Genomic DNA, 57,671 nt, shown 5'->3' with positions numbered 1-57,671 from the left:
CGAAGGACAACTCGTGCAGCACGCTGACCAGGGTCGCGCCTTGCTGCACCAGACTGCGGGCCGTCAGCATCCAGTCGGTCTGGTGCGGCGGGTCAAGATTGGCCAGTGGCTCATCCATCAGCAGAGTCCGGGCCTGCACGGCCAGGGCCCTTGCCAGCAGCACGCGCTGACGTTCACCTCCCGATAGCTGGCCTATGCTGCGCTGGCGCCAGTCCCAGGCATGGGTCTGGCGCAGCGCCTGCTCCACGGCCTGCCGGTCGGCGTTCGAGGCCGGAGCCAGCCAACCCTGGTGGGGCAAACGCCCCAGCATGACCACGTCATACACGGCCATATCAGCCGCAACAGGCTGATTCTGGCCCAGCCAGGCCAGGGCCTTGGCACGCTCGCGGCCATTCCAGTCGCCCAGCTCACGGCCCTGCAAAAGCACCGCGCCGCTTTGCCGCTGGTTGGCGGCACGCATGCCGGCCATGGCGCGCAGCAGCGTGGATTTACCCGCGCCATTGGGGCCAACGATGGCCGTCCAGCGACCCCGGGGAATGCGCAGGCTGACCTGGCGCAGCACTTCACGCTCGCCCAGCTGCACGCTCAGAGCCTCGGTCGCCAACGCGATTCCAGTCTCGATATTGCTGCTCATGCGCCCTCTCCAGACGGCATGGCGCCACGCTTGTGCATCAGCCACAGCAGATAGCTGCCTCCAAGCACCGCCGTCAGCACCCCCACGGGAAGCTCCTGCGGTGCGATCAACCATCGCGCCAGCAGGTCGGCGGCCAGCAGCAGCACCGCCCCCATCAGACTACTTAGCACCAGCAGCCAGCGGTGCAGCGCGCGCACCATGGAACGCACCAGATGGGGCGCAGCCAGGCCTACAAAAGCGATCAAACCGGTCTGCGCCACGGCGGTGCCCGTGGCCAGCGCCAGCAGCACGATCAGCAGCAGACGCAGCGGCGCCAGCGGCAGACCCAGACTATGGGCCGTGGCCTCGCCGAGTGCCAAGCCGTCGAGCACGCGGCTGAGGCTACAGGCCAGCACCAGCGCGGGCAGCAGCACCCACAGCATGAGAGCGCAGGCAGGCCAGCCCGCAAACGCCGTGCTGCCCAGCATGAAAGACTGCATGGCCTGCATGATGTCGGGGTTCATGAGCAGCACCAGCGATGCGGCGGCGCCCAGCACCACACCCACCACCACGCCGGCCAGCAGCAGGCGCATGGTGTTCTGCACGCCCTTGGCCAGCACCAGGGTCAGCACCACGGCAAGCACAGCACCCGCAAAAGCCGCACCCGTCACGCCCCAGCGCGCCAGACCGGCCAAAGCGAAAGGAGAGACACCCAGGGCGGCCATGGCCAGCGCCACCCCAAGCGATGCGCCCGAAGCACTGCCCAGCAAATAAGGATCGGCCAGGGGGTTGCGAAACACACCCTGCGCCACCGCTCCGGCCAGCCCCAGCAGGCCTCCGGCCAGCAAGGCCGCCGCCGTGCGCGGCAGGCGAATATCCATCACGATCTGCCAGGCTAGCGGGTCTTGGCGCGCATTGAGTACGCTCTCAAAACCCGTGCTGCCGATACCCGCGCCCAGCAGCGCCAGCAAAGCAGCAGCCAGCGTCAGCCACAGCAGCAGCCAGGCAGCGGCCAGCCCGCGCTGCCCCCTGCGGTGACGACTGGAGATGCAGGCGTTCATGGGCTCTTGCCCTGCCTTGCCGCCAGACGCTGCAGACATTGGGCAATGATTTGCGCCCCCTCGGCCATGCGTGGGCCTGGGCGCACCAAAATGTCGGATTCCTCGGGCGTGAAGGCGCAGATCGCGCCCTGCTTCACCGCCCGCATCTGGGCCCAGCCCGGGTATTCCGGCACGCCGGTTTTCCAGGCTCGCTCGCCGGCCATCAGAATGTCAGGATCCAGCTTGACCACATATTCGGGATTCAGGCGCGGAAACGGCCCTTGCCTGGCGTCGACCACGTTGCGCAGATGCAGCCGCGTCAGTGTCTGGCCGATAAAGGATTTTTCACCGGCGGCATACGGGCCGCGACTGGCTTCAAAGTACACGCGCTGACCGCGCATGGCTTCGGGCACGCTGGCAGCGGCCTTGTTCAGGTCGGCTTCGACCCCGGTCCAGACGCGGTCTGCGCCCTGTGTGGGCGGCAAGGCGAGCAGCTGACCTATTTTCTGCATCACGGTGTGCGCTTCCTCGTGGGTACGCGGCTCCAGCGCCACCACCTTGAGGCCCAGCGCCTCCATTCGCGCAATGGCCCGTGATGCCATGGAAACCAGCACCAGATCTGGCTTTAGCGCCACAATAGCCTCGATATTCGGATCCAGCCCGCCCCCAACCACGGGCACGGTCTTCACATGGGCGGGCCAATTGGAATAGCGATCCACCCCCACCAGACGCTCGCAACCGCCCAGCGCGCACAGGCTCTCGGTCAGCGAGGGCAGCAGGCTGACGATGCGCTGCGGCGGTTTGGCCAATTGCACCTGCGCGCCACGTGCATCGGTGATCTGCACGGACTGCGCCGCCACCGACAAAGCCCCGGCCAGGCCGCAAACAAGCAGCGCAGCAGCGGCAAACTGTTTTACGGTGGCCCTCATGCCTGCGGCCCTTTCAACGCCAGAGGCAAGCCGGCGCACATCAGCGTGACGCTTTCGCAATGCGCTGCCGCCTGCTGATTGAGCAAGCCCAGCGCATCGACAAATGCGCGCACTTCGCGCCCCATGGGAATCACGCCCAGACCGATTTCGTTGCCGACCAGAATCACGGGGCCGGCAGCTTCGTCAAGGGCTTTCAGAAAGAGAGCTAGCTGTGCTTGCCAGTCCGGAGCTGGAGATGGGCTGTCTTCAGAATTCCCGGTCTGCACCGGCATCAACCAGTTTGTCAGCCACAGGGTCAGGCAATCAATCACCAGCAGGCGCTGCGGGCTGCTGTGCTGGGCCAGCACCTGGGCCAGCTCGCGAGGCTCCTCTATGGTCAACATGCCTGGCACGCGCTCGGCGCGGTCGCGCTGGTGGCGCGCAATGCGCTCGCTCATTTCCGCATCCCAGGCCTGGCCGGTCGCCACCAGCGCAGCCTGATTCCCGGCATCCATCTGCAGCCACTGGCGCGCCAGCAGCTCTGCACGACGGGATTTACCGCTTTTTTGCCCGCCCAGAATCAGCTGAGTACGCGGCATGACGAAGGAGGAGGTGCTTGCAGGGCTCATGGTGGTGATGGACAAAAGGCTCAGTCTTCGATTGTTGCGCCAAAAAGCGACGCCACCGCTGCCGGGCAGGACGGAAACCAGGCATGAAAGTAACTGGCCCGCACACTGCCATATTGATAAAGTGCCTCGCCACGGTCTGCCTGTACGGCTGCGCCGGGACGGCTGCTGCGCGTGAGCACCGGCATGGCCGTCTCCAGCCTTGTGTAGTGAAAGGTATGGCCGCGCAGCAAGCCCATATCGAGCGCCAGCTGCTGCATGCCCAGACCGCCAAGCCGGCTCTGCATCACAACCTGACCTGGCAGCAGCCCCCACATGGGCTGGGTGCTGCCGTCCAGGGCAGCTACTCCATCACACAGGGCAAGCATGCCGCCGCACTCGGCCCAGACCGGCTTGCCCTGCGCCATATGCTCGGCAAGGCCGTCGCGCAACGGCCGGTTCTCATGCAAGGCCCGGGCATGCAGCTCCGGATAGCCGCCGGGCAGCCAGATCGCATCGCAGGGCGGCAGCGCATCGCCAGCCAGCGGCGAGAAAAAGCACAACTCGGCCCCCATGGCACGCAGACAGTCCAGATTGGCGGGATAAATAAAGGAAAACGCCGCATCGCGCGCGATGGCAATGCGACGCCCGCCCAGCCAGGACTCCAGCCGAGCTTGATCGCCGGACATGTCGGGCGCTGCAAAGTCCACGTTCCAGTCCTGCCAGCTGGGCTGACCGTCGTCCGAGCTCCAGGCCCGTTGCCCCAGGGGAGTCTGGGCCAGGGCGTCGGCCGCAGCGTCCAGGCGCTCCAAGGCATCGCCAAGCTCGTGGGCTGCAATCAGGCCCAGGTGGCGCTCGGGCAGCAGCGCTGCTGACTTGGCCTTGACCGCTGCATCGCCCAGTTGCACACCGGGCATGGCACCCAGCCACAGCGACTGGTCGCGCAGGCCTTGCCTGAGCAGATCGGCATGATGAGCCGTGGCCACGCGGTTGGCCAGCATGCCGGCCCAGCGCAGACCGCCCTGGTAATGCTGCAAGCCATAGGCCAGCGCCCCGAAAGTGCCCGCCATGGCCGAGGCATCGACCACAGCCAGCACAGGCAGACCCAGCAACTGCGCCAGATCGCCAGCGCTGAAGTTGCCGTCGAACAAGCCCATCACGCCTTCGACAAGAATCAGATCGGCCTCCTGGGCCGCCTCATTCAGACGCTGGCGCACATCCCCCTCGCCCGTCATCCACAAATCCACCGAATGCACGGGCGAACCGCTGGCCAGCTCGTGCCAATAGGGGTCCAGAAAATCCGGCCCGCACTTGAATACGCGCACCTTGCGTCCCTGGCGTGCATGCAGGCGAGCCAGGGCAGCCGTGATGGTGGTCTTGCCCTGGCCGGAGGCCGGAGCACTGATCAGCAGCGCCGGGCAGCGCGTGATCTCAGTCATTGCAAACACCTCGATTGCACTGGTCACCTCTCATCGCGGCTGCCACTGCAAGGTCAGATAACCTGCACGGCCGCGCGTGTTGTAGCCATAGGCCGTGGTGTAGTCCTTGTCCGTAAGGTTGGATACCCTGGCAGACAGCGTCCAGTCCTTGTCCAGACGGTAGCTGGCATACAAGTCCACGGTTGTGTATTGACCCAGTAGCTTTTCTGGTGTGTTTTTAACGTCGTCATAGCGCTTGCCCACAGACTGGGCGGAAGCGCCAAAGGTCCAGCCACCCCAATCCTTGTCCGCCGACAGCCGCGTCACATGGCGCGCACGACGTGGCAGCAGCGTGCCAGTCAGGCTGTTGCGCGGGTCAAGCTGATCGTAGTCAGCACGCAGGGTCCAGCCCATGAACTGGCCGCTATACCCCAAGGTCCAACCTTTGATACGACTGCGAGGAATGTTCTCTGGCTTGGTGGTGTTCGCGATGTAGCCACGAATACGATTATCAAAGCGGACCAGCTTCACAGAGTGACCGCCCTCGCTCCAAGTCACTCCTACATCAGTGTTGCGTCCCTGCTCCGGCTTAAGGTCCGGCGAGCCATAGTCAGGCCAGTACAACTGATTGAAAGTCGGCGCGACAAAGCTGGTTCCGTGGGACGCATGCATCCGCCATTGAGAGCTCAGCTGCAATCCATATCCAACACCCCAGGTATTCTTGCTGCCGAACTGGGAGTTGTCGTCTCTGCGCAGATTCGCCTGCCAGCTATGGCCTGCTTTTTCACCGGTCAGACCCACAAAACCGGAGTTCACTGTCCGCTCGGTCACCGAGTATTTGGTGCTGCTCTTGACCTCTTGCTCAAGACGCTCCAGACCCGCCACCACCAGACCCACAGGCGTAGCGATATCGTTTTGCCATTGGTACTGGCGCTGTGTCGTTGCAAACAGACCAGGCAAGTTGTACGACTGGGCCGACGCGATGGCATTGCTTTCATCGCGCGAATGACTAATGGTGAACTTGGACTTCCAATCCGGCAAGATCCTGCCTGTGACAGATGCCGTGCTGACTTGGGAGCGCAGAGCGCTGCGTGTATCCACGCCCGGGCCGTCATCGAAATGATTGACACCCTCGGAATAGAGCACGCTGCCATCTACGCGCCAATTGGGGTTGATCTCGTAGCCCAAGGAGGCATTGAGTGTGCTTTGACGAAAAGGATCACGGTCCGGATTAAAGTTGCCGTATGGCACTTTAGGGTTAGTAGAAGAGAAGCCATGCTCCGTCGTACGCTGGGCATTCAGCGAATAGTTCCAGCCTTGCTGCGAACCACTCAGACCTGCAGCAGCCTGTGCAAAGTGATCGCTTCCAAGCGTCACGCTGGCGTAGGGGTTGAAAGGCTTATCACCCACCCCCTTTTTGGTGAAAATCTGCACCACCCCGCCCACCGCATCGCTGCCGTACAAGGATGAAGCGGGGCCCTTGATCACCTCAATGCGCTCAATGGAAGCCAGCGGAATATTGCTCCAAGAAGGACCACCGCTAGTCGCAGAACCATAACGCACACCATCCACCAGCAAAATAGTGTGGCGACTCTCCGTGCCACGTGTGAAGACACTAGTCTCCTTCCCAAGGCCACCATTGCTGCTCATCTGCAGCCCGGCCTCACGCTGGAGTAGCTCTGGCAGGCTGCTGCCAACCGCACGCTCAATCTTCTTGGTGTCAATTACGGTCACATCTGCCGCCAGCTGGTCCACAGAAGCCTCAGCACGGCTGCCAGTGACGACTGTCTCAGCCAGCTGACGTCCCCCCGCAGTTTGCGCATGGGTACTCAGACTAGAGAAAGAAGCAAAAAAAAGCACAGCCGCAACTGCTACACGGGTGCGGGAAAATGGCGCCACGCTGCGCACTGGCGAGGAAACTCTAGGCATGAGAAATCTGCAAGAAAGCGCCCAACCCAGCCAACCCGCCGACATTGAGCAAACATACCTGCACAGAATGCAGGCAACCCATGTTGGCCGGTATCCGGGCTAGGCGATTCTTCCTTTTGCCAGCCTTCCCAGCACGCAAGCGCCAGTGGCCATGAATGGAAAAGGAGGAGTGCTACGCACTCCATTCGCCGACCGTTGCGGGGGCAGCGCAGGTTCGGTGTGCCAGTGTGTCTGGCCAGCACCTCCCTGCTTCCCGTTGAACTGAGCCCACAGAAAAGCGGCCTCGAGCACCAACAGACGCCCATTGTAATGAGCGCTACGCGGCGCAGATCCTTCATTCGGAGTAACCGAGCGCGGCTCAGGTGACGATTTTTTACCTTAAATATGCGTTTGAGGTACACAGAACTTGTGCAGCACGCTACGATTTTGAGAGAAATATTGCAGTTTTACGATTGCGGCAGTCAAGCAGCCTGTGCTCCTGCACAAACTGCTGAATTTGCCTGCACATTTATACTCACCCACGGACTGCAAGACCTACAATGGCAGAGTCTATGACCACCCAGCCCTCTCTTGATCTCATTGCCGAGCGCGTAGAGCGTCTGCTGGTGCGCCACGAGGAACTGCAGCGCACCAACACCCTGCTCACCGATCAGGTCATCGCTCTGACGCAAGAGCGCGATTTGCTGCGTCTGCGCCTGCAGGCCGCACGTGCGCGCGTCGATGCCTTGATCGAACGCCTGCCCGCCAACCAGGGAGAGTGACAGTCGTCACCCTCCATCACCAGACCCGCCACTGACGCCCATGAAGCAGATCGATGTGCAAATCATGCAGCAAAGCTATGTGCTGACCTGCCCCGATGGTCAAGAAGAACGTGTGCAGGAAGCCGTTCGCCGCGTGGACGAAGCCATGAACCGCATCCGCGACAGCGGCAAGGTCCGCTCGCGCGAGCGCGTGGCAGTGCTGGCAGCCCTCAACATGGCTTTCGACGTGCTTGACCGCGATGCCCAGCAAGCCCTTATGGCCAACGCCCAGGCAGAAATGCAGGCGCTTGCTCAGGAGCAGCTCGCCCCCGCCGAGGTCAATGAGGCCGCCCAGGCTGAGCTGCAGCGCCAGCAGGAGCTTGCCGAGCAACTGGTGCTCAAGCTCGATCAGGCACTGGATGCTGACGCCAGGCTGCTCTGATCGGGTAACCTCAGCAGCAAAGCAGTCATGACCTCCGCGCGACTGCCAATACCCGTTAGAATAAAACCGTCTGCAAATCTGCCGGTTTTTATATTTCCTTGAACCAATGCTCAACGAGCATGGGCTTGATAAATCACCTATTGAGCGTGATCGTCTCGCGTCAGATGAACCCAACGATAGGTTGCTCTTGCCCACCTGAACCCCCGGTTCAGGATGACGAGCCGGTGGCATTTGCAGACACCTTTACACACACAAGCTGTTGATTTGCTTGCTTTCCAGCCACGAAGATGGTCTGAAGAATCAAACAAAGCCGGGCATCGCAGGCAATTGAAATCAACAACTTGTGCATCTATCTGGATTGATGATTGGCCCGCGTTGCGGGCCTTTTTCTTGCCCAATAGACTGAAGCCATGCTTGTAGCCACCCTTCTCTGCCTCGTCATCGGCATCTCAGACGGTCGCACCCTGACCGCGCGCTGTGGTGAGCCTGGCGCTTATGAGCAGATCACGGTCAGGCTGCAGGGCATCGATGCACCCGAGCGCAAGCAACCATTCGGCGAGAGCGCCCGACAAGCATTGGCTGAACTGACATTTCTTAAGGAGGCAGAACTGCGCTGCACCAAGACAGATCGGTTCCAGCGACAGATCTGCTCTGTTTGGGTGACGCCTGCATCGGCACCCAGCGGGCCACGCACGCTCGATGCCGGCTTGGCCATGATCACCCAAGGCATGGCCCGGTGGTACCGCGCCTGTGGCCACGAACAGTCTCCCCAGGCGCGTGGACAGTATGAGTTTGCCGAGCAAGAGGCCATGGCACGCAAAGTCGGGCTGTGGCGTGATCCAGAGCCAATCGCGCCGTAGGTAGCGAGGTCCACGAACCAGTGCTACCGGCCAGGAGCAGGCGGTCAGAAGTTCATATCAATCGGCTGTCTCAGGGGCATCATGCATCACCAATGGCTGAGGCGCAGTTGAAGCAGTATTCCTGCGCTGTAGTTGATAAACGGCTAATGCAGCACCCAAGAAGACAAGACCATAGAGCGAAAAGAGCTGGTCAGGCCTCCAACTGGCGTCAATGAGCTTGCCCGCGACCAATGGCGAGACAATAGCGCCGATGCGCCCCACGCCGATTGCCCACCCCAGTCCCGTGACGCGCTGTGTCGCGGTATAGATGTTCGGTGTCAAAGCATAGAGTCCAGCAACGCATCCGTTGACAAACACACCAATAGCCAGGGCGGTCGCGAATGCCATTCCCAAGTTGCCAAGCAGGCTCACAAATGTGCACATCAATGCAGCGTTAATGATGAGATAGAGCATGAGTACCCGGGACAGTCGGTACTTTGCTGCCAGGAAACCAATTAGCGAAGTACCGACAATGCCTCCCACATTGAGCAGAACGCCACCAGTGATACCTTGCTGGTTGGACAATCCCGCCGTCACCAGCAACTTCGGGGTCCAGCTCATCACAAAGTAAAAGCCGAACATAACGATAAAAAAGGCGGCCCAAATCAGCAAGGTAGACGCGGCAAGTCCAGGTGCAAGCAAGCTGGTAACACGGTTCGCTCCTGCTGTTGCCGTCGATTGATTGAAAGCGGGCATTTGCGCCAGAGGCTCCAGTCCTACTTTCAATCGAATGATGTTCATCTTCCCAAGCGCATTGGAGGGACGCTTAGCAATCAGGAAATCCAACGATTCAGGCAACCACAAAAACATGACTGGCAAAGTCACCAATGTCGCCACCCCGCCATACAGGAATACTGATCGCCAGCCCAGGCTAGGGATCAGTTGCGTTGCAATCAGCCCCCCAATAGTGGCCCCCAAGGCATATGCCGTGGCTTGCAAACTGATGGCCAAACCGCGCCAGCGACTAGATGCATACTCGCCAGCGATCACATAACTGCTGGCTAGAATGCCTCCGATGCCCAAACCGGTGAACAGTCGCAGCGCACCCAGTTGAACGGCGGACTGTGCATATGCAGATGCCAGCATGCCGATGCCAGCAATCGCAATACACAGCATGATGAGCGGTCGTCGGCCTATCCTGTCAGCCCAAGGCGCGATAACCAGCGAACCCAGGGCCATACCCACAAGCCCTGCACTGAGTAAATAGCCCAGCTGTACGCCACTCAACGCCCATTGACTGGCGACCGACGTAGCCGTGAAAGCCATCACCAGCACATCAAACCCATCAAGCATATTGATGAGAAAGCATAGTGCGATGACAAACCATTGATATGCAGACATTGGCTCATCATCCATTTTCCCCACGACTGAAGAGTTCATGGTTGTCTCCTTTTATAAATTGCTACGTCAGGCGTAGCTTGGCCTTGGTCTGAGCCTGCTCATAGCTAAAGCAGTCCATCTGGGTTTTCTGAAGCGGATTTAGGTGGCGATCAGGCGCGAGATAGATACCCGCTGATTACCGTTGATGCAGAGGTGTACTTGAGAGGATTGAGCCCAAACAACCCATGCCTTTCGCATAGGGAGTTAAACCATTAATCTCTCAATAATCCGTCGAGCGCGATTCGCTCCCACGTCAACATGGATATCGATCATGGACTTAGGCCCGAAGCGAATCATGTTCTGATACTGCGCTTCAATCACGACCTTGTCCTCGTCAAAGGTGAGCTCGGTTTGCTCCAGAACCTTGCGTTTGACTTCCTCTATGTCCTTGATCGGATTGGTCGCCATGGTCCAGAAGTAGTGGCAAGTCGTCTCGCTCTCTGGCGTCACCCCATGAAACCCACGCATGTGAAAGCCGCCTCTTTGCGGATCGTCCATAGCGTCGGTTCCCTGATCGACAGCACCTGTCCAGATCAGCAGATGGGATACGCGAAATTCGATCTCCTGCCAACGGTCCACATTCCCCTTGAAAGGATAAGCTGCGGAGTATGTCGGAGGCGGCACCGAGTCGGGCATATACCGCACCACTCTGACAAAGTCTCCTTCGCTTTCGACCTTCATTTCTGCATTCATATGCAGCTTGGCATTGCCCCCGATGGTGTGCAAATGCACATAACCAAGGTGACTGAGATCCAACAGGTTGTCGTGGATGAGCTGGTACGGTGCGTTGTAGTGGTAAACGTCGCCCCCATAGACATACTCTGGCGAGCTGTGAACCGAATACGAGGGTGCGTCGCACATAGGCTCGGGATTCTCTGGCTTACCGAACCAGATCCAAATGAGTCCGTCCCGCTCTTGTACGTGATAGGCCGAAACTTTGGCCTTGGAAGGAATTCTCTCCTGGCCGGGGATCTCCACGCACTTGCCCTCATGGTTGTAGAGCAGACCGTGGTAGCCGCAGCGCAATCCGCAGCTCTCCACAGTTCCAGCGGACAACGGCAAAGCACGATGGCAGCAACGATCTTCAAGTGCCGCCACTGTGCCGTCACCGATACGGAACAGCACTACAGCCTCTCCCAGTAACTTACGCCCAACCGGCTTGTCGGCCAGCTCTGATGAATGTGCTGCGACATACCACTGATTGAGGGGAAATTTGCTCCTTTGCGGCACAGCGCTCTCTCGAGCAGGATGAATCGAAATAGTGGTCATCGTAGGTCTCCTTGGAAAATCGTTGAGGGAAGGCTGGAATCAAAGATCGAGCACCAGCAGCTTGCTGCGAGCTCGTGAGCAACAAGGCGTGAAGCACTTGTTCGCAGCCTTCTCTGCGTCCGTCAAATATTGGTCACGGTGGTCTGGAACACCCTCCAGCACACGGGTCACGCAGGTTCCGCATATGCCTTGCTCGCAAGACACGGGGATATCCACGCCGGCTTGATCAAGCACTTCGAACACCGATGCACCCACGGGTATCTCGTATCGGTATCCTGTGCTGGCAATCTGCACTTCAAACAGCTGGTCGCCTTCCTGCGGCGATGAGCCAGCGGCGAAGAACTCCTTGTGCACATTGCCTAATGGCCAATTACGCTCCGATGCAGTGCCAAGCACACAGTCCATGAAGCCACTTGGACCACACACGTAGATATGAGTGTCTGGATCAGGCCTTTTCAGAAGTTCTGCCAAGTGGGCGCTGGTGTTGCCATCCAGATACAAATGCACTGACTGCGCCAAGGAATCCGATCTCAGCAGATCGCCAAAGGCTGCGCGGGCCTGAGATCGACAGAAGTAATGAAGCTCAAAGTCATGTTGCCGGAGGGCGAGTGCTTGCGCCATGCAGATCAGCGGCGTAATCCCGATCCCTCCTGCGAGAAGCAGATGCTTTCTCGCTACGGGTGCCAGTTCAAATAGATTTCTGGGTTCGCTGGCATGAACCCTAGAGCCAACCGTGAGCTGTTCATGCACGGAAATCGAGCCACCGCGTGACTCTTTCTCGCGCTGAACTGCGATCGTGTACTTGGCTGAAGATCGGGATTCGCTTGGATGGCACAAGGAATATTGCCGGATCAGACCATTCGGCAAATGAACATCAATGTGGGCTCCTGGTTCAAATGCGGGAAGAACCGTTCCTTGCGCAGATATGAAGTCAAGGCTGATGATGTCTTCAGCTTCCTGCACTCTTCGTTGAACAACAAGCTCTAGCATGTGGGACTCTCTATTGAAAAAGCCAACGCCTCTCCCTGACACAGAGCGTCATGGACTTTGGCTGTAATTGGGTTGCCTGTTCTAAGTTGCCGCTACCGGGCAGTTGGACTCGCGGAGCAAGGCTTAGCGTTTGATCGATTGATGGCTCATGTTCAAGATCCCGTTCACAGTTGCCTAGTTGGCCTCGAAATTTTGTTGAGATATCAACCAATAAAACGCAGCTATAGTGCAAGCACAGATGCGTCAGTGTAGAAAAATCTGTTGAGATCTCAACTAATATTTACCCTAAGTTGGCATAGATTGCATGAAGAAAAAAAAGAAACTCGACCTTGAGCGCTACGCGCCGGCGTTACTGGCCTTCATCGCGAACAAGCTGTCCTCCGGGGCATCACAGGTCTATCGAGAGAACTTCGATGTAGGCATCGTCGAGTGGCGCGTGTTGTCCATGCTGGCTGTGGAGAACCACATTCCTGCGCAGCGGATATGCCAGGTAGTCGGACTGGACAAGAGTGCGGTGAGCAAGTCTGTTCAAGTTCTGCAAAACGCAGGTTATGTGCAGTCACAAGTTGATGCGGTAGACGCGAGGCGATACACCCTCAGCCTCACCGCAGAGGGCCAACATTTGCATGATCAGATCTTCGATGTGGCAAAAGAAAGAGAGCGTCGCCTTCTGCAAACGCTGACACATGAAGAAGTGGAGTTGCTGATCGATATGCTCAACCGTCTCCACAAGCAAGTTGATCACGTCAACGCGTACAGGCCCTAGGGATACAAAGCCGCGTCGCTTCGCTGCGCGGCTTAATTCAGGTGCTATAGCTGTCTGTTCCGGGTAAGCATCACCCTGTCGCTGAGCGCAGAAGCGGCAGTTCGATTCAGTACGCACCTAGTTGCACCGTCGAGTGACTGGCTCCAAAGATAGAGCAGCCGTTGTAGGTCCTGCCGACCCTCAGCAGAATTTCGGATGCTGCAAATACTGCGGGATGAGAGCATCAAGCTGACAGCTCGTAAGTTGTGCGACTGGTTCCCCGGGGCACGCAGGCCTCTGCAGCATGCAATGGCAGGTGAGAATCTCGTGCAGGCGATTGACGTGCTTCGATAAGCGGCCATTCCAACTATCAATCCTGAAGCCTGCTCTATTTGCAACACTACTGCAGCCTAAGTGGTAGTCAATGTGTTGCATCGACTGGCTGAATCCGCCACCGATTGCGGCTGTCACTGTTCAACACACAGCAGCCGTTCCGAAGTGAAATCGCCAGCAAGCGCATGACATGATTCAGCGCCCCCTCGTCGCAGGCTGTGCGCCTTCTTGTCTACTGCTGTCCACCAACATCCCTCCGCCATGAGCACCGCCATCCCCCTTCAGCCCCGCCCTTTCATGACCGTGGATGTCTTCACGGCCGTGTCCTACCGCGGCAACCCCGTGACTGTAGTGCTCGATGGGCGCGACCTTGACGATGCGCAGATGCAAAACTTTGCGCGCTGGACCAACCTGTCCGAGACCACCTTTGTCCTGCCCCCGACGGACGCGGGCCGCGCCCAGGGCGCCGACTATCGAGTGCGCATCTTCACCCCGGCCGCCGAAATGCCGTTTGCCGGCTACCCGACGCTGGGCACCTGCCACGCTTGGCTCGCCCAGGGCGGGGTCCCCAAGCATCCAGAGCGCATCGTGCAAGAGTGCGCCAAGGGTCTGATCCCCATCCAGCGCTCGATCCACGGCCTGGCCTTCGCCACTCCGGCCCACCAGGCCCTGCCCCTGCCTGACCATTTGCACCTGATCTACGAGGCTCTGGGCATAGACGCAGCCCAAATACAGGATGCCGCCTACCTGGACAATGGAGCACAGTGGCTGTGCCTGCTGCTGGACAATACCGACAGCGTTCTCGGCCTGGAGCCCGACTTGGCACGCATCAAGGCCCTGGGCCACAAGGTGGGGGTCGCTGCTCTGTATCAGGCCACCAATGCGATGCCACTGATTGGCGGCGCCTGCCAGGAGATACAGGCACAGCTGGAAGTGCGCGCCTTTTCCACCACCGGTGTGGAAGACCCGGTTACCGGCAGCCTGAATGGCAACCTGGCTCAGTGGCTAATCGCGCAGAAACATATGCAGGCGCCCTACGTGGCAAGCCAAGGGATCCGCGTTGGCCGCAACGGCCGAGTGTCCGTGCAGCAGGATGAACAACAACAACTGTGGATTGGAGGCCACACAGTCACCTGCATGCAAGGCACGGTCCAACTGTAAGAGCACCCCCGATCCATGAGGCGTGCACCGACGAGCAATGCAGCCAACTTCAGCAGCGCCTCGTAGGCACCAATAGCGACTTGCACAAGTTGGCTGGCAACTTGACCAAGCTTGAAGTCCCCTTGAAGTGAGATGCAATGTACAAGGTGGCATTGCAGACGCCGAACCGGCGTCTGAACGGCTGGGCCGATTGAATCTGTCGCTGTTCGGCCGAGAAGACCGCAGTAACGTTGGTAGCTGGGCCTGAAGTAGGCTCAGCTCGAAAGCACCGCACGAACCAATGCCTCTACGTGGATTTCGACGGTATCAAGGCAGGGAACAGGGCTGTTGCGGTCACCAAGGATCAGCGGCAGTTCAGTGCAGGCGAGTGCTACATGGTCGATACCTTCACGTTGCTGCAAATCCTGAATGATGGCAACGAACTCCTGGCGAGTGCTCTCTTTGACAAGGCCGTGCTCAAGTTCGGCCTCGATCTTGGCCTGGATTTGCGCAATCTGATGCTCACTGGGCACGATAACTTGTATGCCCCGATCTTCAAAAGGTGTCTTGAAGAATGTATTCGTCATGGTGAACACAGTACCCAGCAAACCGACTTTTCGCGCGCCTCGCTCCTGTGCCGCGTTGCAGGTGGCATCAATGGCACTCACTATGGGAACCGGCGACAGCGGGAGTATGCGGTCCAGAACGATGTTGGGCGTATTGCCAGTCAAACCCACCATGTCCGTACCACCGGCGGCCAGGCTGTGAATTGCGTCGAGCACATAGTCGGCAAGCTGCTCAAACTCGCTCTCACGACAAAGGCTGAACACCTTGAAAGCGTTGAGGCTTTCGATGGACAGGCGAGGCAGATTTTCCTTGCCCGTCTGTGCCTGAACGCCGTGAATGATCTTTCGGTAATAGGCCACGGTGGACTCCGGGCCGATGCCACCAATGAGGCCGAGTTTCTTCATTTCGCTGCTCCTTGAGGTAATTCCGGGTGGTTGCCCATGGCGACATTCAGCGAGGCCGCTGAATTGCCTGCTGAAACGGTGCCAGCATGTGTTTCGATGAAGCGCCTTAGCAGCATCAACGGCGTTGGTGTCGGACTAACGCCTTGCAGCATGGCTGCTGGATCCAGACCTTCCGCGCGCAGCACTTGCGCTCTTGCATTGATGCAGGCTGCCATGACTTCCGATGTGAACTCTGGATGAAACTGCACAGACACCGCGGTAGGGCTGTATCGGACTATCTGATGGGGATCGTGAGCTGAGCGAGCCAGTGCCCTGGCTCCATTGGGCAGGCGCAGGATGGTCTGAAGATGTGTGAGATGAGCCTGGAAGCGAGGTGGGCATCCGGCAAGCCGGCTCTGCAACCGCCAGTTGTTCGATTTCCAGACTCCCCATCTCTCTGCCGTCAGGGTGGTAGTCCACTGCTCCTCCCAGTGCATAAGCCATAAGCTGATGCCCATAGCAAACTCCCATGAGAGGCATCCCCTGTGTCACAGCCTGCCCGGTCGCTTCACTCCAGGGATGCTGATCAGTCACCATGGACCACGAGCCCGTGATGATCGCCGCACGGTGCTGTCCGGGCTCGGGCAGAGGCTCTCCTTCATACACCTTCACTATGTCCATGGTTTCGGGCCTGCAGCCGACAGCTGCCAGAAACCACTGGGGAAGATCGCCTGCGATGACCCGAATGTCCTCGGGCGGCGTGCCCGCCTGGATCAGCAGCCAAGATTGAGAGTCCACGAGAAATGTAGGAAGGTGGCAAGACCTCACACTTTAGGGAAACAGATCCATCATGAATACTGAATTCCAATGATGAGAAAATCTCTAAATGAGAAAGATCGATCTGGAATCGTTGGCGTTCTTCAAGTCTGTTGTGGATACCGGTAGTGTCACCCAGGCTGCCAGGCAGATGAACCGCGTGCAGTCCAATGTCACCACGCGCATCCGCAATCTGGAGGAGCGTCTGGGCGTGCAACTCTTTTTGCGGCACGGCAACCGGCTCAAGCTCTCGGCCGAAGGCGAGGTACTGCGCGGCTACGCCGAACGGATATTGCGACTGTCGTCAGAGGCCGAGTCCGCAATGCTGCTTCGGGCGCCGCAGGGTACGCTGCGACTGGGCACACTGGAGAGCACGGCTGCGGCGCGACTGCCTCCGTTTCTATCCAGGTTTCATGAGCGCTACCCGGATGTGCTCATCGAACTGGTTACCGGATCCACATCACGGTTGCTGGACATGGTTCAGCGCTATGAAGTGGATGCAGCGCTGATTTCTGAGCCCTTTACGGCACCGGGACTGGCGACCCAGAAAGCATTCGATGAGGAACTGGTGCTCATCGCCGCACGCTCGGCTACCGGTGTGCTGGATTCGGAACAGTTGTCACGCTGCACAGTGATTGCATTCCCAGCAGGCTGTTCGTACCGTCGAATCCTGGAGGAATGGTTTGCCAGTATCGGAACTGCCCCTCACCGCATTCTGGAGATGGCTTCATACCACGCCATCGTGGCCTGCATTGCAGCCGGTACGGGCGTTGGCATCATGCCGCGCTCCATCTTGAGGGCCGTACATGCCGAACCACAGTTGCAAGTGCTTCCCCTGCCCAGACACTATGCAGAAGTGACCACGCATCTGGTCTGGTTGCCACAGCAGGAGTCAGCCTCCACGGAGGCGTTGAGGCAAATGCTGGCCGCCGAGCGTCCAAAGAGTTGAGCTTAAGCAGCCGCTTCTGGTCGTTTCCGACCAGACACCATGCCGCAGCCGCAACTGCCTGCCCCGAGTCACTCTCGCCTGACCGATGAGCCGCCGATCAAAATCGTCCACAAGCGCCTCTACCAAACTGCTTGCAGCACCTGAAGTCCCACAACAACGCCTAGCCCAAGCTCATCAAAGTGCCGCAGGAAGAACTGAGGCAGGCCAACCACGTCAACTCCTTCGACAAGCCCAATGATTTCCCTACCGAAATCGACTCCAACGCCACAGGCGTGATGATTGCAGTCGATGACTGGGAAATGCCTTTGGTTGAAGGATGCTGGACTTACCCAGTCAATACTAGGCGATGGGAACCTCCTGGAGTGGCTGGGCGACAAGAGCGCGCAGTGCCTAGAGGAAGATTCTTGGAGTGCCAGGTAGGAGATAGCGGCGTTCGCACAGTGGTTATGACTGCTTAATCACGGCGCCAGCCAAGGCCTCCAGAAGTGTCATCCCCGCCTGCCCACAGCGGCATGCTGCCTGGACCTTGATACGCTCCACGCCCCCATTCATAGCGCATATCGCTGCTTCCCATCGTCCGCTGGACACCTTGCTCTGACATGTGTCCGGCATCACGCCCTGGCATCATCGAGCAACCCGCCAGCGTACTGACTACTGCTGCAATTAAAAGTAGAGCTTTCATGACAACTCCTTGAGAAGAAGGAGTCTTCAAGGCTATTCCTGGGGCGTGTGCCCGCTGTAAATTCTTGTTGAACGGCTACTTTGCTTACCTAATTCATACAACAGTCAGTATTGATGCGCTCTGTTTTTTGAAGCTTTGAAGCCATAAAACTTGGCTGTCTACCTGATGTCGAGACTGATCGGCTCTTGCTGGCAGGCTGATGAGCCCTTTGCTCCAGTGAAGGCACTGCGCGACGAATTCGTGTGCCCAGGCACGCATGCCGAGCGGCCGGACGAAAGGGCCGTGCAGTGCCTCGAAGCAAAAGCTTGACCCTGCCATTCACCTACATGTTCTGAGCGCCATAGAAGGCACCATCACCTCCGGTCCAAGGACGTCCATTGTCGTCATGCATCCAGCGATCCCGGTCGCCGCTCATATTCATGCCGCCCATCGTCTGGCTGGAACTCTCGGCAGGCATAGACCCGGAACTACGCCCCGGCATCATTGAGCATCCTGCCAGCATGCTGGCAAGTGCCGCGATTAAAAGTAGCGCTTTCATAGCAACTCCTTAAGAACGTGGAGCATTGCAGGCTAGTCTTGCCGCGCGCGCTGCATGTAAGTTCTTGTTGAACTTCCTGTTTGCCTACCCAATTCGTGCACCGTCCCGGCTCAAGCGGGCTTTTTTTGTTTCTGGATCGCAATGTTCAGGAGCATGATCATTTACCGCAGTGTCGTAGGTCGGCATGTCGAGTTGAAGGCGCCAGGAAACACTTCTACCGATATAGCCTTCCAATGGCTCCGGGTCACCTTGCCGTATGCACCGTTAGCGATCAGTTCGACCCAAGCTTTGTCAGCTCACCCACCGTAATTTTCCGGGGCCGGAATTCGGGCAAACTGTTATTTGCAACAACCAATCGCACTTTGGCGACCATTAACCGGCAATGGCTCACTCCCCTGAAAAAACACGCGGACCACCTTTGTGGGGCCCTAGGTCTTCATCGCCTCTTGCCAATGAAACTCAGCATTTCGAACGCTGGCGCAAGCGCACCTGGCAGTTGCACGCTTCGGTCCTATTGAGCCATCTATATGCCTTCATGCTATTTCTCGGCCACTGCTGGGCAGGCTACGTGCCGTTGCATGCAGTGCTGCTGTATGGGCTCTGGATAGGTGCAGGGATGGCCTTCATCACCTGGGCCTACGCCAGTGGCTGGAGCCAGACTCAGAGTGACCCTGGCTTGTTCTTCTGGCACCAACTGCTCTCGGTTACAGGGGTGCTGGGCTTGCTTGTCGCAGCTCCTCAGGTTGCGTTCCAGGCGCTGGTTATGCTTCTGGTCTTCAGTACCGACGGCTTTCTTGCGCCGCGGCGTACAAGTTTCTGGATGACCTGGAGTTGCACGCTCATTGCAATTGCACTGGCTGTTTACTGGGTAGGGCCACAGATGCGCATGACCACCGACACCCTCATCGGGCAGTTCCTCACTGTCGGCGTCATGCTCGGAGCAGTCATCCGATGCAGCGTGCTGGTCACCTACTTTCGTGGCATGCAATATCGACTCAGTGCGAGCAATGAAAAACTGGCCCTCGCGCTGAAGCAGATTGAAAACTTGGTGCGCAACGATGACTTGACGGGACTGGCAAACCGCCGAGGGGTCATGGATCGACTGCAACAATGTATTCATGCGGCTCAACGCAGAGACGCCCCGTTTTGCATCGCATTGCTTGACATTGATTTCTTCAAACAGGTCAATGACCGTTACGGTCATGAAGGAGGAGATCAAGTGCTTCGGGCCTTTGGACAAATTCTGTCTTCGCAGATTCGTGCAACCGATTGCGCTGGTCGTTACGGCGGAGAGGAATTTCTTCTGGTGCTCTGTGACACACCATTGGCCCAGGCAGGAGTGCTGCTCGAAAGAATTCGCGAAAGCACAGAAGCACTCCCGTGGACACAGTTAGTGCACAAAGATCTGCGAGTGACATGTACGTTGGGTGTGACTCAGTATCGACAGGGAGAAACTGCAGAAGCCCTCATCTCGCGCGCTGATGCTGCTATGTATCGAGGCAAGGCCGCTGGACGCAATCGCGTAGTTCTCGCCTAGTTCAAATCTTTCGCTAACCAAGACCCTGAGCCGTCAGATCACTTCCTGGTGAATGGTCATTCCCGCCCACTGCCCACCGCTATCAAGCACATTGCACTTCTTGATGCGGTCATGGACGCCGAGAGCCTTCACGATCGCAGCTTTCCTTGATACAGGAGGTGCCATTGCCAGGGACAAGCCTTCGCGCCTGACTACCGATCCGATTGAGGCGAAGGGAGGCGAAGGCTGCACTGCTCTTGCATTCTTTCCGAGCAGCGCCAGCATCACCGGCGCCAAGGCCGCGCCCGGAGATAAAACGTGCCATGCGCACAGCCGTTTTCAACATCCACTTGTCGAGCCCTTCCTGCCATGCAGCGGAATTTTGTGCTTGGAAAAGCACATGCACCCGAGGTTCATGAATCGCCACTGCCTTGCTGGACTTGTTGCAAGAGCAGGTACTGAGGCCATTTGAGTGTTTATGGCCTGGCATCTACGTCGCTGGACGTTCGATCAATGTCTCACTACCGATGCATGTGGCATGCTTGGCACCATTCACATTTTTTAACCGTGGAGGCTCAATGAAGATGAATATGCCGTGTATCCGCCCTCGTGTGGCAGCCTTGCTGCTTGGAGTTTCAGGTCTAGCGGCCGTGTCCAGTTCCTGGGCATGCACACGGCTGGTATTTCACGGCGCCAACGGCCACGTGATCACCGCACGATCCATGGACTGGAAGAGTGACATCGTCAGCAACCTCTGGGTACTGCCGCGAGGCATGCAGCGCACTGGCGAAACCGGCCCCAATACTGTGCGCTGGACGTCCAAGTACGGCAGCGTCATCACTTCAGGCTATGACATTTCCACTACCGACGGAGTCAACGAAGCCGGTCTGAATGCCAACCTTCTATGGCTCGTCGAGTCGCAATACCCAGCATTTGGCACCAATAGCAAGCCAGGCTTGTCGATTGCCGCCTGGGCTCAATATGTACTGGACAACTTTGCAACAGTGCAGCAGGCGGTAGCCGCGCTAAGTAAGGAACCATTCACCCTCGTATCCGACACCATGCCCGGTGAAAACCGGCTGACAACCGTACACCTTTCAATCTCCGACGCCAGCGGCGATAGCGCGATCGTGGAATACATCGCAGGCAAGCAAGTCATTCATCATGGTCGCCAATACCAGGTCATGACAAACTCGCCAACCTTCGACCAGCAACTGGCGCTCAATGCATACTGGAAACAGATTGGAGGCACCACAATGCTGCCTGGCACCAACCGTGCAGCAGACCGCTTCGCCCGCGCTTCGTTCTACGTGAACGCAATACCCAAGGATCAAAGCCCGAACAAGGCGCTCGCCAGCGTGTTCAGTGTGATTCGCAATGCCTCTGTTCCTTATGGCCTGAATACGCCGGAGGAGCCCAATATTTCCTCTACACGCTGGCGCACCGTGTTTGATCACGAGCGCAAGCTGTATTTCTTTGAGTCGGCACTGACACCCAACACATTCTGGGTGGACCTGAAGGCACTGGACTTCAGCAAGGAAAAAGGCAAGGTCATGAAGATCGATCTGGGACCGGACCAGAATCACACTTATTCAGGGGATGCCACTGGCCAATTCAAGGCATCCGAGCCGTTTAAATTTCAAGGCATCTGATCATTTCCCAGCTAATGATTCAGCCCTGATACAAACCCGCATCGTGCGGGTTTTTCTTTCTGGAGCGCGATGTTTCAGCCAATGCTGACGGTCCGCCAACCCCGCTTCTGAGTTGCCACAGTCCTACCGCAAAAAGGCGTACCGACCTCATCCACTTGCACTCAGCGCACCCCAAAAGATTCCTGACTGACCAGCAAGCAGGAGCCCTTCAATGGGCGCGTATCCCTAGTCCCATCAGACGATTTCCCTCAACTCCGCCACTTCAAGAATCCGGCTGAAGAGTTGCTCGATCTTCAACGGCTGCATCGTCCTTGATGCGCAGATTGGAGTACAGGAGCATCAAGCCAGACCGAAGAATCTTGATGCGTCTGAATGTTCCGGGTCCCTATCGCAAGGAAGTGGCATGTCGTATACGTTGACTGGTTTTGAAGGCAAAGTGGCCGTGGTCACCGGTGCAGGCCGGATGCGCAGCATCGGTCGCCCCATTGCACTGGCATTGGCGCAGGCGGGTTGTGATGTTGTCCTGACGGGCACGGGCCGCACCCCCGACACCTATCCGGAAGATGAGCGCGAGGCGCATTGGCGAGATATCGAATCGGTGGCGGATGAAATCCGTCAGCTCGGGCGCCGCGCCCTGCCTGTGGTCTCCGATGTCAGCAATCCAGTATCCATAGACGCATTGCTTGCACGTACGGTTGCAGAATGGGGACGTGTGGATTTTCTGATCAACAATGCGGGCGCAGCCCGCGGCGACGACCGCATCCCGATGACGGAGCTATCCATCGATACATGGCATCGGGTGATGAATGTCAACCTGAACGGAACCTTCTATATGTCTCGTGCGTTCGCAAAACAAATGGGGGCACAGGGAGAAGGCGGCGTCATCATCAATATCTCGTCGCTGGCAGCGCAGCTGCTGGCACCCGACACTGGCGCCTACGCCACCACCAAGGTGGCCATCAATGGCCTGACCACCATCATGGCGCGAGAGCTTGGCCCCAAGAAGATTCGCGTGAATGTCGTGGCTCCCGGCATCGTGGAAACAAGTCGTCTGGATGATGTGCCTCGCGGCAAAGTGTGGGACGACATGATCGCCGGCTACATCTCTCTGGGTCGAGCAGGTACCGGCGAAGATATCGCCCACTTGGTCGCATTCCTGTGCAGCGACCAAGGCGAATGGATCACCGGTCAGAACATCTACGTCGACGGCGGCCATCTGCCAACGCCACGACGCCCGACATGAATTAACTGCACTCCAACCGTGAGCCGCATGAGTGGGCTCTGACAAGCCACCTCAACCAACAGACAGGCTCGCCATCGCGCGAGCTTTTGCTTCCTGGAGCACCATGCGCACTGCACCACTAAGCAAGCCCCATACCCTCTGCAGCCGCTTCGCAAGGTACAGAGCGAACCGCCAAGGCCGAATGGCTTGACGCCCAGATTCACGAAGCAAAAAAGATTGCCGCCCGATTCCTTCATGAGCACAGAGAGCCTGGCACAGGTCTCACATCACTCTATCGAGCTTGAATATCACCGACGCGGATGACGACAGGCCCCTGACCTTGATTGTGCTTTGTCGCAGCCAGCCCATGAATTGCTTGCCAATGGGCTCTATATGCAGCCAGGTTCTGCCCCGCTCCAGCAAGTTCCTTGGCTCTCGTCAGGCGCTCAAGCGCATCGCCGCTGATAGCTGCTGATCGAGCCTCACCGTTGGTCCTGTACTCAAACACAACCCTGCGCGGGCTCATTTCATACGTTGCGCCGGCATCCATTCGATCCATACATGCCTCACTGAATTAATCAGCAATAGTTTACCCATAGCTCTCCACTATGTGGATTTTACTTTCTGGAGTCCTGTACTCAACACTCAATCCGGTAAGCGCTGCGGCAGCTGCCATTCATCCATCTCCTCCAGCTTTCAAGAAGGCCAGGGACGAGCACCGCCCTGCAGCCACTGTCCACAGACACCCCGGCCCGTCGCGTGCTTTTCTCATTCGAGGAGCCGAAATGGAAAGCAAGATACCCGACCATGCCGCAAAGCATTGCAAACAACTGCCACCCTGTTCCCCTGCATGCAGCCTGCGCAGGCAACCCAGCCGACAGTGCTCGATGCTCTCGCCTCTGCAGCAAGCGTACTAAGCGACTAACAGAAGACTGCGACCGGCATTCGACAGCTCCAGACGTCGGTGGCGCATCTGCCTTCGCATTCAAAGCTGGTTTCAACCTTGAAGGCAGCGTCTCCGCCGTGATAGTGCCGACCTTTAAGGCATGACCCAGCCAGTGAATGACGACTTCAAGCATCATGACTGCGACTCCAACAAGCATGAGGCGATGACGGATGCAAACCCCAGGCTGACAACCGCTCCCAGCTAGGCACAAGAAACAGCCCGCAATGCGGGCCTTTTTTGCCTGCTTTCCGGGCTGGAATCAATGATTGCCCAGCCAGGCCACACTGTTGAGAAAGAGTCGCACCAGTTCGGTCTGACGACGGACCCCGGTCTTGGAGAAAATGGAGCGCAAATGGGCGCGGGCGGTATTGGGTTTGATACCCAGGGCCTCGGCCGCCTCCTCCAAAGACATGCCGTTGCTCAGATGCGTGGCCACTGCTGTCTCTGCAGGAGTCAGATGGAAAAGCTGCTGCGTGAGCTTGACGGGCGGCTCTGCCTTGCCCGTCGTATCACGCAGAAAAACCGCTACGCTGGGACGCTGCTTGCCTTCGGTCCATTCATCTGGAGAGATGCTTTGCACCACCACGCCCCAGTTGAGTTGACCCGACTGGCGAGTGATGGACATGCCCTCGGTCATGGAGACGCTCTCCAGCCTGGGAGAGAGCAAGGCATCGCGGATCAGACGCTGCAGCCGGCGATTGTCATTGGCATAGACGGCCTCGAGCGCACCGTTGTTGACCCGTATTCCATCGCCCACGTTCAGAATGGTGGTGGCTGCTGGGTTGGCCTCGATCAGCTTCCCCGTCTGATCGAGAATGACCACGCCCATCATCAGCTGCGCAGTGGCACGCCCGTATAGCGAAATGACCTGCCGGTCACGATGCAAATTCAGCTGCATGTTCAACACCCGCTTGAGGTGCGGCACCAACATGCGCACCACGTCCAGATGTGTTGACTCGAATGCTCCCGCCGCCGCAGGCCGCGTGATACGCCAACCATAGGAGCAGCCGTTATCGGTCATGACATCCACGGCCAGAATGTGCTCGATGTTCACCCCCTTGCACCAGTCGGTGTAGTAGCGACAGGAATGCCATTCGGCCTCCGTCATTACATCCGACAGGGTGAGCACCTTGTCCTTGGCGATACCGAGAAACGGGCTCCATTGCGCATAGGGGTCGTAAGGAATGACTTCGGAGCGACCGCTCGATGCAGAAATCACCCAGCCCACATTCTCACCATGAGGGTCGCGCACCACGAGCGAGGCGTAGTTGCCATTGGCACTTGAGCGCAGCAGCTCCAGAAATACCTTCCAGTTCTGCGGGTCCATGGCTGACTCGTACAGTGCAGTAATCAGTTGACTCAGGGCTTCGGTACCGATGACCGAGGCCTGTTCCGGCGAAGAAGCGGCCTCAGTCTCCACGGCATACGGGACGGGAAAGCCGGTGACGGCCTGAAGAGCATCCGAGCGATAGTTGTAGAAATCAAAAGTTGCGTAATCGCTTTTGGGCATTTGCTGTCTCAAAAAATCCGGCCCATCAAATAGCGCACAGTTACTCAACTCTGCGCGCGCTCTTCATTGATGCACGCACCCGGAAGTCGGCCCAAGAAATGCCTTGATTTTGCTGAGTCCCCACAAACTGCGCATCGTCAAATCAGACGATAGGAAACCTAGCAAAAAAGCATGTCCTCCAACTATTGCAGACCTGCAATATGAATGCCACTGGCATCGTCATCCGACGAATACGGCTGAACTCTCGGCTCCTGCTCGGATGCACCCAGTTCCAAGCGCTTTCGAAATTGCTCCGCAGGCAAGGCTGGCGAGCACAGATAGCCCTGAAAGTAGTCACCCTGTAACTGCTCAATTGCCTGGCATTGCTCCTGCGTTTCCACGCCTTCTGCCACAAGTTCCACGCCCAATGCCTGCCCCATGCTGATGATGGCGCCCACAATGGCCTTGTCTCCCGCATCGTGCGGCAGGCCGCGCACAAAACTCTGGTCGATCTTGATCTTGGAGATCGGCAGTTTTTTCAGATAAGCCAAGCTCGAATAGCCGGTACCGAAGTCGTCAATGACCAGGCCCACACCCAGTTCTGCGATCTGATGCACGCGCAAAGCCATTTCCTGCGCCTCCTGCAGCAAAATGCTCTCGGTCAGTTCCAGCTCCAGCCACTGTGCCGGCAAGCCGCTGGCTTCCAGCACGTATTTGAGGCGGTCCACAAAGTCCGGCTGCCTGAACTCCAGCGCGGAGACATTCACCGATACCTTGGCGGGCATGCCCATAGCCAGCCAGCGCGCCGCCTCTTGTACTGATTGCTCCAGCACCCAGGCATCCAACGCAACCACATAGCCGGACTCCTCCGCCAAGGGAATGAAGGCTGCGGGAGAGATCACCCCCAGTTCGGGGTCCGTCCATCGAAGCAAAGCCTCTGCCGCCACGATGCGACCCGAACGGATATGTACCTGTGGCTGAAAGTGCACGGCCATATGCCCCTTGTCCAGCGCCTGGCGCATGGCATGCTCCAGCTTCATGCGCGAGAGCAGACCCGCACTCATTTGCGGCTGGTAGAAACTGAAATTGCCGCGTCCACGCTCCTTGACACGATACATGGCGATATCGGCCTGACGAATCAGCTCGTCCAGCGTCAAACCATCCGCCGGAAATTGCGCAGCCCCAATGCTGCACTGAACGGAAAAGCCCAGACCGTCAAGCATGAAGGGCTGGCGCATTTCGTCCAGAATACGGGCGGCCACGGCCGAAGCCCCTTCCCCCGTGCAATCATGCAGATAGAGAACAAATTCGTCCCCGCCCTGACGGCACAGCACATCGGCAGGGCGCAGCAGTCCGCTCAGCCGCTGAGCAACCAGCTTGAGCACACGGTCGCCGAAGTCATGGCCCAGTGAATCGTTGATGATCTTGAAACGATCCAGATCCAGAAACAGAATGCTGAAGGGCTGCTGTGTGAAGCGCGCCGCCGTGATGGCGGCTTGCACGTGACGGCTCAGACTCAGGCGATTGGGCAGCCCTGTCAACGCATCACTGTAAGCCAGCTGTTCAATCTGCTTTTGGGCACTGCGCTGCATGGTCATGTCGCGCATAAAGCCAATGCTTTGTACCAGACGCCCATATCCGTCACGCAATGCCACCCAGGACAGCCAGACCGCGCAGCGCTGACCTTCACTCTGCTTGAGCCAAAGATTGCCCTCCCAGAAGCTGCCCACATCCCAGCGCGCAGCGGCCAGCTCCAGCAGGTCGGACACAGGCCCTCCCTCGGACTCGAACAGAGTCCAGGCAGCGAGCCCCAGCACCGCCTTGCCATGCAGCAACTGCCCGCCAGCCGGGTTGACCTGAACGATGACACCATTGGCATCGGCAATGAAGATACCGTCCAGGCTGGACTCGAACACTCTTGCAGCCAGACGCAGTTCTGTCGCCGAGCTGGATTCCACCGTGATGTCTCGATAGGAGTAGATACGCCCTATCGCCACACCGCGGCTGAGCTGAGGCACGGAGCGGCGCTCCAGAACCCTGCCACTGAGCAGCTGCAGTACCTCCGAGGTTTCAGGAGCCGACAGGTCCTGCGCATCCTGCAGAAGAGTGAACTGACTCTCGCTGCTGATGGTCTGCGCTTCCAAATGGGCAAAGACGGCCGCATCATCTCGCTGCACGAGCAGTGGTTCGGGTAGTTGCCACAGCTCCGCGAAACGGTGATTGAATGCACGAATGCCGCCGCGCAGATCACAGACCAGCATGCCATCTGCAGCGGACTCAAGCGTCGCCCGCAACTCTGCAAGCAGCATGTCCAGTTCGCTCTCGTGCCGCAACTGCTCGCTGCGGTCGAGCATGGTAAGCATCAACCAGCGTGGATTCAGGGCGATGGAGCCCACCCCCATCTCCACAGCTGTCAATGAACCATTGGCTGTACAGATTTCTGTGAGAAATTTCGCCCCACCCACCCAGTTTGAGGCATCCTGCCAGAACGCCTTTTGCACCAGGGAGGCGCACAGCACATCGACATACTGCTCCTGCGCCTGCTCGGGCGTGTAGCCCGTGAGCTGCATACTGGCGGCATTGGCATGCACGACACGCAATGTCTGCGCATCCAGCAGCCAGACCGCCTCCTGCAAACCATCGAGCATGGAGGCAAGCAGAGGGTCAATCAGAAAACTCTGCTGCAAAGTCACGCGAGGTCTTTCTCGGCAGCAGGTGCTGCAGAACTGTCAAAAAAGTAGCAAAGACGCCTTTGCGGCTGTAAAGCTTCTAACGCATTTCGAGAAAGCTGATTTCGCGTCAAGCCCCGGCGAATACCCAAACCCACATATTCAAGCAAATCTACGAAGCGCAGCTTCTGCGGCGCCTGCGTGTCATAGGTCAGCACCTTCGGCTTGAGCGACTGGCTGGTGTTGACAGACACCACCACGCCCATCCGCCCATCGCTTAGTTCCACCAAAGAGCCCGGCGGATAGACCCCCAAGGTCTGCACGAATGCCTTGAGCACATCGGGCGCATATCGCTGGCGATACTGTCCATACAGTGCAGCCATGGCTTCATGAGGCGTCATTTCGTTGCCTTGCAATGGCAGATTGCACAAGCGCTCAAAATTATTGACCAGCGCCAGGATCTGTCCGGCAATGTCCATATCTTCGGCCAGCAAGCCAAGTGGAAAGCCTGACCCATCGGCCCATTCATGATGCTGGGCGATGGCCGTCGTGACGGAAGGAGGATAGCCCATGGATAGAGCCAATGCCACCGACTCTCCGACATGACGCGCATACACGGTCTCTCGCAGAGGCGTGCGGCCCGTGCCTTGATTCAGTGCATTGGCCGATGCGGAAATTTCAAGCCCCGGCTTGCCGATGTCATGCAACAGGGCTGCCGTGCCCAGATCCTTCAATACGTCATCGCACAGGCCCAGCGTCTTACCCAGCAGCAGGCCCAGCACGGAGACGTTGACACCATGAACGCCAAAGGTGGCGCCCCCCGTATCCGCGAGCAGATGCAAACTCAGATCACGAGCCTGCGCCAGTTTGACGACTTGCTGTGCAACCAGCATATCCGTCGTTGTCCTCGCCTTCTCGGGGTTGGCTGGCAACAAGGCCTGCACATCATCAAATACGGAAACCGCGCCCAGAAACCTGGACTGCACGCCCAAAATACTGTTGCGCCATGCATGCGCATCGTTCTCGGGGGGGGCAGGAGCGGGTTGAGGGTCTGCAGCCGGAGGCGCTGCCGCAGCTTCCAGATCACTTCTCGATAGATCGACCTGGACTGCCTTGAGCTTCAGGGTCCTGAGTGTCTGCAACTGCTCGTCATTGACAATCTTGAAGCTGCTGACGGGAAACGGATGGCGCAACCAGCCGGTCTCCAGATGGACATACATGCCGATACGCAGTTGTCCGATATCAATAGCAACGAAACGATTCACTTTGAGCGCTACACACAAGATAAGACATTATTCCGCAGTTCCATGACTGCTCAAGCATGACTAGGGTCTGTTGGGATGCAAACAGCATCAACAATCCCCTCTTGTGTGACTTATCGGCACCAAAGGCTGGGTTTGTAGACCAGGTCCATCCACAAAGCCCAACTCGCAACGCCAATCAGCATCAGACCTGCAACTCTGGTGCCCCACCTGGCCCGCAATGCATTGACATGCGACTGTCCCAGTTGCCACAGCCAGGGACCCGCCAGCAGCCACAGTGCACCACCAACAGCAAAGGCGGCCATGGACAAAGCACCTTGCCAGGCGCCGCCACTCAAGGCCGCCACCAACACCGCCGAATACAGCAAACCACAAGGCATCAGTGCCCAGGCAAAGCCTGCTGCCAGACTGCCGCCTGGCGCGGTGACCCAGGGCTGAACCCTGGCCCAGACGGAACGCCCCGCCCGCTCCAGCCAGGCTGGCTGCCGCGCCTGCACCACCATGGCCAGTCCCCAGGCCATGACCGCCACATGCATCAGCGTCCAAAGTCTCTGCAATGCCGTTGTCTGACTGGTCAGCCAGGCCAGACTTTCCATGGCCACGGCCGCGATCCCGCCCAGCAGGGCATAGGCAGCGATGCGCCCCAGATGAAACAGGCTGGTACGCAGCCATTGGCGTTTTTGCAGGCCGAGCACGACAACTGGCTGCCCGCCGCCGACAGGCTTCGCTGCTGTGACCACGCTGCAGGGGGCAGCGCACATCACAAGACAATGGGGCCCACCCACGAGCCCCATGATCAAAGCAGTCCAGACCAGCGAAAACAACATGCGCTAGATGATGCGCGAAAAGCGGGCGCGGTTCCGGTCGGCCTGCAAATATCGGTCAAACAGCATGGCTACTCCGCGCACAAAAAACCAGCCCAGGCCAGTGACCTTGAAGCCCTCGGCGGACAGCTCGACCAAGCCGTTGCGCTGCATCTCTGCCAGCGCATCCAGCTCCGCAGCGAAGTACTCGCGGAAATTGATAAGCCAGGCCTGCTCCATGGGCTCATACAGGACGGAACCCTGGCACATGATGGACATGATGACGGCTCTGCGCACCAGATCGTCACGTGAAAGCGCCAGTCCGCGCTGCACGGGCAGCATGCCGCCATCGACGGCATCGTAATACTCTTCAAGAGTCTTGACGTTCTGGCTGTAGGTCGCGCCCACCTTGCCGATAGCCGATACGCCCAGTGCAATCAGGTCGCAATCAGGCTGGGTGCTGTAGCCCTGAAAGTTGCGATGCAGGCGCCCCTGGCGCTTGGCAATGGCCAAAGAGTCGTCAGGCAGCGCAAAGTGGTCCATGCCTACATAGACATAGCCGCCATCCATGAATGCATCAATTGCGCCGGAGAGCATGTTCAGCTTGTCCTGTCCCATGGGCAGGTCTGCCGATTCGATGCGCCTTTGCGGCTTGAAGCGCTCGGGCAGATGCGCATAGGCATACAGTGCAATGCGATCGGGGCGCAGCTCATTGACCTGTGCCAGCGTGCGCGCGAAAGACTCGGGCGTCTGCCTGGGCAGCCCGTAGATCAGGTCCACATTGATGGAGACAAAGCCCAGGCGGCGCGCCTCGGCCACCAGCGCAAATACTTGCTCGGCGGGCTGCTCGCGGTGCACCGCTTTCTGCACCGCGGGATCAAAGTCCTGCACGCCAAAGCTCAGGCGATTGAACCCCATGTCCTTGAGAGCTCTCAGCCGCTCGTTGCTGACGGTGCGCGGATCGACCTCGATGGAGTACTCGCCCGCGGGATCCAGCTTGAAATGTTCACGCATCAAGACCATCAGCTGCTGCAACTCGGCATCGCTGAAAAAGGTCGGTGTGCCTCCGCCCAGATGCAGCTGGCTTACGAGCTGGCCTTTGCCGCAATGCTCGGTATGCATGGCCAGCTCGCGGCTCAAGTAGTCCAGATACTCGGCAGCCTTCTCATGATGCTTGGTCACGATCTTGTTGCAGGCGCAGTAATAGCAAAGCGACTCACAGAACGGCACATGCACATAAACGGACAGGGGCAAAGCGCGCGAGCCAGAATGCGTCTTGCGCTGCTTGAGTGCCAGTATGTAGTCGTCTGCACCAAAAGCCTCAACAAAACGGTCGGCTGTTGGGAACGATGTGTAGCGTGGGCCGGGGATATCAAAGCGGCTCAGCAACTCAGGCGTGACTGCGGTCATAACTGGGAGTTAGGGTGCGCCCACACTCTGTATAGAGCAGATTTCAATGGAAATCAGATCCTGAAAATCATGCCCAAAATAGGCAAAAGCGCATGTTTTTGAACGAATACAGGCAATGTGCCCCAAGGCAATCACCCTGTCCTTGATGAAAATCAAGAGACCTCAAGGCAAGTGCTGCGACAATTTGATCCATCTCATCTTCAACCACGAGGTCAATGACCAGCGCGACTCTCCACTCCGTGTCTGTCTGCGCCGTTGCAAAAAGCCCATGAATCTTCAGACCATCAAAGCATCCTGCTCCAACTGCAATCTGCGTGAACTGTGCATGCCCATGGGCCTGGACGATGAACAAATGGAGCGCATTGACGAGATTGTGGCCACGCGCCGCAAGGTCAAGCGCGGCGGGCTGCTGTTTCGCAATGGCGAAGAGTTCACCTCTCTGTATGCCATTCGAACCGGCTTCTTCAAGACCAGCGTGGCCACCGAAGACGGACGCGATCAGGTCACAGGCTTTCAGATGGCTGGCGAAATCATTGGTCTGGACGGCATCGTCAACGACCACCACACTTGTGATGCCGTGGCCCTGGAAGACGCCGAGGTTTGCGTCATGCCGTTTGACAAACTGGAGCAGCTCTCGCGCGAGGTCACTGCCCTGCAGAACCATGTGCACAAGGTCATGAGCCGCGAAATCGTGCGCGAGCATGGCGTGATGCTGCTGCTGGGCAGCATGCGTGCCGAAGAGCGCCTGGCGGCCTTTGTGTTGAACCTGGTCCAGCGCCTGTCGGCACGCGGCTTTTCCAAGTCGGAACTGGTGCTGCGCATGACGCGCGAAGAAATCGGCAGTTACCTGGGCCTCAAGCTCGAGACCGTGAGCCGCACTTTCTCCAAATTTGCAGAGGAAGGCATTGTGGAAGTCAAGCAGCGCCACCTGCGCATCCTGGATACCGAGGCGCTCAAACGAATCGTCAACAGCCAGCAATGCCAGAACTGAACCGAGTCGACAGACACTCTCAAGACAAAGCCCGCGGACAGCGGGCTTTTTTGTCTGCGCGAATTAATCGGGCAGAGGCTCGGAAACGATGCCGCCATTGAGATCGCTGACGGAGCGACCCAGCATCACCGTCATCGCACCTCCGATCAGGGTCACGACCCAGAAGGCAAAAAAAGCGACCGTATAGATGGCCTGGCGCGACCAGTCCAGGGGGGAGCCCAGCCAGTGCACATCCAGCGGGTCCACAAAAGCGAAAACCACCATCTCCATGATTGCCGCCGCCAGAAAGGCCGGCCAGACAATCCACATCCAGCGTCGAGCATCCATCCTGATTCTCCTTGGGCTGTGGGCTTGGTCATATTTTGCACAACAGTGGTGACCGTTCATGCAGGACTGCGGGCATGCACCGTGGCGGGAAACCCTGAACCACTCTCTTTTCAGTAGCATCCTGCGCCATCTGGATATCAAAAAACCATTTACTTCTATATCAACGTTAGGCGGAGCATACGCAACACGCTCTGATTTTGATATCGGGCAACAAAAAAGGCCGCAAAAGCGACCTTGGCGGAGCAAGCGCCGGAGCGCTCAGCGATCCAGCGGATGGTCCTTGGCTGGCGTGGCCGCATGATTGCGGCCGGTGACTGCTGGGGCCAGGCTTTTTTCACTTTCGCTCAGGCGCTGGTTGATTTCCATGCCATGGCGGTAGTAGTCAGGGTCAATCACGGGATCGGGCCTGCTCAGTGCGATGTATGCGGTGACAAAGCCGGCAATCACCACGATCACCGGGCCGGCGATGATGAGCCAGACATGGGCAAACTTCCACCAGGGCTTGCCGTCCTCGGGGTGGATGATCTTGGCCGTTTGCGAGACCTTGGCTTGTGCTGCCGACATGATGAAACCTCTTTCCAAAATTCTGACCACCCAGGCACACACGGCAGGGTGGCATAAATTGTTGCCGATTGGCGGTGCCCTTGTCCGGCCTCCGTGATGGCTCACGAAGACCGTCAAGACCTGGCATTAACGCGGCACCAGGAACACCGTCTTCTCGGAAATACGCCCTGCTCCGGCAGTCACTGCATCCACATTGAAGTGTACGGGGTGCGAGCCTGGAGTTGCTGAGCCATACGGAATCTGCAGCCGCACCGCAATGCCGCGCGTCTCTGCAGGGCCAACGCTCACTTCCTGCTCGGATGCGACTTCCAGATTCTCCAGGCCCACGGCGCTGATACGGTAGCGCTGCTCGGACTCGGTGGCGTTCATGATCTGCAGACGGTAGACGTTCTCCAGCTTGCCACCCGCCACGATGCGCGAAAGCGCAGCACGGTCGCGAATCACATCGACCTTGAGCGGCTCGCGCAGCACCAGACTGGCGATCATGGCGGCGCTGAGGGCCACCAGCACGGCCGAGTAGATCAGCACACGCGGGCGGAAAATGCGGCGAATCACCTGCACCTGCTTCCAGGCCTTGGCCACGGCATTCTGAGTGGTCAATCGGATCAGGCCACGCGGATACTCCATCTTGTCCATCACGGAGTTGCAGGCATCGATGCACAGACCGCAGCCGATGCATTCGTACTGCAACCCTTTGCGGATATCGATGCCCACGGGGCAGACCTGAACGCAAAGCTTGCAATCTATGCAGTCCCCCAGGCCCTGTGCCTTGTAGTCGACGTCTTTCTTGCGCGGGCCGCGAGCTTCACCACGTTCGGCGTCGTAGCTGACGATCATGGTGTCCTTGTCGAACATGGCACTCTGAAAGCGTGCATAGGGACACATGTACTTGCAGACCTGCTCGCGCATATAGCCGGCGTTGCCGTAGGTGGCGAAGCCGTAGAACGCCACCCAGAAAATCTGCCAACTGCCCTGGAAGGCCATCAACTCCACACCCAACTCACGGATGGGCACGAAGTAGCCGACAAAGGTGAAACCTGTCCAAAGAGACAGAGCGATCCAGAGAAACTGCTTGAGCGATTTTTTCCAGATCTTCTCCAAAGTCCAGCCGCTCTTGTCGATACGCATGCGGGCACTGCGATCGCCTTCGACCTTGCTTTCGATCCACATGAAGATCTCGGTGTAGACCGTCTGCGGACAGGAGAAGCCACACCACAGACGCCCGGCTACGGCGGTAAACAGGAACAGCCCCAGTGCGCTGATGATCAGCAGCCCCGTCAGATAGATGAAGTCCTGCGGGTACAGCACCAGTCCGAACAGATAGAAGCGCCGGGCCCCCAAATCGAACAGCACCATCTGGCGCTCGCCCCACTGCAGCCAGGGCAGGCCGTAGAAGACGATCTGGGTCAGAAACACCATGGCCCAGCGCCACCGTGAGAACACGCCGCTAATAGAGCGTGAGTACACTTTTTGCTCGGAAGCGAACATAGGCACCAACTCAGGCCCGCCCTCATGAGGCTCAGGCGTGATCGGTATGACTTTTCGGGGCTTCCCCTGATCGCACGGCATCGCAGTTCCTTAATATTTTTGTAATTACTGAAAATTGAAACGCGAAAAAGGCGGTGCCAGGGCACCGCCTTTTAAAAACGCATTACTTCTGGTTTTGCGTATTCGAAAGACTCCAGACATAGGAAGCCAGCACGGCAATTTGCGCCTCCGTCAACTTCTCTTTCTGGGCAGGCATCTCATTGTGCTTGCCGTTGTTGACGATGTTGACGATTGCCGCCTCACCCCAGCCATGCAGCCAGATGTCATCGGTCAGGTTAGGAGCTCCCAGCGCGGGGTTGCCCTTGCCGTCCATGCCGTGACAAGCCGCACAGGCCACGAATTTGGACTTGCCCTGCGAAGCCTTGACGGCATCGTGAGGGCTGCCCGACAGGCTCAGCACATAGTGCGCCACATTGCGCACATCCTCCGCCGAGCCCACGGCTGCCGCCATGGGCGGCATCATGCCGATACGGCCGTTGGTGATGGTCTCCCTGATCTTCTCGGGAGATCCGCCATGCAACCAGTCGCCGTCCGCCAGATTCGGGAAGGACTTGCTGCCGCGAGCGTCAGAGCCGTGGCATTGCGCACAGTTGTTCATGAACAGACGCTCGCCAATGGCCATGGCCTGAGGGTCCTTGGCCATTTCTTCGGTGGGCATGCTGGTGAACTTGGCATACAGAGGCTCCAGGTCCGCCTTGGCCTTGGCCATTTCCTTGTCGTAGGCGCCGGTCTGGCTCCAGTCCAGCTTGCCGCCGAAGCCGCCCAGACCTGGGTAGACCACAAGATAGCCCAGGCTGAAAACCACGGTGATCACGAACAGACCCATCCACCACTTGGGCATGGGGTTGTTGAGTTCACGCAGGTCTTCGTCCCAGACATGGCCTGTGGTGTTGTCGCCCGAGGGAACGACCTTCTTGCGGGCCACCAGAATCAGCAGCAGCAAGCAGCCAAAGATGCCGATCAGCGTAATCGCCGCGACATACACCGACCAGAAATTGTTAATGAAATCGCTCATGGGATGTTCTCGTTGTGGTGATCAGACTCAGTCTTCCAGGAATGGAACCTGAGCTGCCTCGTCAAAACGGGCCTGGTTGCGGCGGGCATACGCCCACCACCAGATGCCCACGAAACACGCCAGCGATGCCAGCGTGGCCACGATACGCATGGTGGTGATATCCATTTCCAGCCCTTTCTCTCTTACTTGACGGCGCGACCAAGGACCTGCAGATAGGCAATCACTGCCTCCATCTCTGTCTTGTCCTTGACCTCGGCCTGAGCACCGGCGATTTCCGCATCGGTGTACGGCACGCCCACCTTGCGCAGCGCGCTCATGCGCGTTGCCACGGCCGTGTCATCCACCTTGTTGGCTTCCAGCCAGGGGTAAGCAGGCATGTTGGACTCGGGCACCACGTCACGCGGGTTGTTCAGGTGGATGCGATGCCATTCGTCGCTGTACTTGCCGCCCACGCGATGCAGGTCGGGGCCGGTACGCTTGGAGCCCCACTGGAAGGGGTGGTCGTAGACGAACTCGCCAGCCACCGAGTAGTGACCGTAGCGCATGGTCTCGGCGCGGAAGGGACGGATCATCTGCGAGTGGCAGTTGTAGCAACCCTCGCGCAGATAGACGTCGCGCCCCATCAGCTGCAACGGCGTGTAGGGCTTGAGACCCGCCACGGCTTCGGTCGTGGACTTCTGGAAGAACAGCGGCACGATTTCCACCAGGCCGCCAATGGTCAGCACGAACAGCGTCAGCGCGATCAGCAAAAAGTTGCTGGTCTCGATCTTCTCGTGCGAAAAGCTCTTGGGAGCTGCGTTATTTTGATCAGACATTGCTTTTGCTCCTCAATGCTCAGGCGTGAGCCACCACGGCAGGCACTGCCACCTTGACGGAACGGCCGGCCATTGCGGTCTTCCAGGTGTTCCATGCCATCACCAGCATGCCGCCCAGATACAGCAGACCGCCAGTCACGCGAATCACATAGAAGGGATAGGTCGCCTTCACGCTTTCCACGAAGGTGTAGGTCAGCGTGCCGTCGGGGTTGACAGCGCGCCACATCAGGCCCTGCATCACACCGGCAATCCACATTGCGGCGATGTACAGCACGATGCCGATGGTCGCCATCCAGAAGTGCAGCTCGATCGCGGGCACGGAGTGCATCTTCTCGCGGCCGAACAGACGGGGGATCAGGTAGTACAGAGAGCCCATGGTGATCAGACCTACCCAGCCCAGAGCGCCGGAGTGCACGTGGCCCACGGTCCAATCGGTGTAGTGGCTCAGCGCGTTCACGGTCTTGATGGCCATCATCGGGCCTTCGAAGGTGGACATGCCGTAGAACGACAGGGACACGATCAGGAAACGCAGGATGGGATCGTCGCGCAGCTTGTGCCAGGCACCCGACAGCGTCATGATGCCGTTGATCATGCCGCCCCAGCTGGGAGCCAGCAGGATCAGCGAGAACACCATGCCCACGGACTGGGTCCAGTCAGGCAAAGCGGTGTAGTGCAGGTGGTGAGGACCCGCCCACATGTACGTGAAGATCAGCGCCCAGAAGTGCACGATCGACAGGCGATACGAATACACGGGACGGCCCGCCTGCTTGGGGATGAAGTAATACATCATGCCCAGGAAGCCGGCGGTCAGGAAGAAGCCCACGGCGTTGTGCCCGTACCACCACTGAACCATCGCGTCCTGCACGCCGGCGTAAGCCGAGTAGCTCTTCATCCAGCCGGCGGGGATGGAAATATTGTTGACGATGTGCAGCAGGGCCACGGCCAGAATGAAAGCACCGAAGAACCAGTTGGCCACATAGATGTGCTTGACCTTGCGGATACCGATAGTGCCGAAGAACACGATGGCATAGGACACCCAGGTCACCGCAATCAGCAAGTCCAGAGGCCATTCCAGCTCGGCGTATTCCTTGCCCTGGGTGTAACCCAGAGGCAGGCTGATGGCAGCGCCGACGATAACCAGTTGCCAGGCCCAGAAAGTCAGGCTGGCCAGCTTGGGCATGAACAGCTTGGTCTGGCAGGTGCGTTGCACCACGTAGTAGCTGGTCGCGAACAGCGCCGAGCCACCAAAAGCGAAGATCACGGCATTGGTATGCAGCGGACGCAGACGTCCGTAGCTCAGCCATGGAATGCCGAAGTTGAGTTCCGGCCAGGCCAGCTGGGACGCGATAAACACGCCCACCGCCATACCTACCACCCCCCATACCACGGCCATGATAGAGAACTGTCTTACGACGGTGTCGTCGTAATAGACAGCATTGTTATTTGTTGCTTCCATCGGGCACCTCTTAGATATCTTGCAAAGTGTTCATTGGTTTCTGGTCGGACTCGTTGAGCCACATCAATCGTCGCGAAGAATGCGCTCGCCTTCTTGTTCCACGCTCTCGAACTGGCCCCGGTACACGGCCCACCACAGGGCAGCCACAATGGCCATGACCAGAACAACCGACAGCGGAATCAATACATACAAAATGTCCATCAATGGCCTCCTTGAGTCAGTGGCATGACGGTGCCCCGCGGCGCAAGGTGCGCGGGGGCGGACGCGTTGCTATCGGCTGCCTGCAGCGGCAACGCACGTGCAAGACGGGCTGCGTTGGCGACGACCAGCAAGGAGCTCAGCGCCATGCCGAGCCCTGCCAGCCAGGCAGGCATCCAGCCCACGAGGGCCAGAGGAATAGAGATCGCGTTATAGGCTGCTGCCCAGCCCAGGTTCTGGCGCACCACGGACAGGGTCCGTCGGGCCAGCAACAGGCTTTGCAACACTAACTCCAGGCTGTCTCCCAGTACCACGAAGTCTGCTCGCGATTGTGCCAGCGGCACTGCTTTACCAAAAGCAAAAGAGACATGCGCTCCGGCTAAAACTGGGCCGTCATTCAGGCCGTCGCCCACCATGGCAACCTTATGCCCTGCAGCCTGTGCCGCCTGCATGGCGGCCAGCTTGTCCTGCGGTTTGCAGTCGCCCTGCGCCTGCTCTATGCCCAGCTTGGCGGCCACGGTTTGCACCGCTGCAGAGCGGTCACCCGAGAGCAGTTGCACCGTCACGCCTTGCTGCCTGAGGTCGGCAATGACCTGGGCCGCTTCGGGGCGCACGTCCTCGCTCAAATGGAACTGCGCCAGGGGCAGCCAGCCACCTTGCGATTCCTCGGCCAGCACCACGCTCTGCCCTGGCTCATGCGGTGCCAACTCGGGTACGCCGCAATGCGCGGCCGAGCCCAGACGAAGATGGCGGCGCAAGGCGGTATTGCTGCGCGCCTGCACCCAGACATCGAGGCCGCTGCCAGCGATTTCCTGGACGGAATCCAGCAGCCATGCACTGGCAGGCAATTCGGCCACCTCGGCCGCCTGCGCCAGTGCCTTGGAAGCAGGATGCATGGACTGGCGCGCCAGCAAGGCGGCCAGCGCCAGCAGCTCATCAGTGTTCTGACCTTCAGCAGGTGTCAGCGCGCGCAGCACCAGGCCGTCGCGCGTCAGCGTTCCGGTCTTGTCGAACACCAGCGTATCCACGGCGGCCAGCGCCTCCAGCCCCTGCAGATTGCGCACCAGCACGCCGCTGCGCGCCAGGGTGCCGGCCGCCGTCAGCATGGCCACGGGCGTGGCCAGCGAAAGCGCACAGGGACAGGTGACGATGAGCACGGCCACGGCCACCATCATGGCCTTGCCCGGGTCGGCGGGCCACCACCAGATGGCGGCAGCCAGCGCCGCCAGCAGCACCACGACGAGAAAAGGCCGGGCCACCTTGTCGGCCAACTGGGCCAGTGTTGGCTTTTGCAGCGAAGCGCTTTCCATCAGATTCACGATCTGCGCAAAGCGGGTGCCCTCACCCACGCTGTCCACTCTCACCTCGACAACACTGTCCAGGTTGTAGCTGCCGGCGGTGACTGCATCGCCTTGTGCGCGCAAAACAGGCGTGGACTCGCCAGTCAGAAGCGCCTCATCGGCATGGGTGGTGCCGCGCAGAATCCGGCCGTCTGCGGGGAAAGCCTCGCCCGTGAGCACACGCACCACATCACCCACACGCAGACGGCGCGTGGCCACACGCTCGAACTCTCCCGAGTCCGGCTGCTCACGCAGCACCGAATCCGGCAGCCGGTTCATCACTGCTTCCAATGCACCGGCCGTGCGGTCGCGCAGGCGCAGCTCCAGCCAGCGCCCCGTGAGCAGGAAGAAGACAAACATGGTCAGCGAGTCGAAGAAGACTTCCTGACCGAAAGGACCGGAGGGATCAAAAGTGCCCAGCGTGCTGATGACAAAGGTGATCAACATGCCCAGGGCCACGGGCAGGTCCATGCTCACGCGGCGCTGGGTGATGTCCTTGAGCGCGCTCTTGAAGAACGGGCCGCAACAAAACAGCACCACGGGCAGAGAAATCACCCAGGATGCCCAGCGCAGCAAGGTCTCCATCTCCAGCGACAGGTCGCCGGGCCGCGCCGTGTAGGCTGGCCATGCATACATCATCACCTGCATCATGCACAGGCCGGCCACCAGCCAGCGCCACAGGGCACGGCGCGTTTCGGCCTGGCGCAGCTCGCGCGCAAACGCGTCGCGCGCGGGCAGGGCGCGATAGCCGGCACGCGACACGGCCTCCATCCATTGCGATGGAAGCACCTGGGCAGGACGCCACTCGACACGGGCTCGGCGCGTTGCGGCACTGACTTCGGCTGCCTGCACTCCGGGGACAGCCCGAAGCGCCTCCTCGATGGTCAGCGCACATGCAGCACAGTGCATGCCCTCCAGAACCACAAAGGAATCCCACACCGGGGACTCGGTTGCGTTCTCGGAGATTGGGGCCTTGGAGCTCTGGCCGGCGGGGCGACCAAACGAGCTCCATTCTTGCGGATCGTCCAGCAGATGACTGTGCATCTGGGACAAGTTCAGGAAACCGGTGTCAGCAACAGCATGCTCTGCCGCGGAAGGCTGGACAGTAGTGTGTTGGGACATGTTTCAAGCGTAACGACGCCAGATGATACCCACCTTGACATTAATCAACCGTTAACTGCCCAATCGACATATGCTTGTATTTACAACGCATGCAACCTAAGGAGAAAGCTATGTACAACCGCATTTTGATTGCTACCGACGGCACCGAACTCTCAGACAAGGCTGTGCATGCAGGCCTGGATCTGGCCGCTTTGTGCGGCGCCAGCGTGATTGCGCTCAAGGTTGTCTCGCACTATCCGCGCAGCTATCTGGAAGGCAGCGACTTGCTGGACATCAAGGAAGCCAAGCGCATTGAGGAGCAATGGACCAATCAGGCCCAGACCCTGCTGAACGGCGTCAAAGCCTTTGGCCATGAGCGCAAGGTCAATGTCACCACCGAAATCGCCCACTCAGACCTGGTGGCCGAGTCGATTGTGGAGATGGCCAAAAAGCATGATTGCGACCTGATCGTCATGGCTTCGCACGGTCGCAAGGGTCTGCAGCGCCTGCTGCTGGGCAGCGAAACCCAGCATGTGCTGACGCACTCACCGGTGCCGGTGCTGGTGCTGCGCTGATCGGATCCCCCTGAGCCGCTTAGCGGCTTCCCTTGAGGGGACGGCATCTGTACTGGGGACGGCCCTCGCCGGGCGCCCCTTGCTGGACTTGCCCCTGATATCCAGTGACACAGGCCGCTCAGGGGCCGCCGTTTGCCACTCACAAATTAAAAGCAGCTTGCGTACAAGCTGCTTTATTTTTAGATCGATTCAATGCTGAATCTGCCTTGCAAGCTGCGTGAACAGCTCACTTTTCAGGAGTCAAGTCAAAAGACAAGCGCCTGAAACGCAACCAATACTGCAGCCAAAAACCAACGCCTGGCGTCCGCTTCGACCGGCTTCAGGAGAACTCCTGCTGATACTGGTCGCGCAGCAGCTTCTTCTGGACCTTGCCCATGGTGTTGCGCGGCAGGCTGTCCACCACATAGCAGCGCTTGGGCACCTTGAAATTGGCCAGCCTGGCCTTGAGCGACTCCAGAATCTTCAGCCCATCGAGCTGCGCGCCCTTGCGCGGCACGATGACGGCAACGCCGACCTCGCCAAAGTCCGGGTGAGGCACGCCCACCAGGGCACTTTCGTCCACGCCAGGCAAATCGTTGATGAAGCCCTCCACCTCGGCCGGATAGACGTTGTAGCCGCCCGAGATGATCAAGTCCTTGCTACGCCCCACGATGCTGAAATAGCCGCGCTCGTCCTGCATGCCCACATCGCCGGTCCTGAACCAGCCGTCGGCCGTGAACTCCTCTGCCGTCTTCTCGGGCATGCGCCAGTAGCCCTTGAAGACATTGGGACCCTGCACCTCGATATTGCCGATCTCGCCTGCGGGCAGGGCTTTGCCGTCATCGCCATGAATGCGCACACCCACGCCCGGCAGCGGAAAGCCCACGGTTGCGCCGCGGCGCTCGGCCTCGTTGCCGTAGCGCGCATCGGCCTGATAAGGGTTGGAGGTCAGCATGATGGTCTCGCTCATGCCATAGCGCTCCAGGATGGTGTGACCGGTACGCGTCTTCCAGGCACGGAAGGTCTCGATCAGCATGGGTGCCGAGCCCGAGATGAAGAGGCGCATGTGCGCGGCCATGTCGCGGTCCAGCCTGGCATTGGCCAGCATGCGCACATAAAGGGTTGGTACCCCCATGAAGACGGTCGCATCCTTGAAGCGCGCCATGACGGCCTCGGGCTCGAAGCGGGCAAACCAGATCATGGGACTGCCGTTGAGCAGCGCCCCGTGAATGGCGACAAACAGGCCATGCACATGGAAGATGGGCAGCGCGTGAATCAGCACATCGCCTTCCTGCCAGCCCCAGTACACCTTGAGCATGGCCGCATTGCTCAGCAGATTGCCGTGGCTGAGCATGGCGCCCTTGCTGCGCCCCGTGGTGCCGCTGGTGTAGAGAATCGCCGCCAGATCGTCGGCGCGACGTGGCACGACCTGATGCTCGTCGCTGTGGTGGGCCGCACGCTCCAGCAAGCTGCCCGTGCGATCGGTTCCCAGGGTGTAGACATGGCCCACGCCGTGGTTGAAGGCAATCTTGGACACCCAGCCAAAACAGCCGGGGGCGCACACCACCACGGCCGGCTCGGCATTGGTGATGAAGTACTCCATCTCGGCGCTCTGGTAGGCGGTGTTCAGCGGCAGGAACACATGGCCGCTGCGCAGCGTGGCCAGGTAGAACATCATGGCTTCGACCGACTTTTCCACCTGCACCGCAATGCGGCTGCCCTCGGGCAGATCCAGCGAGGCCAGCAGATTGGCCATGCGTGCACTGCCCTGCTCCAGATCGGCCCAGGTGTAGTAGAGGCTGGAGCCATCGGGCTCGATGGCCTCCACGGCGATTTTCGTCAGATCCGCAGGAAACGCAGCGCGCAGCGCGCTGAAAAGATTGGCTTGAGGCATGTCGGTCATCGTGATGCTGTCGAACTCGGAAACGGTGAAAGCAAAAGGTCCACGGCCATCATAGGCCCGGCCCTGGCCTGGCCGGTGGCGCCAGGCACTGAAAAAATCACTTCTTCAAAATGGGGCGCCGGCAAAGGGCGCCCCGCAAGGCAGCCAGCCGGCTCAGGAGTCAATCTTCACATTCGCCGCCTTGACCACATGGGCCCAGCGCTGGATCTCGCTTTGCACCATGGCGGCAAACTGCGGCTGGCTCAGCTGGCCGTAATCGGCGCCGTTCTTGGCCCAGGCAGCCTTGATGTCCTCGGCGGCTCCGATCTTGCGCACCTCGTCCAGCATCTGCTGCTGCACGGCGGCAGGCGTGCCCTTGGGCGCCCATAGTCCATACCAGGTGGTGACGGTGAAGTCCGGCAGGCCGCACTCGGCCGCGCTGGGCACATCGGGGAAGGCGGGATTGCGCTTGGCGCCCGCCACCATCAAGGCCTTGATGCGGCCGCCCTTGATATGCTGGGCCGATGAGCCCAGGCCATCGAACAGCATGTCCACATTGCCGGCGATCAGGTCCTGCAGCGCAGGGCCCGCACCCTTGTAGGGAATATGGGTGATCTGGGTCTTGGTCTGCAGCTTGAACAGCTCGCCCGCCAGATGGTGCGAGGAGCCCGGCCCTGCCGAGGCATAGTTGTACTTGCCGGGGTTGGCACGCAGGTCCTGTACAAGAGCCTGCAAGCTGGCATGCGTCACCTTCTTGGGATTGACCACCACGACTTGCGGCACGCTGGCCAGCAGCGCCAGCGGGATGAAGTCGCGCTCCAGATCGTATTCGAGCTTGGGGTAGACCGATGGCGCAATCACATGGTGAGTGCCGCCCATGAAGAAGTTGTAGCCGTCGGGTACGGCCTTGGCCGCAATGCTGGCGCCCAGCGTACCGCCCGCGCCACCGCGGTTGTCTATCACCAAGGTCTTGCCCGAGGTCTTGGCGAACTGGGCAGAGAACGGCCTGGCAAAGGTGTCGGTGCCGCCGCCGGCAGGAAAAGGCACGATCAGATTGACAGGCCTGCTCGGCCATTCCGATGCCTGGGCCATGCCCGTCCAGCCCGATGCTCCAGCCGCCAGCAGCGCCCCCGTCGCCCCCAGCAGCGTGCGCCGCTGCAAACCCACGCTCTTTTCCCAAGAATCCTGCATCTATGTCTCCTCTGCGCGCCTGGTCAGCAGCATCGCCGCAGCCAGACTTGTGGTTGGAAGACGCAGCAGCAAAAGCCGGCTCAGGCCGGGCGCAGCGCGAGTCGCGATGCACTCAACCCTTGCACAGCGATTCGATCTCCGAGGAAACGGGAATCTTGCTCTGCGCCAACAGGCTGCGGTGCTTGTCCAGGCGCTTGAGGTCATACAGATAGTTGACCATCAGCCCCATGGATTGCTTGAGCCCCTTGGACGACAGGTCTGCCGCCCAGTTCAGGCGCTCCACGCGCGCACCGTTGCCAAGGTGAAAGCGTGCCACGGCATCCAGCGGACGCCCCTTGGCAGTTTCCCGACCCAGATAGCGCGCGGCGCAAAACATGGCGGCCTGACGCACCACCGATTTCTCCGGCAGCGAGCCCGGATCGTCCAGCGCGGCCAGCAATTGCGCGGCACTCACTCCGCCGGCGACCTTCTCCAGGGCTGCCTTTTGCTTGTCGTCGAGCTCCGCCAGCGCCGCATCGCCGTTCTTGCTCAGCCAGCTGCGCAGTCCCGGAATCGGCGACAGCGTGGCGAACTGCTTGAGCTTGGGAAACTCCTGGGTGAGCGTCTCCACCACATGCTTGATGAGCGAATCGCCGAAGCTCACGCCCTTGAGTCCGGTCTGGGTGTTGCTGATGGAATAGAAGATGGCGGTGTTGGCCTTGGCCAGATCGGCAGCCGCTGCGGCCTCGTCCAGCAACGGAGCCATGCTGCCTGCCATCTTGTCCAGCAGTGCCACCTCCACAAAGATCAGCGGCACATTGGGCATGCGCGGGTGAAAGAACCCATAGCAGCGGCGGTCGCTGTCGAGGCGATTCTTCAGATCGGCCCAGCTGCGGATATCGTGCACAGCCTCGTACTTGATCAGCTTTTCGAGCAGCGATGCGGGCGAATCCCAGTTCAGGCTTCTGAGCTCCAGCAAGGCCACATCGAACCAGCTGGAAAACAGATGCTCCAGCTCGGCGTCCAGCGCCACATAGTGCTGCTCCGCCTTGGGCAAGGCCAGCAACTCGGCGCGCATGTCGACCAGAAAGCCCATGCCGCCCTTGGGCTGGGCAAAACGCTGCAGCAGCCGCGTGCGCGATGAAACCAGGGCGCGGCGCAGGCTCATCTCGGCCTCGCCGCGTTCCACATCGCTGCCCGCCTTGTCGTAGCGCTCGCGGGCCGCCTGCAGGGCCTTGGCATCGGGGCCGAACTTTTCGATCGCCAGCAGCCAGAAGTCCTTGCGCGCGGCCAGATCGGCCTTGGCATACCAATCCATCAGCAGTTGCGCATGACGGCCGCCCTCCACGTCGCTGAGCGCGGTATCCGCCACCTGCTGCATGTCCAGCAGCAAGCGGCGCAGCTCGCGTGGCGACAGCGCCTCCTCCCCACGACGCAAGGTGGCCTCCAGGCGTTGCGCCAGCGGGCGATGCTGGGCGTCGCCCTTCTCGCCCTCGGCACCGCGCACCCACAGCTTGGTTTGCTCAATCCACTCGGCTGCCCACCCCATATGCATCTCCTTGTTCCAGCACCATCATGCTCTCATTGAAGAAGCAGATACCGCAATTGCAGTAACGCTTTCAGCCATTATGTGCAGTTTTTCAGCCTCGCACACCACACCATGAAAAACGCAGACCGAAGTCTGCGTTTTTCATGATTTGGCCTTCAGGCCGTAGTCCGCTGAACCGCGTAGGCCTGGCGCTTGCCGCACCACACCCACATGAGCACACCGGCCACGATCATGGGAATGCACAGCCACTGCCCCATGCTCATGCCCAGCGAGAGAATGCCCAGGAAGTCGTCGGGCTCGCGGAAGTACTCTGCGATGAAGCGGAAGGCCCCATAACCGATCAGAAAAACCGCCGCGACCTGGCCGGGCTTGCGCTCCTTGCGCGCGTAAAGCCACAGGATGATGAACAGCAGCAGCCCTTCCATCAGGAACTGATAGATCTGCGAGGGATGACGCGGCAGCATGGAGCCGCTTTGCGGGAACACCATGGCCCAGGGCAGATCCGCACTCGCAAAACGCCCCCAGAGCTCGCCGTTGATGAAGTTGCCGATGCGGCCCGCAGCCAGCCCTGTGGGCACGCAGGGCGCCACAAAATCTGCGACTTCCAGCCAGTTGCGCTTGCGCGAGCGCGCAAACCAGATCATGGAGCCGATGACGCCCAGCAGGCCGCCGTGAAAGCTCATGCCGCCCTGCCAGACGGCAAGAATCTCCAGCGGATGCGAGAGGTAGTAACCGGGCTTGTAGAACAGGCAGTAGCCGATGCGCCCGCCCACGACCACGCCCAGCACGCCGAGAAAGAGAATATCCTCCACATCCTTGCGCGCCCAGGCACGCTCGCCCGTCATGTATTTGAATGGAGGGTGGTGCAGTCGGCGCGTGCCCAGAAACAGGAACAGACCAAAGGCCACCAGATAGGTAATGCCATACCAGTGCACGGCCAGCGGGCCAATCTGCACGGCTACAGGATCAATGTGCGGATACATCAGCATGTCAGGCATTGTGCCGCAGGCCGATGACGTTTCTGCAAAACTGCATGCTCCGAGAACGCTGCAGAGTCTCATTCACCGGCTCAAAGCCCCCCTGATGCGAAAAACCTCGACCTGGCATCCTGCTGCATCCGGCGCCAGCGGCGCTCTTTCAAGCGTCAATGCGGCTTGTCCACCGCCAGGCCCTGCTCGCGCACGGTCTGGCGCACGACCTTGGCGGTCTCATCCATCATGGTGCTCAATCGCTGCGGTGTGCCGCCCAATACATTCACGCCCATGGTCTGCAACCTCTCCTGCACGGCAGGATCCTGCAAGGCCGCGTTGGCAGCGCCGTTGAGCCTGGTCACGACGGCCTGCGGTGTTCCTGCCGGAGCAACGATGCCGAACCAGGTGATGGCCAGATCGTTGAGCGCAGGGTGGCCCAACTCCCTGAACGTGGGCACCTGCGGCAGGGCCGGCAAGCGCTCCTGCGCGGCCACGGCGAACGGAACCAGACGGCCCGCAGCCACATGCGGAGCCGACGAAGGGTATTGATCGCTGAGCACCTGGGTCTCGCCCGACAGCGCGCCGCTGATCACCGGCCCCTGCCCCTTGTAGGGAATGTGGTGCAGCTTGAGCTTGAGATCGGCATTGAGGCGCTCGGCAATCAGATGCCCGATGGAGCCGATTCCGGCCGATCCGATATTGAACTGACCCGGCTTGCTGCGCGCAAGAGTGAGGAACTGGGCGTAGTTCTGCACACCCATATTGGGATGCACGGAAAACACCGACGGAATGGACGCCAGTGCAACCACCGGCACAAAGGCCTTGGCAGGATCTATGCGTGCCGACTGCGGCAGCATGACGGGATTGACCACCAGCGTGCTGATGGTGCCCAGGCCGATCGTGTAGCCGTCAGGCGCCGCATTGGCCACGGCCTCGGCCCCGATGAAGCCGCTGGCGCCGGACCGGTTGTCGACCACCACGGGCTGACCCAGGGTTGTGTGCATGGCATCGGCAACCAGACGCGCGACGATATCGGTGGAGCCTCCGGGCGTGAAAGGGACCACCAGACGCACGGGACGCTGCGGATAACGCCCTTCTGCAGCCTGCGCCGTCAATGCCCCCAGCAAGGCCAGCAGCCCTGCTGTCTTCAACAAGAAGGAGGGGCGAACAGCGAAAGACATGGAGATCACTTTCTGGCAAGACAATAAAAACAGCCGCGCGACTTGCATCGAGCGGCTGTGGGATTGTCCGTCAGCAGGCAAAGTCCGCGCTGACGAAATGACGAAACAAACGTAACTTAATCGTCGAGCAGCGACAGATCGCGCACAGCGCCGGTGTCGGCGCTGGTCACCAGCTTGGCATAGGCCTTGAGGGCCGCGGAGATCTTGCGAGGACGCGCCTGGGCAGGCTTCCAGCCCTTGGCATTCTGCGCTTCACGGCGGCGGGCCAGCTCTTCGTCGCTGACCAGCATGTTGATGCTGCGGTTGGGAATGTCGATGCGGATGATGTCGCCGTTCTGCACCAGGCCAATCGCGCCGCCGGCTGCCGCTTCGGGAGAGCAGTGACCGATGGACAGGCCGGAGGTACCGCCCGAGAAGCGGCCGTCCGTCAGCAGCGCACAGGCCTTGCCCAGGCCCTTGGACTTGATGTAGCTGGTGGGGTAGAGCATTTCCTGCATGCCGGGGCCGCCCTTGGGGCCTTCGTAGCGCACGATGACCACATCGCCTGCCTTGACCTTGTCGGCCAGGATGTTGGCCACGGCCTCGTCCTGCGACTCGACCACATGGGCCGGGCCTTCGAAGACCAGGATCGACTCGTCCACGCCTGCGGACTTCACCACGCAGCCGTCCAGCGCGATGTTGCCGCGCAGCACGGCCAGGCCGCCTTCCTTGCTGAACGCGTGCTCGTAGCTGCGGATGCAGCCTTCGGCACGATCCAGGTCCAGGCTGGGCCAGCGGGTGTTCTGGCTGAACGCCACCTGCGTGGGAATGCCGGCCGGGCCGGCCATGTAGAAGTGGCGAACGGCCTCGTCCTGCGTGCGCATGACGTCCCACTGCTCCAGCGCATCCTTCATGGTCTTGGCATGCACCGTGGGCACATCGGTGTGCAGCTTGCCGGCGCGGTCCAGCTCGCCCAGGATGGCCATGATGCCGCCAGCGCGGTGCACGTCTTCGATGTGGTACTTGGGCGTGTTGGGTGCCACCTTGCACAGCTGGGGCACGACGCGCGAGAGGCGGTCGATGTCGGCCATGGTGAAATCGATACCCGCTTCCTGGGCGATGGCCAGCAGGTGCAGGATGGTATTGGTGGAGCCGCCCATGGCGATGTCCAGCGTGATGCAGTTCTCGAAGGCCTTGAAGCCCACGGAGCGCGGCAGCACGCTGTCGTTGTCGTTCTCGTAGTAGTCGCGGGCCAGCTCGACGATGCGGCGGCCGGCGCGCAGGAACAGCTCTTCGCGGTCGGCATGCGTGGCCACCACGGTGCCATTGCCGGGCAGGGACAGGCCCAGCGCTTCGGTCAGGCAGTTCATCGAATTGGCGGTGAACATGCCCGAGCAGGAACCGCAGGTCGGGCAGGCGGAGCGCTCCACCTCGGCCACTTCGGCATCGGAATAGCGCTGATCGGCCGCGATCACCATGGCGTCCACCAGGTCCAGCTTCTTGAACTCTATGGTCTTGGTTTCGGGGTTGGCCAGCTTGGTCTTGCCGGCTTCCATGGGGCCGCCCGAAACAAAGATCACCGGAATGTTCAGGCGCATCGCGGCCATCAGCATGCCGGGGGTGATCTTGTCGCAGTTGGAGATGCACACCAGCGCATCGGCGCAATGGGCATTGACCATGTACTCGACCGAGTCCGCGATCAGGTCGCGGCTGGGCAGCGAATACAGCATGCCGTCATGGCCCATGGCGATGCCATCGTCCACGGCGATGGTGTTGAACTCCTTGGCCACGCCGCCGGCCTTTTCGATCTCGCGCGCGACCAGTTGCCCCAGATCCTTCAGATGCACATGGCCGGGCACGAACTGGGTGAAGGAGTTGGCAATCGCAATGATGGGCTTGTCGAAATCGCCATCTTTCATGCCGGTGGCACGCCACAGGGCGCGCGCACCGGCCATGTTGCGGCCGCCAGTGGAGGTTTTGGAACGGTATGCGGGCATGGGGTTCGCTATAAGACGTTATCGGGAAATGATTCTTTGGATTATGGCCCAGCACTGCAAGGCAGCGATGCCTAGCCCATGGCGGGCTGTCAGGCAAAACAATCACAAGACATCGTCAATCACGATGCCTGATTCACTGCTCAACGACGTCGCTGGCCCGGTGCCATGGCCTGCTTCTGACGTTCGATACGCTCTTTCTTGCGCTGGTCCATCTTCTCCATGGCCTTGCGCTTGGTATAGCCGGAAGCATCGGCCCAGGCCCACCAGGCGGCAGCCGCGCCATAAACGCCCAGAATAGGCCACCAGCTCCAGCCTGCGACAGGCCCGATCTGAGCCAGCTTGAGCAGCGACAACACGATCGCCAAACCTAACAGATACATACATCCCCTTTTTTGTTGATTTTCCAGAACACAGAGTGCACTGGAGAGTACACAAGCCAAGCACTACAATGCGCTAAAAGATCAACTTTAACCCCGCACCCTGGGAACTCATGATGAAGCAATTTCTGATCGCTTTCGCCCTTTCCGCCGCTGCCGTGGCCCCTGCCATGGCCGATCAGGCCCTGGCGCAGTCCAAGAACTGCATGGCCTGCCACGCTGTTGACAAGAAGCTGGTTGGTCCCGCATTCAAGGATGTGGCCGCCAAGTATGCAGGCCAGAAGGACGCCGCCGACAAGCTGGCTGCCAAGGTCATCAAGGGCGGCTCCGGCGTGTGGGGCCCCGTGCCCATGCCCGCCAATCCCCAGGTGAACGACGCCGATGCCAAGAAGCTGGTGGCCTGGATTCTGACGCAGAAGTAAATCGACTGCTTCTCAACGGCGCGAGACAGGGCCGTTATCAAAAACCGCATGGCTCCCATGCGGTTTTTTGTTTCTGAAGCTACCGCGACTCAGCAGATCGCCCTGCTCTTCCATCAGCCCTACGGCACCAGGATTCCAGACTTCGCTCCGCCCCCGTGAGGTCAGCATCCGCAACACTTGACTGCTGCAACTCGGCAGCAACTCGGCCCGTGGCTCGCGCAGCGACGAATCAATACCGCAGCCGTTGCAATGCAGACTGTCAGGCAGCAGCGTGCAATAAAAAAGGCCCCGAAGGGCCTTTTTGGATTCACAGTCTAGGCCTGTGAATTACGCATCACGCGAAGCACGCTTGCGGTCGTGTTCCTTCAGGTGACGCTTGCGCACGCGCAGGCTGGTGGGGGTGATTTCCAGCAGCTCGTCGTCTTCGATGAATTCCACGCCGTACTCCAGCGAAAGCTCGATGGGAGGCGTGATCTTGATCGCGTCTTCCTTGCCGGAAACACGGAAGTTGGTCAGCTGCTTAGTACGTGTGGCGTTCACCACCAGATCGTTGTCGCGGCTGTGGATGCCGATGATCATGCCTTCGTACACGGGGTCGCCGGCCTTCACGAACATGCGGCCACGGTCGTCCAGCTTGCCCAGGGCGTAGGTGAAGATTTCACCGTCGTCCATGGAGATCAGCACGCCGTTCTTGCGGCCGCCGATGTCACCCTTATGGGGTTCGTAGCTGTCGAAGATATTGGCGATCAGGCCGGAACCACGTGTCAGGTTCAGGAATTCGTTGGTGAAACCGATCAGGCCACGGGCAGGAATACGGTATTCCAGACGGACGCGACCGCGGCCATCGGGTTCCATGTTCACCAGCTCGCCCTTGCGCTCGCCCAGTGCCTGCATCACGCCGCCCTGGTGGCCTTCTTCGATGTCGGCAGTCACCAGCTCGATGGGCTCGTGCTTTTCACCGTCGATCATCTGCATCACGACGCGGGGCTTGGACACTGCCAGCTCGTAGCCTTCGCGGCGCATTTCTTCCAGCAAGATGGTCAGGTGCAGTTCACCACGACCGGAGACTTCAAAGATACCGTCTTCGTCGGTTTCCTTGACGCGCAGAGCCACGTTGGAGCGCAGTTCCTTTTGCAGACGGTCCCAGATCTGGCGGCTGGTCACGAACTTGCCTTCACGACCTGCCAGGGGCGAGGTGTTCACGCAGAAGTTCATGGTCAGCGTGGGCTCGTCAATCTTCAGCATGGGCAGAGGCTGAGGATTGGCGGGATCGGTGACGGTCTCGCCGATACCGATGTTTTCGATACCGCTGATCAGCACGATCTCGGAAGGACCGGCTTCGGTGGCCTGCACGCGATCGATACCCTGGAAGGTATGCACCTGGTTGATCTTGCCGCTGTAGCTCTTGCCGTCAGGACCGGCCATCACGGCCACTTGCTGACCGGGCTTGAGCGTGCCCTGGGTGATGCGGCCCACGCCGATACGACCCACGAAGGTGGAATAGTCCAGAGCGGAGACCTGCAGCTGCAGGGGAGCGCTGGCATCGCCTTGCACGGAAGGCACATGGTCGAGGATGGTGTCGAACAGGGCGGACATGTCCTCACCCCACTTGGCACCGGGCTCGCCCTCTTCCTTGGACGACCAGCCGTTGATGCCGGAGGCGTAGACCACGGGGAAGTCCAGTTGCTCGTCGGTGGCGCCCAGCTTGTCGAACAGGTCGAAAGCGGCGTTGATCACCTTGTCGGGGTTGGCACCGGGCTTGTCCACCTTGTTCACCACCACGATGGGGCGCAGACCCAGGGCCAGAGCCTTCTTGGTCACGAAGCGCGTCTGGGGCATGGGGCCTTCCTGCGCATCGATCAGCAGCACCACGCCGTCGACCATGGACAGGGCACGTTCCACTTCGCCGCCGAAGTCCGCGTGACCGGGCGTGTCGAGAATGTTGATGTGGGTGTCCTTCCAGGACACGGCACAGTTCTTGGCCAGAATGGTGATGCCGCGCTCACGTTCGATGGCATGGTTGTCCATCACGGTGTCGACGACTTTTTCGTGCTCGGCAAAAGTGCCGGACTGGCGCAGCAGCTGGTCCACCATGGTGGTCTTACCGTGGTCAACGTGCGCGATGATCGCAATGTTGCGGATTTGTTTGCTCATAATGTTTCCAAAATGCCGCTTGCTTGTGGACGCGGCGTTCCTTCCAAAATTTGTTGAATTTCTAGCGGACTGAGCAGGCGCTCGGGAATCAATTCCCCGCTCGCCACACGGCCTACCCCTAAAAGGGCATGCGGGCGCTCACCATACACCGCCACGGCCGGGGCATCCGCCCAAGACCCTCGACGGCGCAAGCCTGATAGAAAGCGACCTGCATCCTGTTCACCCAAGGTGACGACGGCATGACGATGCAGCAGGGTATCCACAGGCTGGACCTGCGCGATGCGCTCTTCATCGTTCATGGCTTCCAGCGCCTCCAGCGTCACGCAGCGCGACACCTCAAGACCGCCGGTTTCCACACGGCGCAGAAAACGCAAGTGGGCGCCACAGCCCAAGGCCTCGCCCACGTCTTCGCCCAATGTGCGGATGTAAGTGCCCTTGCTGCAGCTCACTCTCATCTTGACGGCCGGATGCCCCTGATCGTCCTGCACCAGAGTCAGCTCCAATGCATGAATGGTGACATCTCGTGCGGGGCGCTCCACTTCCACGCCCGCACGGGCATATTCATAGAGTGCCTTGCCGTCCTTCTTCAGCGCACTGTGCATGGGCGGCACCTGCTTGATGTCGCCCGTGAACTGGGCCTGCACCTGCGCCAGGCGCTCGGGCGTGATGGCGGCCAGATCCACGACACGCTCCAGCACCACATCGCCCTCGGCATCGGCCGTGGTCGTGGTCTGACCCAGGCGGGCAATGGCTTCGTAGGTTTTCTCGGCTTCGAGCTGAAGCTGACTGAATTTGGTGGCAGCGCCGAAACACAGCGGCAGCACGCCACTGGCCAGCGGATCAAGCGTGCCTGTATGGCCGGCCTTTTCGGCGCGCAGCAGCCACTTGACCTTCTGCAAGATATCGTTGCTGGACCAGCCCAGCGGTTTATCGAGCAGCAACACCCCATGCACAGGGCGCCGCTGCACCCGGGTGCGAGGGGCGTTCATGTGCTTATTCCTGTTCGGGTCCGCGCGACGCCACAGCCTTGGCGATCAAGGCGTTCATGTCGGCAGCGCGCTCTGTAGTGCGGTCGTAGACGAAATGCAGCGTGGGCACGGTATGAATGTGCAGACGCTTGAACAGGCCGTTGCGCAGAAAGCCTGCGGCCTGATTGAGTGCTGCCAGCGTCACTTCGGGATCGCCGACGAGCACGCTGAAGAACACCTTGGCGTGGGCATAGTCAGGAGTCACCTCCACGCCTTGCAGCGTGACCATGCCGACGCGCGGGTCCTTCAACTCGCGGGCGATCAGCTCCGACAGATCACGCTGGATCTGGTCGGAAACTTTGAAGCTGCGGTTGGGAGCAGCAGATTTGCGTTTGGTTGCCATGAATAAAAAAGGAGCTATTTGCGCTTGCTGCACAAGGAGTTCAAGGCGTTCTCAGCCTCAAACCCTTGCACAACACACGCTAGCAGCTATTGCTTTTACAGCGTACGAGCGATTTCCTTGATCTCGAAGACTTCCAGCACGTCGCCTTCCTTGATGTCGTTGTAGTTGCGCAGCTTGATACCGCACTCGAAGCCTTCCTTGACTTCCTTGACATCGTCCTTCATGCGGCGCAGCGACTCGATCTCGCCCGTGTAGATGACCACGTTGTCGCGCAGCAGACGGAAGTGTGCATTGCGGGTGACGTGACCTTGCGTGATGTACGAGCCGGCAATGGTGCCGATCTTCGTTGCCACGAACACGGTGCGGATCTCGGCCATACCGATGATCTCTTCGCGCTTCTCGGGAGCCAGCATGCCGGACATCGCAGCCTTCACTTCATCCACGGCGTCGTAGATGATGTTGTAGTAGCGAACGTCGACATCGTTGCCTTCAGCGGTCTTGCGGGCCTGAGCATCCGCACGCACGTTGAAGCCGATGATGATGGCCTTGGAAGCCAGCGCCAGGTTGACGTCGGACTCGGAGATACCGCCCACGCCGGAGTACACCAGCTGAACCTTGATCTCGTCGGTGGACAGCTTGAGCAGCGAGGCTGCCAGAGCTTCCTGCGAGCCTTGCATGTCGGCCTTGATGATGATGGGCAGGGTCTGCACATCGCCAGCGGACATTTCGGCGAACATGTTTTCCAGCTTCGCAGCTTGCTGCTTGGCCAGCTTGGTGTTGCGGAACTTGCCGGCGCGGTAGGTCGCGATTTCACGGGCACGGCGCTCATCGCTCAGCACCATGAAGTCGTCACCCGCCTGGGGCACTTCGTTCAGACCCTGAATCTCTACAGGGATGGAAGGACCGGCTTCCTTGGTCTGCTTGCCGTCTTCGTCGAGCATGGCTCGCACGCGACCATAGGTCTGGCCCGCCAGCACCACGTCGCCGACCTTCAGCGTACCGGACTGCACCAGCACCGTAGCCACGGTACCGCGACCCTTGTCCAGCTGGGCTTCGATCACGATACCCTTGGCAGCGGCGTCCACGGGCGCCTTGAGTTCCAGCACTTCGGCCTGCAGCAGCACTTGCTCCAGCAGCTCGTCGATGCCCTGGCCGGTCTTGGAGGACACGGCCACGAAGGGAGAGTCGCCGCCGTATTCTTCGGGCAGCACCTCTTCCACGACCAGCTCCTGCTTGACGCGATCGGGGTTGGCTTCGGGCTTGTCGGCCTTGGTGATGGCCACCACGATGGGAACACCAGCCGCCTTGGCGTGCTTGATGGCTTCCTTGGTCTGGGGCATGACGCCGTCGTCGGCAGCGGCCACCAGAATCACGATGTCGGTGGACTTGGCACCGCGAGCACGCATGGCCGTGAAGGCCTCGTGACCGGGAGTGTCCAGGAAGGTGATGATGCCGCGAGGCGTCTTCACATGGTAGGCACCGATGTGCTGAGTGATGCCGCCGGCTTCGCCCGACGCCACCTTGGTGCGACGGATGTAGTCCAGCAGCGAGGTCTTGCCGTGGTCCACGTGACCCATGACGGTCACCACGGGAGCGCGCGGCAGTTGCTCGGCTTCGGAGTTGGAGACTTCCTCGGCGGTGAAGGCCTCGGGATCGTCCAGCGCTGCCACCTTGGCGGTGTGGCCCATTTCCTCCACCACGATCATGGCGGTGTCCTGGTCCAGCGGCTGGTTGATGGTGACCATCTGGCCCATCTTCATCAGAACCTTGATGACCTCGGATGCCTTGATGGCCATCTTGTGAGCCAGTTCGGCCACGGTGATGGTCTCGGGCACCGAAATCTCCAGCTGACGGAACTCGGGAGCCTGCTGCTGTTGCTGCTCGTGACGATCATTGCCACGACGGCCGCCCTTGGGACCACCGCGCCAGTTGGAACGGCCAGCCACGCCACCGGAGCTGTCGCCACGGGTCTTGATTTCCTTCTTCTTGCCGGCGTCGTTGGACCAGCTCGAAGACAGCTTGGCGGACTTGACTTCCTTGCCTGGACGGGCGCCGCCGCCGGCATTGGCCGCGCCAGCGCTGCCTGCGGGCTTGTTGCCATCCTTGGCGGCAACAGGCTTCTTGGCATCGGCGGCAACCGGAGCAGCCTTCTTGGGCTCCTCGGGCTTCTTGGCGACCAGCACCTTCTTGGGTGCAGCCATCATGGCGCGGATGGCTTCCGCTTCGGCCAGGGCCTTGCGGCGGCGCTCATCCAGATCCTTGGCGCGGCTGGCTTCTTCAGCAGCCTTGGCCTGGGATTCGGCTTCCGCCTTGGCGCGTGCCTCGGCCTGGGCCGCAGCACGTGCGGCAGCGCCTGCGGCGTGCTCGCGCTTTTCTTCTTCCTTTGCCGCCTTGGCTTCAGCCACCTTGGCGACTTCCGCGGCTGCATAGGCTGCAGCACGTTCCTCGGCTTCGCGCTCGCGGCGCTCGCGCTCTTCGCGCTCTTGACGTTCCTTGGCCAATTGTTCTTCCTGATGGCTCAACAGCTCGGCCTCGCGGCGAGCATCTTCTTCACGGCGTACCAGCTCTTGACTAGCGGCACGCTCCTGCACAGCCTTAGCCATGCTTTCCGCATTGGCCTGAGCCTCGGCGGGAGTGTCTTCCCGCTTCACGAAAGTGCGCTTCTTGCGCACTTCCACCTGAATCGTACGGGCACGGCCCGATGAATCCGCCTGCTTGATTTCGCTGGTGGACTTCTTGGTCAGCGTGATCTTCTTGGCACCGCTGCCATGGCTTGCCTGCAGGTGAGACAGCAAGCGCTGCTTGTCACCTTCGGTCAGCGCGTCAGCCGCATTGGCCTTGTCAACCCCGGCGGCCTTGAGCTGCTGCAGCAAGGTATCAGGGGTCGTGTTGCGCTCTTTCGCAAATTCTGCAACCGTATTACTCGACATAAATGCTCTGTACCTCCCTGACCTTACTCTTGCCCATCGGTAAACCAGTGCTCACGCGCCTTCATGATCAAGGCCTTGGCTTCTTCGGCAGTCTGACCGGTGATTTCGGTCAGCTCGTCGATCGCCAGGTCGGCCAGATCGTCACGGGTGTGCACATCAGCTTGCGCCAGCTTGTCCAGCAGCTCGGCAGTCATGCCGTCCAGAGACACCAGATCCTCGGATGCCTTGCTCACATTTTCTTCGCGAGCAATTTCCTGACTCAGCAGTGCATCCTTGGCGCGGCTACGCAGCTCGTTCACCGTCTCTTCGTCGAAGGATTCGATTTCGAGCATTTCCTGCAGCGGCACATAGGCCACTTCTTCCAGGGTCTCGAAACCTTCTTCGATCAGGATGTTGGCGATTTCCTCGTCCACATCCAGCTTTT

General features: G+C 59.7%; 50 protein-coding genes and 1 riboswitch (2 of these 51 cut by a window edge). Of the genes, 12 read left to right on the top strand and 38 right to left on the bottom strand.

What is annotated here, in order from left to right:
• The 6 genes in view from JAO85_RS01305 to JAO85_RS01280 are tightly spaced (at most 50 nt apart) and all read right to left on the bottom strand, a layout consistent with a single transcriptional unit that may run on beyond the window.
• Window positions 1–634: the 5' portion of an ABC transporter ATP-binding protein gene (locus tag JAO85_RS01305; RefSeq protein ID WP_202787268.1), read on the bottom strand. The gene continues 164 nt to the left of window position 1, outside the view; only the first 634 of its 798 coding nucleotides appear in the window; it begins with the start codon at window positions 632–634; the stop codon falls past the left edge of the window.
• Window positions 631–1,674, bottom strand: coding sequence for an iron ABC transporter permease (locus JAO85_RS01300; protein ID WP_172415209.1), 1,044 nt, complete (start codon window positions 1,672–1,674; stop codon window positions 631–633). Before JAO85_RS01300 ends, JAO85_RS01305 begins: the two co-directional genes overlap by 4 nt.
• On the bottom strand, window positions 1,671–2,582 hold the full coding sequence (locus tag JAO85_RS01295; protein WP_202787267.1) for an ABC transporter substrate-binding protein: 912 nt from the start codon (window positions 2,580–2,582) through the stop codon (window positions 1,671–1,673). Before JAO85_RS01295 ends, JAO85_RS01300 begins: the two co-directional genes overlap by 4 nt.
• The gene (locus JAO85_RS01290; RefSeq protein WP_012837952.1) at window positions 2,579–3,160 is read right to left on the bottom strand and encodes a bifunctional adenosylcobinamide kinase/adenosylcobinamide-phosphate guanylyltransferase; all 582 of its coding nucleotides are present in this window, start codon (window positions 3,158–3,160) and stop codon (window positions 2,579–2,581) included. Before JAO85_RS01290 ends, JAO85_RS01295 begins: the two co-directional genes overlap by 4 nt.
• A gap of 50 nt (window positions 3,161–3,210) precedes the next feature.
• Entirely contained in the window at window positions 3,211–4,605 is a 1,395-nt protein-coding gene (locus tag JAO85_RS01285) for a cobyrinate a,c-diamide synthase (RefSeq protein ID WP_039048521.1), read from the bottom strand.
• 30 nt (window positions 4,606–4,635) lie between these two features.
• Window positions 4,636–6,513: a TonB-dependent receptor domain-containing protein gene (locus JAO85_RS01280; RefSeq protein WP_237734652.1), complete on the bottom strand. Its 1,878-nt coding sequence runs from the start codon at window positions 6,511–6,513 to the stop codon at window positions 4,636–4,638.
• Between the two features lie 67 nt (window positions 6,514–6,580).
• Window positions 6,581–6,823: riboswitch (cobalamin riboswitch) on the bottom strand.
• Window positions 6,824–7,064: 241 nt separating this feature from the next.
• Here JAO85_RS01280 and JAO85_RS01275 point away from each other — a divergent pair.
• From JAO85_RS01275 to JAO85_RS01265, 3 genes are all read left to right on the top strand, one after another.
• Window positions 7,065–7,274: a hypothetical protein gene (locus JAO85_RS01275; RefSeq protein ID WP_003063053.1), complete on the top strand. Its 210-nt coding sequence runs from the start codon at window positions 7,065–7,067 to the stop codon at window positions 7,272–7,274.
• A 40-nt stretch (window positions 7,275–7,314) separates the two neighbouring features.
• The gene (locus JAO85_RS01270; protein ID WP_012837949.1) at window positions 7,315–7,695 is read left to right on the top strand and encodes a cell division protein ZapA; all 381 of its coding nucleotides are present in this window, start codon (window positions 7,315–7,317) and stop codon (window positions 7,693–7,695) included.
• A 410-nt stretch (window positions 7,696–8,105) separates the two neighbouring features.
• Window positions 8,106–8,555: a thermonuclease family protein gene (locus JAO85_RS01265; RefSeq protein WP_202787266.1), complete on the top strand. Its 450-nt coding sequence runs from the start codon at window positions 8,106–8,108 to the stop codon at window positions 8,553–8,555.
• Between the two features lie 57 nt (window positions 8,556–8,612).
• On the opposite strand, the gene JAO85_RS01260 is transcribed toward JAO85_RS01265, so the two are convergent.
• The 3 genes from JAO85_RS01260 to JAO85_RS01250 all read right to left on the bottom strand — a co-directional run bounded on the left by JAO85_RS01260 (window position 8,613) and on the right by JAO85_RS01250 (window position 12,233).
• Window positions 8,613–9,974 carry an MFS transporter gene (locus tag JAO85_RS01260; protein WP_202787265.1) on the bottom strand — a complete coding sequence of 454 codons (1,362 nt, stop codon included), beginning with the start codon at window positions 9,972–9,974 and terminating at the stop codon, window positions 8,613–8,615.
• A 204-nt stretch (window positions 9,975–10,178) separates the two neighbouring features.
• Window positions 10,179–11,243: an aromatic ring-hydroxylating dioxygenase subunit alpha gene (locus tag JAO85_RS01255; RefSeq protein ID WP_202787264.1), complete on the bottom strand. Its 1,065-nt coding sequence runs from the start codon at window positions 11,241–11,243 to the stop codon at window positions 10,179–10,181.
• 39 nt (window positions 11,244–11,282) lie between these two features.
• A complete protein-coding gene (locus JAO85_RS01250; RefSeq protein ID WP_202787263.1) occupies window positions 11,283–12,233 on the bottom strand; it encodes a PDR/VanB family oxidoreductase in 951 nt (316 codons plus the stop codon).
• A gap of 304 nt (window positions 12,234–12,537) precedes the next feature.
• Here JAO85_RS01250 and JAO85_RS01245 point away from each other — a divergent pair, with 304 nt between their 5' ends.
• Window positions 12,538–12,999: a MarR family winged helix-turn-helix transcriptional regulator gene (locus JAO85_RS01245; RefSeq protein WP_003063067.1), complete on the top strand. Its 462-nt coding sequence runs from the start codon at window positions 12,538–12,540 to the stop codon at window positions 12,997–12,999.
• Window positions 13,000–13,572: 573 nt separating this feature from the next.
• Window positions 13,573–14,472, top strand: coding sequence for a PhzF family phenazine biosynthesis protein (locus tag JAO85_RS01240; protein ID WP_202787262.1), 900 nt, complete (start codon window positions 13,573–13,575; stop codon window positions 14,470–14,472).
• Between the two features lie 254 nt (window positions 14,473–14,726).
• On the opposite strand, the gene JAO85_RS01235 is transcribed toward JAO85_RS01240, so the two are convergent.
• Window positions 14,727–15,422 (bottom strand): aspartate/glutamate racemase family protein, encoded by a 696-nt coding sequence (locus JAO85_RS01235; RefSeq protein ID WP_202787261.1) that lies wholly within the window; start codon window positions 15,420–15,422, stop codon window positions 14,727–14,729.
• Window positions 15,419–15,898, bottom strand: a complete 480-nt coding sequence (locus tag JAO85_RS25585; protein WP_255538859.1) for a hypothetical protein — start codon at window positions 15,896–15,898, stop codon at window positions 15,419–15,421. Before JAO85_RS25585 ends, JAO85_RS01235 begins: the two co-directional genes overlap by 4 nt.
• Window positions 15,899–16,287: 389 nt before the next feature.
• On the opposite strand from JAO85_RS25585, the gene JAO85_RS01225 reads away from it, so the two are divergent.
• Window positions 16,288–17,166: a LysR family transcriptional regulator gene (locus JAO85_RS01225; protein WP_202787260.1), complete on the top strand. Its 879-nt coding sequence runs from the start codon at window positions 16,288–16,290 to the stop codon at window positions 17,164–17,166.
• A 1,004-nt stretch (window positions 17,167–18,170) separates the two neighbouring features.
• Here the strand turns inward: JAO85_RS01225 and JAO85_RS01220 are convergent.
• The gene (locus JAO85_RS01220; protein WP_034351818.1) at window positions 18,171–18,386 is read right to left on the bottom strand and encodes a hypothetical protein; all 216 of its coding nucleotides are present in this window, start codon (window positions 18,384–18,386) and stop codon (window positions 18,171–18,173) included.
• 382 nt (window positions 18,387–18,768) lie between these two features.
• Here JAO85_RS01220 and JAO85_RS01215 point away from each other — a divergent pair, with 382 nt between their 5' ends.
• The 3 genes from JAO85_RS01215 (at window position 18,769) to JAO85_RS01205 (ending at window position 22,797) form a co-directional block, all read left to right on the top strand.
• Window positions 18,769–19,923 (top strand): GGDEF domain-containing protein, encoded by a 1,155-nt coding sequence (locus tag JAO85_RS01215; RefSeq protein WP_237734651.1) that lies wholly within the window; start codon window positions 18,769–18,771, stop codon window positions 19,921–19,923.
• 557 nt (window positions 19,924–20,480) lie between these two features.
• Window positions 20,481–21,554, top strand: coding sequence for a linear amide C-N hydrolase (locus tag JAO85_RS01210; RefSeq protein ID WP_202787259.1), 1,074 nt, complete (start codon window positions 20,481–20,483; stop codon window positions 21,552–21,554).
• A gap of 403 nt (window positions 21,555–21,957) precedes the next feature.
• Entirely contained in the window at window positions 21,958–22,797 is an 840-nt protein-coding gene (locus JAO85_RS01205) for an SDR family NAD(P)-dependent oxidoreductase (RefSeq protein ID WP_202787258.1), read from the top strand.
• Between the two features lie 1,184 nt (window positions 22,798–23,981).
• Here the strand turns inward: JAO85_RS01205 and JAO85_RS01195 are convergent.
• The 5 genes from JAO85_RS01195 to hemN form a co-directional block, all read right to left on the bottom strand.
• Window positions 23,982–25,232, bottom strand: a complete 1,251-nt coding sequence (locus JAO85_RS01195; protein ID WP_202787257.1) for a helix-turn-helix transcriptional regulator — start codon at window positions 25,230–25,232, stop codon at window positions 23,982–23,984.
• Window positions 25,233–25,414: 182 nt separating this feature from the next.
• Complete coding sequence (locus JAO85_RS01190) at window positions 25,415–27,904, bottom strand: bifunctional diguanylate cyclase/phosphodiesterase (protein ID WP_202787256.1); 2,490 nt, start codon at window positions 27,902–27,904, stop codon at window positions 25,415–25,417.
• Window positions 27,901–29,145, bottom strand: coding sequence for an HD-GYP domain-containing protein (locus JAO85_RS01185; protein WP_370552185.1), 1,245 nt, complete (start codon window positions 29,143–29,145; stop codon window positions 27,901–27,903). Before JAO85_RS01185 ends, JAO85_RS01190 begins: the two co-directional genes overlap by 4 nt.
• Window positions 29,146–29,255: 110 nt before the next feature.
• A complete protein-coding gene (locus JAO85_RS01180; RefSeq protein WP_034351810.1) occupies window positions 29,256–29,969 on the bottom strand; it encodes a sulfite exporter TauE/SafE family protein in 714 nt (237 codons plus the stop codon).
• Between the two features lie 3 nt (window positions 29,970–29,972).
• On the bottom strand, window positions 29,973–31,355 hold the full coding sequence (hemN, locus tag JAO85_RS01175) for an oxygen-independent coproporphyrinogen III oxidase (protein ID WP_012837929.1): 1,383 nt from the start codon (window positions 31,353–31,355) through the stop codon (window positions 29,973–29,975).
• A gap of 268 nt (window positions 31,356–31,623) precedes the next feature.
• Here hemN and fnr point away from each other — a divergent pair, with 268 nt between their 5' ends.
• Window positions 31,624–32,346: a fumarate/nitrate reduction transcriptional regulator Fnr gene (gene fnr / locus JAO85_RS01170; RefSeq protein WP_034351808.1), complete on the top strand. Its 723-nt coding sequence runs from the start codon at window positions 31,624–31,626 to the stop codon at window positions 32,344–32,346.
• A gap of 63 nt (window positions 32,347–32,409) precedes the next feature.
• Here the strand turns inward: fnr and JAO85_RS01165 are convergent, their stop codons facing one another.
• The 9 genes from JAO85_RS01165 to JAO85_RS01125 all read right to left on the bottom strand — a co-directional run bounded on the left by JAO85_RS01165 (window position 32,410) and on the right by JAO85_RS01125 (window position 40,653).
• Window positions 32,410–32,673 carry a hypothetical protein gene (locus JAO85_RS01165; protein ID WP_003063120.1) on the bottom strand — a complete coding sequence of 88 codons (264 nt, stop codon included), beginning with the start codon at window positions 32,671–32,673 and terminating at the stop codon, window positions 32,410–32,412.
• A 258-nt stretch (window positions 32,674–32,931) separates the two neighbouring features.
• On the bottom strand, window positions 32,932–33,237 hold the full coding sequence (locus tag JAO85_RS01160) for a FixH family protein (protein ID WP_003063123.1): 306 nt from the start codon (window positions 33,235–33,237) through the stop codon (window positions 32,932–32,934).
• 126 nt (window positions 33,238–33,363) lie between these two features.
• A complete protein-coding gene (gene ccoG / locus JAO85_RS01155) occupies window positions 33,364–34,806 on the bottom strand; it encodes a cytochrome c oxidase accessory protein CcoG (RefSeq protein WP_034351807.1) in 1,443 nt (480 codons plus the stop codon).
• Window positions 34,807–34,888: 82 nt separating this feature from the next.
• Complete coding sequence (gene ccoP / locus JAO85_RS01150; RefSeq protein ID WP_003063126.1) at window positions 34,889–35,800, bottom strand: cytochrome-c oxidase, cbb3-type subunit III; 912 nt, start codon at window positions 35,798–35,800, stop codon at window positions 34,889–34,891.
• Window positions 35,801–35,827: 27 nt separating this feature from the next.
• Window positions 35,828–35,965, bottom strand: a complete 138-nt coding sequence (locus JAO85_RS01145; protein WP_003063128.1) for a CcoQ/FixQ family Cbb3-type cytochrome c oxidase assembly chaperone — start codon at window positions 35,963–35,965, stop codon at window positions 35,828–35,830.
• 17 nt (window positions 35,966–35,982) lie between these two features.
• Window positions 35,983–36,615, bottom strand: coding sequence for a cytochrome-c oxidase, cbb3-type subunit II (ccoO, locus tag JAO85_RS01140; protein WP_003063130.1), 633 nt, complete (start codon window positions 36,613–36,615; stop codon window positions 35,983–35,985).
• Between the two features lie 19 nt (window positions 36,616–36,634).
• Window positions 36,635–38,071, bottom strand: a complete 1,437-nt coding sequence (ccoN, locus tag JAO85_RS01135; RefSeq protein ID WP_034351806.1) for a cytochrome-c oxidase, cbb3-type subunit I — start codon at window positions 38,069–38,071, stop codon at window positions 36,635–36,637.
• A 63-nt stretch (window positions 38,072–38,134) separates the two neighbouring features.
• Window positions 38,135–38,272, bottom strand: a complete 138-nt coding sequence (gene ccoS / locus JAO85_RS01130; RefSeq protein ID WP_003056328.1) for a cbb3-type cytochrome oxidase assembly protein CcoS — start codon at window positions 38,270–38,272, stop codon at window positions 38,135–38,137.
• Entirely contained in the window at window positions 38,272–40,653 is a 2,382-nt protein-coding gene (locus JAO85_RS01125; RefSeq protein WP_202787500.1) for a cation-translocating P-type ATPase, read from the bottom strand. The genes ccoS and JAO85_RS01125 overlap by 1 nt, the downstream gene beginning before the upstream one ends.
• A gap of 188 nt (window positions 40,654–40,841) precedes the next feature.
• Here JAO85_RS01125 and JAO85_RS01120 point away from each other — a divergent pair, with 188 nt between their 5' ends.
• The gene (locus tag JAO85_RS01120) at window positions 40,842–41,285 is read left to right on the top strand and encodes a universal stress protein (protein WP_003063135.1); all 444 of its coding nucleotides are present in this window, start codon (window positions 40,842–40,844) and stop codon (window positions 41,283–41,285) included.
• Between the two features lie 319 nt (window positions 41,286–41,604).
• Here JAO85_RS01120 and JAO85_RS01115 read toward each other — a convergent pair whose 3' ends face one another.
• From JAO85_RS01115 to JAO85_RS01085, 7 genes are all read right to left on the bottom strand, one after another.
• Window positions 41,605–43,158, bottom strand: coding sequence for a malonyl-CoA synthase (locus JAO85_RS01115; protein ID WP_202787499.1), 1,554 nt, complete (start codon window positions 43,156–43,158; stop codon window positions 41,605–41,607).
• A 162-nt stretch (window positions 43,159–43,320) separates the two neighbouring features.
• Window positions 43,321–44,337: a tripartite tricarboxylate transporter substrate binding protein gene (locus JAO85_RS01110; protein WP_034351804.1), complete on the bottom strand. Its 1,017-nt coding sequence runs from the start codon at window positions 44,335–44,337 to the stop codon at window positions 43,321–43,323.
• 112 nt (window positions 44,338–44,449) lie between these two features.
• Window positions 44,450–45,865 (bottom strand): malonyl-CoA decarboxylase, encoded by a 1,416-nt coding sequence (locus JAO85_RS01105; RefSeq protein WP_012837922.1) that lies wholly within the window; start codon window positions 45,863–45,865, stop codon window positions 44,450–44,452.
• 155 nt (window positions 45,866–46,020) lie between these two features.
• Window positions 46,021–46,863: a prolipoprotein diacylglyceryl transferase gene (gene lgt, locus JAO85_RS01100; protein ID WP_003080469.1), complete on the bottom strand. Its 843-nt coding sequence runs from the start codon at window positions 46,861–46,863 to the stop codon at window positions 46,021–46,023.
• Window positions 46,864–47,009: 146 nt separating this feature from the next.
• Window positions 47,010–48,017: a tripartite tricarboxylate transporter substrate binding protein gene (locus JAO85_RS01095; RefSeq protein WP_202787255.1), complete on the bottom strand. Its 1,008-nt coding sequence runs from the start codon at window positions 48,015–48,017 to the stop codon at window positions 47,010–47,012.
• A gap of 116 nt (window positions 48,018–48,133) precedes the next feature.
• Entirely contained in the window at window positions 48,134–49,993 is a 1,860-nt protein-coding gene (gene ilvD, locus JAO85_RS01090) for a dihydroxy-acid dehydratase (protein ID WP_041744024.1), read from the bottom strand.
• Window positions 49,994–50,133: 140 nt separating this feature from the next.
• Window positions 50,134–50,373, bottom strand: a complete 240-nt coding sequence (locus JAO85_RS01085) for a TIGR04438 family Trp-rich protein (RefSeq protein ID WP_003063147.1) — start codon at window positions 50,371–50,373, stop codon at window positions 50,134–50,136.
• Between the two features lie 113 nt (window positions 50,374–50,486).
• On the opposite strand from JAO85_RS01085, the gene JAO85_RS01080 reads away from it, so the two are divergent.
• The gene (locus tag JAO85_RS01080; RefSeq protein ID WP_003063149.1) at window positions 50,487–50,792 is read left to right on the top strand and encodes a c-type cytochrome; all 306 of its coding nucleotides are present in this window, start codon (window positions 50,487–50,489) and stop codon (window positions 50,790–50,792) included.
• A 327-nt stretch (window positions 50,793–51,119) separates the two neighbouring features.
• On the opposite strand, the gene typA is transcribed toward JAO85_RS01080, so the two are convergent.
• From typA to nusA, 5 genes are all read right to left on the bottom strand, one after another.
• Window positions 51,120–52,946 carry a translational GTPase TypA gene (typA, locus tag JAO85_RS01075; protein ID WP_003063151.1) on the bottom strand — a complete coding sequence of 609 codons (1,827 nt, stop codon included), beginning with the start codon at window positions 52,944–52,946 and terminating at the stop codon, window positions 51,120–51,122.
• A complete protein-coding gene (gene truB / locus JAO85_RS01070) occupies window positions 52,943–53,935 on the bottom strand; it encodes a tRNA pseudouridine(55) synthase TruB (protein ID WP_039048506.1) in 993 nt (330 codons plus the stop codon). The genes typA and truB overlap by 4 nt, the downstream gene beginning before the upstream one ends.
• A gap of 4 nt (window positions 53,936–53,939) precedes the next feature.
• A complete protein-coding gene (gene rbfA, locus JAO85_RS01065) occupies window positions 53,940–54,317 on the bottom strand; it encodes a 30S ribosome-binding factor RbfA (RefSeq protein ID WP_003056352.1) in 378 nt (125 codons plus the stop codon).
• Between the two features lie 95 nt (window positions 54,318–54,412).
• A complete protein-coding gene (infB, locus tag JAO85_RS01060; RefSeq protein ID WP_012837914.1) occupies window positions 54,413–57,247 on the bottom strand; it encodes a translation initiation factor IF-2 in 2,835 nt (944 codons plus the stop codon).
• Window positions 57,248–57,270: 23 nt separating this feature from the next.
• Window positions 57,271–57,671, bottom strand: partial view of a transcription termination factor NusA gene (gene nusA, locus JAO85_RS01055; RefSeq protein ID WP_003063156.1) — the 3' end only. Its footprint extends 1,087 nt past the window's final position; 401 of the gene's 1,488 nt are visible here — the last part of the coding sequence; its start codon lies off the right edge, out of view — the gene reads right to left on this strand; the stop codon is at window positions 57,271–57,273.

The sequence above is a fragment of the Comamonas sp. NyZ500 genome (assembly GCF_016772095.1).
In the GTDB taxonomy this organism is placed as follows: Bacteria; Pseudomonadota; Gammaproteobacteria; order Burkholderiales; family Burkholderiaceae_C; genus Comamonas; species Comamonas thiooxydans.
The sequence above is the reverse complement of the archived record's forward strand: the minus strand, read 5'-3'. Positions and strand labels throughout refer to the sequence as shown.

Bases quoted from the DNA above. Each gene is read 5' to 3' on its own strand.
- JAO85_RS01180 (WP_034351810.1), bottom strand. From the start codon at position 29,969: ATGTTGTTTTCGCTGGTCTGGACTGCTTTGATCATGGGGCTCGTGGGT.
- JAO85_RS01220 (WP_034351818.1), bottom strand. From the start codon at position 18,386: ATGAAAGCGCTACTTTTAATCGCGGCACTTGCCAGCATGCTGGCAGGA.
- JAO85_RS01235 (WP_202787261.1), bottom strand. From the start codon at position 15,422: ATGAAGAAACTCGGCCTCATTGGTGGCATCGGCCCGGAGTCCACCGTG.
- ccoG (WP_034351807.1), bottom strand. From the start codon at position 34,806: ATGCCGTGCGATCAGGGGAAGCCCCGAAAAGTCATACCGATCACGCCT.
- JAO85_RS01275 (WP_003063053.1), top strand. From the start codon at position 7,065: ATGACCACCCAGCCCTCTCTTGATCTCATTGCCGAGCGCGTAGAGCGT.
- JAO85_RS01225 (WP_202787260.1), top strand. From the start codon at position 16,288: ATGAGAAAGATCGATCTGGAATCGTTGGCGTTCTTCAAGTCTGTTGTG.
- JAO85_RS01120 (WP_003063135.1), top strand. From the start codon at position 40,842: ATGTACAACCGCATTTTGATTGCTACCGACGGCACCGAACTCTCAGAC.
- JAO85_RS01125 (WP_202787500.1), bottom strand. From the start codon at position 40,653: ATGCACAGTCATCTGCTGGACGATCCGCAAGAATGGAGCTCGTTTGGT.
- ccoS (WP_003056328.1), bottom strand. From the start codon at position 38,272: ATGGACATTTTGTATGTATTGATTCCGCTGTCGGTTGTTCTGGTCATG.
- ilvD (WP_041744024.1), bottom strand. From the start codon at position 49,993: ATGCCCGCATACCGTTCCAAAACCTCCACTGGCGGCCGCAACATGGCC.
- rbfA (WP_003056352.1), bottom strand. From the start codon at position 54,317: ATGGCAACCAAACGCAAATCTGCTGCTCCCAACCGCAGCTTCAAAGTT.
- JAO85_RS01265 (WP_202787266.1), top strand. From the start codon at position 8,106: ATGCTTGTAGCCACCCTTCTCTGCCTCGTCATCGGCATCTCAGACGGT.
- JAO85_RS01280 (WP_237734652.1), bottom strand. From the start codon at position 6,513: ATGCCTAGAGTTTCCTCGCCAGTGCGCAGCGTGGCGCCATTTTCCCGC.
- JAO85_RS01145 (WP_003063128.1), bottom strand. From the start codon at position 35,965: ATGGATATCACCACCATGCGTATCGTGGCCACGCTGGCATCGCTGGCG.
- JAO85_RS01215 (WP_237734651.1), top strand. From the start codon at position 18,769: ATGGCTCACTCCCCTGAAAAAACACGCGGACCACCTTTGTGGGGCCCT.
- hemN (WP_012837929.1), bottom strand. From the start codon at position 31,355: ATGACCGCAGTCACGCCTGAGTTGCTGAGCCGCTTTGATATCCCCGGC.
- JAO85_RS01105 (WP_012837922.1), bottom strand. From the start codon at position 45,865: ATGGGGTGGGCAGCCGAGTGGATTGAGCAAACCAAGCTGTGGGTGCGC.
- typA (WP_003063151.1), bottom strand. From the start codon at position 52,946: ATGAGCAAACAAATCCGCAACATTGCGATCATCGCGCACGTTGACCAC.
- JAO85_RS01085 (WP_003063147.1), bottom strand. From the start codon at position 50,373: ATGTATCTGTTAGGTTTGGCGATCGTGTTGTCGCTGCTCAAGCTGGCT.
- fnr (WP_034351808.1), top strand. From the start codon at position 31,624: ATGAATCTTCAGACCATCAAAGCATCCTGCTCCAACTGCAATCTGCGT.
- JAO85_RS01295 (WP_202787267.1), bottom strand. From the start codon at position 2,582: ATGAGGGCCACCGTAAAACAGTTTGCCGCTGCTGCGCTGCTTGTTTGC.
- JAO85_RS01095 (WP_202787255.1), bottom strand. From the start codon at position 48,017: ATGTCTTTCGCTGTTCGCCCCTCCTTCTTGTTGAAGACAGCAGGGCTG.
- ccoO (WP_003063130.1), bottom strand. From the start codon at position 36,615: ATGTCTGATCAAAATAACGCAGCTCCCAAGAGCTTTTCGCACGAGAAG.
- JAO85_RS01240 (WP_202787262.1), top strand. From the start codon at position 13,573: ATGAGCACCGCCATCCCCCTTCAGCCCCGCCCTTTCATGACCGTGGAT.
- JAO85_RS01245 (WP_003063067.1), top strand. From the start codon at position 12,538: ATGAAGAAAAAAAAGAAACTCGACCTTGAGCGCTACGCGCCGGCGTTA.
- JAO85_RS01080 (WP_003063149.1), top strand. From the start codon at position 50,487: ATGAAGCAATTTCTGATCGCTTTCGCCCTTTCCGCCGCTGCCGTGGCC.
- infB (WP_012837914.1), bottom strand. From the start codon at position 57,247: ATGTCGAGTAATACGGTTGCAGAATTTGCGAAAGAGCGCAACACGACC.
- JAO85_RS01195 (WP_202787257.1), bottom strand. From the start codon at position 25,232: ATGCCCAAAAGCGATTACGCAACTTTTGATTTCTACAACTATCGCTCG.
- JAO85_RS01260 (WP_202787265.1), bottom strand. From the start codon at position 9,974: ATGAACTCTTCAGTCGTGGGGAAAATGGATGATGAGCCAATGTCTGCA.
- truB (WP_039048506.1), bottom strand. From the start codon at position 53,935: ATGAACGCCCCTCGCACCCGGGTGCAGCGGCGCCCTGTGCATGGGGTG.
- JAO85_RS01250 (WP_202787263.1), bottom strand. From the start codon at position 12,233: ATGCTAGAGCTTGTTGTTCAACGAAGAGTGCAGGAAGCTGAAGACATC.
- JAO85_RS01270 (WP_012837949.1), top strand. From the start codon at position 7,315: ATGAAGCAGATCGATGTGCAAATCATGCAGCAAAGCTATGTGCTGACC.
- JAO85_RS01290 (WP_012837952.1), bottom strand. From the start codon at position 3,160: ATGCCGCGTACTCAGCTGATTCTGGGCGGGCAAAAAAGCGGTAAATCC.
- JAO85_RS01160 (WP_003063123.1), bottom strand. From the start codon at position 33,237: ATGTCGGCAGCACAAGCCAAGGTCTCGCAAACGGCCAAGATCATCCAC.
- ccoN (WP_034351806.1), bottom strand. From the start codon at position 38,071: ATGGAAGCAACAAATAACAATGCTGTCTATTACGACGACACCGTCGTA.
- JAO85_RS25585 (WP_255538859.1), bottom strand. From the start codon at position 15,898: ATGCACTGGGAGGAGCAGTGGACTACCACCCTGACGGCAGAGAGATGG.
- JAO85_RS01165 (WP_003063120.1), bottom strand. From the start codon at position 32,673: ATGGATGCTCGACGCTGGATGTGGATTGTCTGGCCGGCCTTTCTGGCG.
- lgt (WP_003080469.1), bottom strand. From the start codon at position 46,863: ATGCCTGACATGCTGATGTATCCGCACATTGATCCTGTAGCCGTGCAG.
- ccoP (WP_003063126.1), bottom strand. From the start codon at position 35,800: ATGAGCGATTTCATTAACAATTTCTGGTCGGTGTATGTCGCGGCGATT.
- JAO85_RS01110 (WP_034351804.1), bottom strand. From the start codon at position 44,337: ATGCAGGATTCTTGGGAAAAGAGCGTGGGTTTGCAGCGGCGCACGCTG.
- JAO85_RS01115 (WP_202787499.1), bottom strand. From the start codon at position 43,158: ATGCCTCAAGCCAATCTTTTCAGCGCGCTGCGCGCTGCGTTTCCTGCG.
- JAO85_RS01205 (WP_202787258.1), top strand. From the start codon at position 21,958: ATGTCGTATACGTTGACTGGTTTTGAAGGCAAAGTGGCCGTGGTCACC.
- JAO85_RS01300 (WP_172415209.1), bottom strand. From the start codon at position 1,674: ATGAACGCCTGCATCTCCAGTCGTCACCGCAGGGGGCAGCGCGGGCTG.
- JAO85_RS01210 (WP_202787259.1), top strand. From the start codon at position 20,481: ATGAAGATGAATATGCCGTGTATCCGCCCTCGTGTGGCAGCCTTGCTG.
- JAO85_RS01255 (WP_202787264.1), bottom strand. From the start codon at position 11,243: ATGACCACTATTTCGATTCATCCTGCTCGAGAGAGCGCTGTGCCGCAA.
- JAO85_RS01285 (WP_039048521.1), bottom strand. From the start codon at position 4,605: ATGACTGAGATCACGCGCTGCCCGGCGCTGCTGATCAGTGCTCCGGCC.